General features: G+C 34.0%; 57 protein-coding genes. 41 read left to right on the top strand and 16 right to left on the bottom strand.

Annotated elements, in window-relative coordinates; all coding sequences use genetic code 11:
- On the bottom strand, positions 1 to 165 hold a 165-nt coding region (locus BM211_RS27550; protein ID WP_371261878.1), incomplete at its 3' end, for a CotG/ExsB N-terminal domain-containing protein.
- Between the two features lie 437 nt (positions 166 to 602).
- Between BM211_RS27550 and BM211_RS13420 the strand changes: the two genes are divergently transcribed.
- The 7 genes from BM211_RS13420 to BM211_RS13390 all read left to right on the top strand — a co-directional run bounded on the left by BM211_RS13420 (position 603) and on the right by BM211_RS13390 (position 7,875).
- A complete protein-coding gene (locus BM211_RS13420; RefSeq protein ID WP_035438147.1) occupies positions 603 to 1,676 on the top strand; it encodes a CotH kinase family protein in 1,074 nt (357 codons plus the stop codon).
- Positions 1,677 to 1,757: 81 nt separating this feature from the next.
- Positions 1,758 to 2,375 carry an NUDIX hydrolase gene (locus BM211_RS13415; RefSeq protein WP_090997939.1) on the top strand — a complete coding sequence of 206 codons (618 nt, stop codon included), beginning with the start codon at positions 1,758 to 1,760 and terminating at the stop codon, positions 2,373 to 2,375.
- Between the two features lie 232 nt (positions 2,376 to 2,607).
- Positions 2,608 to 3,210 carry an undecaprenyl phosphate transporter UptA gene (locus BM211_RS13410; protein WP_035438143.1) on the top strand — a complete coding sequence of 201 codons (603 nt, stop codon included), beginning with the start codon at positions 2,608 to 2,610 and terminating at the stop codon, positions 3,208 to 3,210.
- Between the two features lie 163 nt (positions 3,211 to 3,373).
- Entirely contained in the window at positions 3,374 to 4,753 is a 1,380-nt protein-coding gene (locus tag BM211_RS13405; protein WP_035438141.1) for a putative polysaccharide biosynthesis protein, read from the top strand.
- A 187-nt stretch (positions 4,754 to 4,940) separates the two neighbouring features.
- The gene (locus BM211_RS13400) at positions 4,941 to 5,882 is read left to right on the top strand and encodes a magnesium transporter CorA family protein (RefSeq protein WP_035438139.1); all 942 of its coding nucleotides are present in this window, start codon (positions 4,941 to 4,943) and stop codon (positions 5,880 to 5,882) included.
- Between the two features lie 211 nt (positions 5,883 to 6,093).
- Positions 6,094 to 6,990: a permease gene (locus BM211_RS13395; RefSeq protein WP_035438137.1), complete on the top strand. Its 897-nt coding sequence runs from the start codon at positions 6,094 to 6,096 to the stop codon at positions 6,988 to 6,990.
- A gap of 3 nt (positions 6,991 to 6,993) precedes the next feature.
- Positions 6,994 to 7,875, top strand: a complete 882-nt coding sequence (locus BM211_RS13390) for a TIGR03943 family putative permease subunit (RefSeq protein ID WP_035438135.1) — start codon at positions 6,994 to 6,996, stop codon at positions 7,873 to 7,875.
- 256 nt (positions 7,876 to 8,131) lie between these two features.
- Here the strand turns inward: BM211_RS13390 and BM211_RS13385 are convergent, their stop codons facing one another.
- Entirely contained in the window at positions 8,132 to 8,221 is a 90-nt protein-coding gene (locus BM211_RS13385) for a YjcZ family sporulation protein (RefSeq protein ID WP_081905000.1), read from the bottom strand.
- Positions 8,222 to 8,592: 371 nt separating this feature from the next.
- On the opposite strand from BM211_RS13385, the gene BM211_RS13380 reads away from it, so the two are divergent.
- The 3 genes from BM211_RS13380 (at position 8,593) to BM211_RS13370 (ending at position 10,368) form a co-directional block, all read left to right on the top strand.
- Positions 8,593 to 9,051 (top strand): spore coat protein, encoded by a 459-nt coding sequence (locus BM211_RS13380; protein ID WP_035438133.1) that lies wholly within the window; start codon positions 8,593 to 8,595, stop codon positions 9,049 to 9,051.
- Positions 9,052 to 9,447: 396 nt separating this feature from the next.
- Complete coding sequence (locus BM211_RS13375; protein ID WP_035438131.1) at positions 9,448 to 9,642, top strand: hypothetical protein; 195 nt, start codon at positions 9,448 to 9,450, stop codon at positions 9,640 to 9,642.
- 105 nt (positions 9,643 to 9,747) lie between these two features.
- Positions 9,748 to 10,368 carry an NAD(P)-dependent oxidoreductase gene (locus BM211_RS13370; protein ID WP_035438129.1) on the top strand — a complete coding sequence of 207 codons (621 nt, stop codon included), beginning with the start codon at positions 9,748 to 9,750 and terminating at the stop codon, positions 10,366 to 10,368.
- Positions 10,369 to 10,393: 25 nt separating this feature from the next.
- Here the strand turns inward: BM211_RS13370 and BM211_RS13365 are convergent, their stop codons facing one another.
- The 3 genes from BM211_RS13365 to BM211_RS13355 all read right to left on the bottom strand — a co-directional run bounded on the left by BM211_RS13365 (position 10,394) and on the right by BM211_RS13355 (position 13,318).
- Complete coding sequence (locus BM211_RS13365; protein ID WP_090997935.1) at positions 10,394 to 10,876, bottom strand: DUF456 domain-containing protein; 483 nt, start codon at positions 10,874 to 10,876, stop codon at positions 10,394 to 10,396.
- The gene (locus BM211_RS13360) at positions 10,873 to 12,186 is read right to left on the bottom strand and encodes a hemolysin family protein (protein ID WP_035438124.1); all 1,314 of its coding nucleotides are present in this window, start codon (positions 12,184 to 12,186) and stop codon (positions 10,873 to 10,875) included. Before BM211_RS13360 ends, BM211_RS13365 begins: the two co-directional genes overlap by 4 nt.
- Before the next feature lie 253 nt (positions 12,187 to 12,439).
- Positions 12,440 to 13,318 (bottom strand): hypothetical protein, encoded by an 879-nt coding sequence (locus BM211_RS13355; RefSeq protein ID WP_035438121.1) that lies wholly within the window; start codon positions 13,316 to 13,318, stop codon positions 12,440 to 12,442.
- A 265-nt stretch (positions 13,319 to 13,583) separates the two neighbouring features.
- Here BM211_RS13355 and cbpA point away from each other — a divergent pair, with 265 nt between their 5' ends.
- From cbpA to BM211_RS13315, 9 genes are all read left to right on the top strand, one after another.
- The gene (cbpA, locus tag BM211_RS13350; protein WP_035438119.1) at positions 13,584 to 14,231 is read left to right on the top strand and encodes a cyclic di-AMP binding protein CbpA; all 648 of its coding nucleotides are present in this window, start codon (positions 13,584 to 13,586) and stop codon (positions 14,229 to 14,231) included.
- 500 nt (positions 14,232 to 14,731) lie between these two features.
- Positions 14,732 to 15,061: a chaperone CsaA gene (gene csaA / locus BM211_RS13345; protein ID WP_035438117.1), complete on the top strand. Its 330-nt coding sequence runs from the start codon at positions 14,732 to 14,734 to the stop codon at positions 15,059 to 15,061.
- 18 nt (positions 15,062 to 15,079) lie between these two features.
- On the top strand, positions 15,080 to 15,589 hold the full coding sequence (locus BM211_RS13340; protein WP_090997932.1) for a DUF1572 family protein: 510 nt from the start codon (positions 15,080 to 15,082) through the stop codon (positions 15,587 to 15,589).
- 167 nt (positions 15,590 to 15,756) lie between these two features.
- On the top strand, positions 15,757 to 16,911 hold the full coding sequence (spoIIP, locus tag BM211_RS13335; protein ID WP_090997928.1) for a stage II sporulation protein P: 1,155 nt from the start codon (positions 15,757 to 15,759) through the stop codon (positions 16,909 to 16,911).
- Entirely contained in the window at positions 16,904 to 17,038 is a 135-nt protein-coding gene (locus BM211_RS27130) for a hypothetical protein (protein WP_256217104.1), read from the top strand. The genes spoIIP and BM211_RS27130 overlap by 8 nt, the downstream gene beginning before the upstream one ends.
- Positions 17,039 to 17,240: 202 nt before the next feature.
- A complete protein-coding gene (locus tag BM211_RS13330) occupies positions 17,241 to 17,975 on the top strand; it encodes a M15 family metallopeptidase (protein ID WP_035438110.1) in 735 nt (244 codons plus the stop codon).
- 403 nt (positions 17,976 to 18,378) lie between these two features.
- Entirely contained in the window at positions 18,379 to 18,585 is a 207-nt protein-coding gene (locus BM211_RS13325) for a hypothetical protein (RefSeq protein WP_035438106.1), read from the top strand.
- A gap of 268 nt (positions 18,586 to 18,853) precedes the next feature.
- A complete protein-coding gene (locus tag BM211_RS13320; RefSeq protein WP_035438104.1) occupies positions 18,854 to 19,285 on the top strand; it encodes an NfeD family protein in 432 nt (143 codons plus the stop codon).
- Entirely contained in the window at positions 19,285 to 20,244 is a 960-nt protein-coding gene (locus BM211_RS13315) for an SPFH domain-containing protein (RefSeq protein ID WP_035438102.1), read from the top strand. The genes BM211_RS13320 and BM211_RS13315 overlap by 1 nt, the downstream gene beginning before the upstream one ends.
- Positions 20,245 to 20,339: 95 nt before the next feature.
- Here the strand turns inward: BM211_RS13315 and BM211_RS13310 are convergent, their stop codons facing one another.
- Entirely contained in the window at positions 20,340 to 20,801 is a 462-nt protein-coding gene (locus BM211_RS13310; protein ID WP_035438100.1) for a DinB family protein, read from the bottom strand.
- A gap of 167 nt (positions 20,802 to 20,968) precedes the next feature.
- On the opposite strand from BM211_RS13310, the gene alr reads away from it, so the two are divergent.
- On the top strand, positions 20,969 to 22,144 hold the full coding sequence (gene alr, locus BM211_RS13305) for an alanine racemase (RefSeq protein WP_090997925.1): 1,176 nt from the start codon (positions 20,969 to 20,971) through the stop codon (positions 22,142 to 22,144).
- A gap of 117 nt (positions 22,145 to 22,261) precedes the next feature.
- Here the strand turns inward: alr and BM211_RS13300 are convergent, their stop codons facing one another.
- Entirely contained in the window at positions 22,262 to 22,678 is a 417-nt protein-coding gene (locus tag BM211_RS13300) for a GNAT family N-acetyltransferase (RefSeq protein ID WP_090997921.1), read from the bottom strand.
- Between the two features lie 207 nt (positions 22,679 to 22,885).
- Positions 22,886 to 24,280 (bottom strand): MocR-like pyridoxine biosynthesis transcription factor PdxR, encoded by a 1,395-nt coding sequence (locus BM211_RS13295; protein ID WP_090997918.1) that lies wholly within the window; start codon positions 24,278 to 24,280, stop codon positions 22,886 to 22,888.
- A 129-nt stretch (positions 24,281 to 24,409) separates the two neighbouring features.
- On the opposite strand from BM211_RS13295, the gene BM211_RS13290 reads away from it, so the two are divergent.
- Positions 24,410 to 24,838: a GNAT family N-acetyltransferase gene (locus tag BM211_RS13290; RefSeq protein ID WP_035438093.1), complete on the top strand. Its 429-nt coding sequence runs from the start codon at positions 24,410 to 24,412 to the stop codon at positions 24,836 to 24,838.
- Positions 24,839 to 25,367: 529 nt separating this feature from the next.
- On the opposite strand, the gene BM211_RS13280 is transcribed toward BM211_RS13290, so the two are convergent.
- Positions 25,368 to 26,414, bottom strand: coding sequence for an ABC transporter permease subunit (locus BM211_RS13280; RefSeq protein ID WP_035438090.1), 1,047 nt, complete (start codon positions 26,412 to 26,414; stop codon positions 25,368 to 25,370).
- Positions 26,411 to 27,313 (bottom strand): ABC transporter permease subunit, encoded by a 903-nt coding sequence (locus tag BM211_RS13275; protein ID WP_035438089.1) that lies wholly within the window; start codon positions 27,311 to 27,313, stop codon positions 26,411 to 26,413. Before BM211_RS13275 ends, BM211_RS13280 begins: the two co-directional genes overlap by 4 nt.
- A 158-nt stretch (positions 27,314 to 27,471) precedes the next feature.
- Here BM211_RS13275 and BM211_RS13270 point away from each other — a divergent pair, with 158 nt between their 5' ends.
- The 5 genes from BM211_RS13270 to BM211_RS13250 all read left to right on the top strand — a co-directional run bounded on the left by BM211_RS13270 (position 27,472) and on the right by BM211_RS13250 (position 30,590).
- Positions 27,472 to 28,038 carry a GNAT family N-acetyltransferase gene (locus tag BM211_RS13270; RefSeq protein ID WP_090997915.1) on the top strand — a complete coding sequence of 189 codons (567 nt, stop codon included), beginning with the start codon at positions 27,472 to 27,474 and terminating at the stop codon, positions 28,036 to 28,038.
- A 75-nt stretch (positions 28,039 to 28,113) separates the two neighbouring features.
- Positions 28,114 to 28,599, top strand: coding sequence for a GNAT family N-acetyltransferase (locus BM211_RS13265; RefSeq protein ID WP_090997912.1), 486 nt, complete (start codon positions 28,114 to 28,116; stop codon positions 28,597 to 28,599).
- A gap of 20 nt (positions 28,600 to 28,619) precedes the next feature.
- The gene (locus BM211_RS13260) at positions 28,620 to 29,063 is read left to right on the top strand and encodes a GNAT family N-acetyltransferase (protein ID WP_035438081.1); all 444 of its coding nucleotides are present in this window, start codon (positions 28,620 to 28,622) and stop codon (positions 29,061 to 29,063) included.
- Positions 29,064 to 29,115: 52 nt separating this feature from the next.
- On the top strand, positions 29,116 to 29,994 hold the full coding sequence (locus tag BM211_RS13255) for a phosphotransferase family protein (RefSeq protein ID WP_090997909.1): 879 nt from the start codon (positions 29,116 to 29,118) through the stop codon (positions 29,992 to 29,994).
- A gap of 305 nt (positions 29,995 to 30,299) precedes the next feature.
- Entirely contained in the window at positions 30,300 to 30,590 is a 291-nt protein-coding gene (locus tag BM211_RS13250; protein WP_035438078.1) for an antibiotic biosynthesis monooxygenase family protein, read from the top strand.
- Positions 30,591 to 30,667: 77 nt separating this feature from the next.
- Here BM211_RS13250 and BM211_RS13245 read toward each other — a convergent pair whose 3' ends face one another.
- Positions 30,668 to 31,453 (bottom strand): GNAT family N-acetyltransferase, encoded by a 786-nt coding sequence (locus tag BM211_RS13245; protein WP_035438076.1) that lies wholly within the window; start codon positions 31,451 to 31,453, stop codon positions 30,668 to 30,670.
- Between the two features lie 130 nt (positions 31,454 to 31,583).
- Between BM211_RS13245 and ytfJ the strand changes: the two genes are divergently transcribed.
- From ytfJ to BM211_RS13225, 4 genes are all read left to right on the top strand, one after another.
- On the top strand, positions 31,584 to 32,009 hold the full coding sequence (gene ytfJ / locus BM211_RS13240) for a GerW family sporulation protein (protein WP_035438075.1): 426 nt from the start codon (positions 31,584 to 31,586) through the stop codon (positions 32,007 to 32,009).
- 161 nt (positions 32,010 to 32,170) lie between these two features.
- Positions 32,171 to 32,947, top strand: coding sequence for a hypothetical protein (locus tag BM211_RS13235; protein ID WP_035438073.1), 777 nt, complete (start codon positions 32,171 to 32,173; stop codon positions 32,945 to 32,947).
- A 53-nt stretch (positions 32,948 to 33,000) separates the two neighbouring features.
- On the top strand, positions 33,001 to 33,321 hold the full coding sequence (locus tag BM211_RS13230) for a hypothetical protein (RefSeq protein ID WP_035438221.1): 321 nt from the start codon (positions 33,001 to 33,003) through the stop codon (positions 33,319 to 33,321).
- Between the two features lie 70 nt (positions 33,322 to 33,391).
- A complete protein-coding gene (locus BM211_RS13225; protein WP_035438071.1) occupies positions 33,392 to 33,601 on the top strand; it encodes a hypothetical protein in 210 nt (69 codons plus the stop codon).
- 177 nt (positions 33,602 to 33,778) lie between these two features.
- On the opposite strand, the gene BM211_RS13220 is transcribed toward BM211_RS13225, so the two are convergent.
- The gene (locus BM211_RS13220; protein WP_035438069.1) at positions 33,779 to 34,117 is read right to left on the bottom strand and encodes a hypothetical protein; all 339 of its coding nucleotides are present in this window, start codon (positions 34,115 to 34,117) and stop codon (positions 33,779 to 33,781) included.
- A gap of 210 nt (positions 34,118 to 34,327) precedes the next feature.
- On the opposite strand from BM211_RS13220, the gene BM211_RS13215 reads away from it, so the two are divergent.
- From BM211_RS13215 to BM211_RS13200, 4 genes are all read left to right on the top strand, one after another.
- Positions 34,328 to 35,008 carry a class I SAM-dependent methyltransferase gene (locus BM211_RS13215; protein ID WP_090997901.1) on the top strand — a complete coding sequence of 227 codons (681 nt, stop codon included), beginning with the start codon at positions 34,328 to 34,330 and terminating at the stop codon, positions 35,006 to 35,008.
- A gap of 131 nt (positions 35,009 to 35,139) precedes the next feature.
- Positions 35,140 to 36,828 (top strand): formate--tetrahydrofolate ligase, encoded by a 1,689-nt coding sequence (locus BM211_RS13210; protein ID WP_035438065.1) that lies wholly within the window; start codon positions 35,140 to 35,142, stop codon positions 36,826 to 36,828.
- An 88-nt stretch (positions 36,829 to 36,916) separates the two neighbouring features.
- The gene (locus BM211_RS13205; RefSeq protein ID WP_035438063.1) at positions 36,917 to 37,444 is read left to right on the top strand and encodes a hypothetical protein; all 528 of its coding nucleotides are present in this window, start codon (positions 36,917 to 36,919) and stop codon (positions 37,442 to 37,444) included.
- 19 nt (positions 37,445 to 37,463) lie between these two features.
- Entirely contained in the window at positions 37,464 to 38,633 is a 1,170-nt protein-coding gene (locus BM211_RS13200; protein WP_035438062.1) for a DEAD/DEAH box helicase, read from the top strand.
- 48 nt (positions 38,634 to 38,681) lie between these two features.
- On the opposite strand, the gene BM211_RS13195 is transcribed toward BM211_RS13200, so the two are convergent.
- Positions 38,682 to 39,302 (bottom strand): zinc dependent phospholipase C family protein, encoded by a 621-nt coding sequence (locus BM211_RS13195; RefSeq protein WP_035438060.1) that lies wholly within the window; start codon positions 39,300 to 39,302, stop codon positions 38,682 to 38,684.
- A gap of 27 nt (positions 39,303 to 39,329) precedes the next feature.
- Complete coding sequence (locus BM211_RS13190; protein ID WP_035438057.1) at positions 39,330 to 40,313, bottom strand: quinone oxidoreductase family protein; 984 nt, start codon at positions 40,311 to 40,313, stop codon at positions 39,330 to 39,332.
- Between the two features lie 184 nt (positions 40,314 to 40,497).
- Between BM211_RS13190 and BM211_RS13185 the strand changes: the two genes are divergently transcribed.
- Together BM211_RS13185 and BM211_RS13180 are read left to right on the top strand one after the other, a co-directional pair.
- The gene (locus tag BM211_RS13185; protein WP_035438054.1) at positions 40,498 to 41,073 is read left to right on the top strand and encodes a sigma-70 family RNA polymerase sigma factor; all 576 of its coding nucleotides are present in this window, start codon (positions 40,498 to 40,500) and stop codon (positions 41,071 to 41,073) included.
- Positions 41,073 to 41,756, top strand: a complete 684-nt coding sequence (locus BM211_RS13180) for a DUF3600 domain-containing protein (protein ID WP_090997895.1) — start codon at positions 41,073 to 41,075, stop codon at positions 41,754 to 41,756. The genes BM211_RS13185 and BM211_RS13180 overlap by 1 nt, the downstream gene beginning before the upstream one ends.
- Before the next feature lie 95 nt (positions 41,757 to 41,851).
- On the opposite strand, the gene BM211_RS13175 is transcribed toward BM211_RS13180, so the two are convergent.
- Together BM211_RS13175 and BM211_RS13170 are read right to left on the bottom strand one after the other, a co-directional pair.
- Entirely contained in the window at positions 41,852 to 42,823 is a 972-nt protein-coding gene (locus tag BM211_RS13175) for an MBL fold metallo-hydrolase (RefSeq protein ID WP_035438048.1), read from the bottom strand.
- An 88-nt stretch (positions 42,824 to 42,911) separates the two neighbouring features.
- On the bottom strand, positions 42,912 to 43,133 hold the full coding sequence (locus BM211_RS13170; RefSeq protein WP_177206937.1) for a DUF3925 family protein: 222 nt from the start codon (positions 43,131 to 43,133) through the stop codon (positions 42,912 to 42,914).
- A gap of 213 nt (positions 43,134 to 43,346) precedes the next feature.
- Between BM211_RS13170 and BM211_RS13165 the strand changes: the two genes are divergently transcribed.
- From BM211_RS13165 to BM211_RS13145, 5 genes are all read left to right on the top strand, one after another.
- A complete protein-coding gene (locus BM211_RS13165) occupies positions 43,347 to 43,823 on the top strand; it encodes a glutathione peroxidase (RefSeq protein WP_090997890.1) in 477 nt (158 codons plus the stop codon).
- Between the two features lie 193 nt (positions 43,824 to 44,016).
- Positions 44,017 to 44,544, top strand: coding sequence for a COG3014 family protein (locus BM211_RS13160; RefSeq protein WP_090997887.1), 528 nt, complete (start codon positions 44,017 to 44,019; stop codon positions 44,542 to 44,544).
- Between the two features lie 262 nt (positions 44,545 to 44,806).
- Positions 44,807 to 46,723 carry an LTA synthase family protein gene (locus tag BM211_RS13155; RefSeq protein ID WP_090997883.1) on the top strand — a complete coding sequence of 639 codons (1,917 nt, stop codon included), beginning with the start codon at positions 44,807 to 44,809 and terminating at the stop codon, positions 46,721 to 46,723.
- A 226-nt stretch (positions 46,724 to 46,949) separates the two neighbouring features.
- On the top strand, positions 46,950 to 47,366 hold the full coding sequence (locus BM211_RS26475) for a hypothetical protein (RefSeq protein ID WP_218160808.1): 417 nt from the start codon (positions 46,950 to 46,952) through the stop codon (positions 47,364 to 47,366).
- A gap of 35 nt (positions 47,367 to 47,401) precedes the next feature.
- Positions 47,402 to 47,566, top strand: a complete 165-nt coding sequence (locus tag BM211_RS13145) for a DnaB-like helicase C-terminal domain-containing protein (RefSeq protein ID WP_141771637.1) — start codon at positions 47,402 to 47,404, stop codon at positions 47,564 to 47,566.
- The last annotated feature ends 177 nt before the right edge of the window (positions 47,567 to 47,743 follow it).

Below are 47,743 nucleotides of genomic sequence, written 5' to 3'. Positions count from 1 at the left end.
AGAACGGCAAGAACGAGAACGTTTAGAACGGCAAGAACGAGAACGATCAGAACGGCAAGAACGAGAACGTTTACGGTTGGATTTAGGCTCTTGGTTTAGAAAGGTTTCCATTCCTGTCGCTTTTATCTCTTCCACTGCTTTTTGAATGTCGTCTTTTGAATACATTTATGAAAAGCCTCCTTAATAAAAAATGAGATTTTATTTATTTTTGAATTTTGAATAATGAACTTTCTATAAATAGGGTATGTCGACTAGATAAATTGTGTTTGTTCTTTTTGAAAAATGGTGTTATACCCTAAAGAAAACAGACTGTGATAGGTAGCCAACTATTTATGAATTAGTATATTGATCTTTTTGACCTGCAGGAGTGATACGAGGTTTTAGAAGATTTACAGATTTTTGAATATCACAGTTTATAAAGAATACCTCCTTATTTTAGTAATTTGAAAAAGAAATTCTTTTCGTACTATTACATAATGAAGAATTTATTTTTTGCATCGGAGAAGCATATATGGCTGATAAAAATGAAATTATGGCGGATGTGACAATCGGAAAAAAAAAGCATACATTGATTGTAGATGAAAGAGAGGGGAAGGGAGAAAATGATACCTTCTTATGATTTTTTTATTCATCCAATGTATATTGTCGAGTTACGAAAAGATGTTTGGTCTGATGATCCTGTTCCAGCTAAGTTAACATATAATAAAAGAAAGTATGATGTTGATATCGTATATCGCGGCTCTCATATTCGAAAATTGAAGAAAAAATCATATCATGTGAAGTTCTATAAACCAAAATTTTTTCAAGGTGTGAAAGAGCTGCATTTTAATTCGGAGTTTAACGATTCTTCTTTAATACGGAATAAGTTATCACTAGATTTTTTTTCAGACATTGGTACGTTATCGCCAAAGGCGCAACATGTTCTTGTGAAGGTTAATAATCGATTTGAAGGAGTTTATTTACAGTTAGAATCGGTAGATGAAGATTTTTTGCGAAAACGAAAATTACCAAATGGTTCGATTTACTATGCAGTCGATGATGATGCGAATTTTTCATTAGTGAGTGAGTTAGATAAAGATATAAAAGCGAAATTGTCCTTAGGGTATGAGGTGAAGTATGGAAATGAACATAGTGAAGAACACATTAGCGAATTTATCTATCAACTGAATACGATTTCCAGAGCAGCTTATGAAAAAGAAATTGTAAAATATGTGGATGTTGATAAATATTTAAGATGGTTAGCGGGTGTTGTATGCACACAAAACTTCGATGGATTTGTGCACAATTATGCGCTCTATCATAATGAAGACACAAAGTTGTTTGAAATGATTCCATGGGATTATGATGCAACGTGGGGACGAGATGTACAAGGCCGAAAGATGGATCATGATTATGTTCGTATTCAAGGGTTTAATACGTTAAGTGCTAGATTACTTGATGTTGATGTATTTAGAAAGCAATATAGAAAAATTTTGGAAGATATACTCTCTCATCAATTTACAGTAGAATATATAAAACCGAAAGTAGAAGGAATGTACGAAGAACTTCGTCCACATATTTTGCAAGATCCGTATGTGAAATCGAAAATAGATGTGTTTGATAGTGAGGCAAGTTTGATTTTTCAATATATAGAAAAGCGTCATGAATTTATACGAGAACATTTAGATGAATTATGAAGGCGAAAAAAAAAGAGATTGAACGATCAATCTCTTTTTTGTTATATAATAAGAATAATCTAAATTGAAGAAGGTGAAATGATGGAAATAAAATGGATCGAATGGGTCAAACAAATACAGGCAATCGCGCAGGCGGGATTAGCATATTCAAAAGATGTATATGATATAGAACGTTTTCAAGAGCTTCGAAAATTATCGATTGAAATGATGTCACATTATACAAAAACGGATTGGGAAGTAGTCGAGAGTTTATTTGCAAGTGAAACGGGTTATCAAACTCCAAAAGTAGATATACGAGCAGTCGTGTTTCAAGAAGGAAAGTTACTTTTTGTAAAAGAAAAAAGTGATAGGAAATGGGCACTTCCAGGTGGGTGGGCTGATATTGGATATACACCTACGGAAGTTGCGCAAAAAGAAGTTTTTGAAGAAGCAGGTTACAAAGTAGACAATTTTCGTTTGTTATCTATTTTTGATAAACAGAAACATCAACCATCACCTTCTGCAATTGATGTATATAAAATATTTATTAGTTGTGAAATAGTAGGTGGTGAAAGACAAATCGGTATTGAAACAGAAGATGTTCGTTTTTTTGGAGAAGAAGAATTGCCAGAACTCTCAATAGGAAGAAACACAGAATGGCAAATCCGACAAATGTTTTCTTATATGAAAGATCCGAATAAAGAAAGATTGGTTGATTAAAATATTTCTTTGTGAAGAATTAGTAAATTTTTGATAACTTGCTTGTCTTTTGGAATGATTTCTAGTAATCTATATTCCATCGTGCACTTTTTCCTTTTGAAATAGAAAAGGTAAGTATGTTTTTTTATTATTGCATAATTTTATACTATACAGTAGTAGCATATTGGCAAGGGTAGATTTTTATGAAATAATAAGAAAGTGTGTGTGCGTAGAAAAAAGGAGATAATGAAGAATGTTAGCAAATTTGGTTGAACAGTTACTACAATTTTTTATAAGTTTAGGCTATTCCGGGATTGCGTTAGGGCTGATGATCGAAATTATTCCGAGTGAAATTGTATTATCTTATGCGGGTTATTTAGTTGCTAAGGGAGAAATTAATTTCGTTGGGGCAGTAATTGCCGGGACGATTGGTGGAACGTTAGCACAAATTTTCTTGTATTGGCTTGGATATTACGGCGGACGTCCATTTGTTGAAAAATATGGTAAATATATATTGATTAATAAGAAACATTTAGATGTAGCAGAAGAGTGGTTTAATCGATATGGTGCAGGCGTAATTTTCTCTGCGCGCTTTATCCCATTTGTACGTCATGCAATATCGATTCCAGCAGGACTAGCTAAAATGTCATTGCAACGATTTACAGTATATACAGTACTCGCGATTATTCCGTGGTCTATCCTGTTTATTTATTTAGGTGAAAAACTTGGTGGGAATTGGCGTCATATTAAAGAATATGCTGCTGATTACACGCATTATTTCATCGCAGGGGCGATTCTTTTTATTGCTGTATACATAGGTATGAAATTATTGAAAAAAAGAAAAACAGTTCGTTAAAGTCAATGAGTATTCATTGGCTTTTTTCTTTGTTTGTCTCGCTATTTGCGGGAAGTAAGATGCAAACTTAAGGTTCTGAGTGATTAAAGTTTTATCTTATATCAGTTCTAAAAGAAGCAAGTTGTCCATATTGTGTAGTAAAACAGTATAGCGGAGGAGTTTCATGAAAGGATCACCGTTTTTACGCGGAACATTCTTTTTAACAATGGCAACTATGATTTCGAAAATGTTAGGTTTTATATATGTTATTCCTTTTACAGCGATGGTTGGAACGGGAGGATATGTATTATATACATATGCTTACCGTCCTTATACAATTATGCTTAGTATCGCAACGATGGGACTTCCTTTAGCTGTCTCTAAAATGGTATCTAAATATAATGAATTAGACGATTATTATACGGTGAAACGAGTATTAAAAAGCGGGCTTATTTTTATGGGAGGTATGGGAGTAATATCGTTTTTATTGTTATATTGTTTAGCTCCCTATCTAGCAAAGGGTGTTATAGATAGCGGAGATCAAACAGGTAATAGTGTAACAGCTGTTACATATAATATTCAAATTGTAAGCTTTGCTTTACTAATTGTTCCTTCTATGAGCTTATTACGTGGATTTTTTCAAGGGTTTCAATCGATGGGGCCATCTGCTTTAAGTGTAGTAGTGGAACAGTTTTTTCGAATGTTAACAATCTTAATTGGAAGTTTTGCAGTGCTTCATATAAACAAAGGATCAACAGCGGTGGCGGTTGGAGTTGCTACGTTTGGTGCTTTTGTAGGAGCTGTAGCAGGACTTGGAATATTAATTACATATTACTTAAAGAGAAGACGGCATTTAAAGAAAAAAGAAAATATGAGTGTTCCGCAAACAACAAAATCATTTTTCGCACTGTATAAAGAATTATTTGCATATTCTATTCCATTTGTTGTTATTGGTCTTGCAATTCCCTTGTATCAAACAATTGATACATTTACAATTAATAAGTTATTAATGCAAATGGGATATTTACAGCGAGAAGCGGAAAAAATAAATGCTGTGATTGGGCTCGTACAAATGGTAGTGTTAATTCCAGTTTCGGTTGCTACAGCTTTTAGTATGTCACTCGTTCCTGAGATGACGAAGGCGTATATAGCTAAAAATGACCAGTTATTATATAAACATTTTACAAGAACAAACTTGCTCGTAGTATTTCTAACGATTCCAGCATCGTTAGGAATGATGGTTTTAGCTGAACCAGTATATACATTACTATTTGGGACAGGAAATGATCCTGCGCTAGGAAGTGTGATTTTACGCTATTACGCACCGGCTTGTATATTATTTTCGTTATTTTCTGTAACAGCAGCTATGCTACAAGGGATTAATCAACAGGGAAAAACAGTAATTGGTTTACTTATAGGAATCGGGATCAAAATTGTATTAAACATTGTGTTACTTCCACAGTTTGACTATATCAGTTTTATTATTGCGACGTATGCTGGTTATACTGTTTCTGTTTCGTTTAACTTGTGGATACTTTCTAAATATGTTATAAAGACAACATAATGTCTATAAAAGACAGAGAATGCTCTGTCTTTTTCTATTTGAATAATTTGTGAAGAAAAGCGTTTTCAAAACAATTTTCTATTGAAATCTCTTCATTTGTTTCATATGCTGAAAATGGCGGTTTAAAATAGACTGTTATTTCAAAGTGAGGTTGGTTCCTACATGTAAAAAGAATCGGGGTGATAGTATGTTAAATATTTATTTAACAGACCGAAACGGAAAACTACAAGAGATCGAGGAGATACAAAAGGGCTGCTGGATTAATGTACTCCATCCAACGGAAGAAGAAATTCAATTTTTAGTTCAAACATTAAATGTTGAACTGGACTTCATTAAAGACCCCTTGGATGATGAAGAACGTTCGCGTATTGAAAAAGAAGATGATAATGCTTTAATTATCGTCGATATTCCAACAGTTAGACATGACGAAGAAGGAAATTCAATGTATGATACGATTCCGATTGGTATGATTGTCATGCCGGAATGTTTTGTTACAATTTGTTTGGAAGAAAATCCGATTTTTGAACGTTTTATTAATCAACGTATTAAAGAATTTTATACTTTTAAAAAGACACGTTTTGCACTGCAGCTCTTATACACGATTTCTACTTATTATTTACGTTATTTAAAACAGATTAATCGGAAAACAACCGATTTAGAGCATGAGCTCAATAAATCGATGAAAAATAAAGAGATTTTTACGTTATTAGGGCTTGAAAAAAGCTTAGTGTACTTTACGACATCTTTAAAGGCAAATAAGATTGTGATTCAAAAATTAATGCGCAATAATACATTTTTAAAAATGTATGAAGATGATCAAGATTTACTTGAAGATGTATTAATTGAAAATAAGCAGGCAATTGAAATGGCCGAAATATATAGCCATATTTTAAGTGGTATGATGAATACATTCAGTTCTGTCATTTCCAATAATTTAAACAGTGTTATGAAGTTTTTAACTTCTATGACAATCATATTATCAGTACCAACAATGGTTTCTAGTTTTTTTGGAATGAATGTTCCAGTTCCTTTAAGCGAAAATCCTCATGGGTTTTTAATGGCCATGATTATATCGGCGGTATTATCTTGCTTAATGGCCTTTGTTTTTTGGAAGAAACGTTATTTTTAATATGAAATTCAGCTGTTTTGGAACACTTCCAAAACAGCTTTTTTACTATAAAGTATTGATAAATTAGCTTTTTTGTTCACAGCTATTCATGAATTGATGGAATGAAATATGTATAATATTCCATTTAGGTTAATTTTTATAACTACTTGTTCAATCTACAGATTACAGTTACAATTACATATTGTTAATGAAAAGATGGGGGATATGCATCATGGAAATGTTTCATTTACCAAAAGCGTTCCTGCAAATGAATACGATTTTTATTTCAATATTAATTGAAGCACTGCCATTTGTATTAATAGGTGTATTTATTTCAGGATTCATTCAAATGTTTGTGACAGAAGATATGGTAGCAAGGTGGATGCCAAAGAATCGTTTTCTGTCTGTCTTATTAGCAGTTTTTCTAGGGATGATGTTCCCTGGGTGTGAGTGTGGAATTGTTCCGATCGTTCGGCGCCTTATTGGGAAAGGAGTACCACCATACGCAGGGATTGCCTTTATGTTGACTGGACCCATTATTAATCCTGTCGTTTTATTTGCGACATATGTAGCGTTTGGGAGTAGTATGCATATGGTTTGGTATCGCGCTATTGTTGCTATTATTGTGGCTATTATTGTCGGACTTGTCTTATCGTTTATGTTTAAAGACCATCAACTACGGAATACTAATTTTCCGGTGGTAAATCATAATCGACCATTCCGTGAAAAATTTTGGGACGTATGTACACATGCTGTCGAAGAGTTTTTCTCAATGGGAAAATTTTTAATTATTGGTGCGCTTATTGCAGCAAGTGTACAAACTTTTGTGAAGACCTCTACACTCCTTACAATTGGACAAGGGCCGTATTCTTCACCACTTGTTATGATGGGACTGGCGTTTATTTTGTCGTTATGTTCAGAAGCTGATGCGTTTATTGCATCTTCATTCCAAAGCACATTTTCAACAGCGTCTCTCGTTGCGTTTCTTGTGTACGGACCGATGGTAGATATTAAAAATATGTTTATGATGCTTGCAACTTTTAAAACACGTTTTGTTATTATTGTTGTTGTTTTAATTACAGTTGTTGTTTATGCAAGCTCACTACTCATTTATGCGATGGGGTGGTAATTAATGTTTCGCGCTTATATTTTACTTGGATTTACAATTTTATTAGCACAACTTCATATTTCAGGAGATATTACAAAATATATCAATATGAAATATGCGTATTTATCAAAAACAGCAGCGATTATTTTAGGATTTTTAACTGTAATCCAAATGATTATTGTATTTCAAAAAGAGCATGGTAAACATAATCAAGATCATAACCATGATCATGAATGTGGATGTAATGAAAGTCACTGTGGTCATGATCATTCAAAAGACGAAAATACATGGTGGAAACGTACAATTGCATACACACTATTTTGTTTTCCGATCATTTCGGGACTCTTTTTTCCGATTGCAACGTTAGATTCTGACATTGTAAAAGCAAAAGGGTTTCATTTCCCTGTTGCGCAACCAGAAAGTAAAGATCCGTTTATGAATCGACAGTTTTTAAGACCAGATACAAGTATTTATTATGCAAAAGAAGGATATCGAGAAGTGATGGAAAAAGAGAAAAAGCAATTTGTAGCAAAAGATAAAATTGCTTTAGAAGATACAAACTTTTTGAAAGGAATGGAAGTTATTTATAACTATCCTGGTGAATTTACAGGTAAAACAATTTCTTTTAAAGGTTTTGTCTTTCGTGATGATTCTGCTAAAAAAGAACAATATTTTTTATTTCGCTTTGGAATTATTCACTGTGTTGCTGATTCGGGTGTATATGGCATGCTGGTCAAGAAACCTGAAGATGCCCAGTGGAAAAATGATGAATGGATTCAAGTCGAAGGAACAATTTCAACAGAGTTTTATCAACCGTTTCATGCAAATATCCCTGTATTAGAAGTTACAAAATGGAACACAGTAGAATCTCCAAAAGAACAATATGTATATCGAGGAGCCGATTGATAAAGTCGGCTTTTTTTAATGTAAAGCAGATAAGGGAGAATATATCCATTTTAATTTTTAGATATAGAAGTCATTTCTATGCAGTATACAACATGACCGCTTCTATGCGTGACCAGATCCTCTCGTCCTCCTTAAAAAGAAAGTTTTTTTGCTTTAATTGTTAACTTGTATATACAGAAAAAGAACATCTAAACATTAGATGTTCTTTTTCATAGTTTTTTTGTCTACATAAGTGTTGTATGGAGCATTTAGCTAATTAGCAAAAACATGCAGCACCAACAATAATTAAGAGGATAAATAATACAACAACTAACGCAAACCCGCCGCCGTGATGTCCAAAGCCCATTGTTTTTTCCTCCTTTAGTTATAAAGTACATAATACAATATGCACTTTTATAATGCTTTGACTGGGATATATGCCATATAAAGACGTTTTTTTTTGTATAAGGAAAGAGGAAGATGGAAATATATAAGAATAGTGATTTAACAATGTTGTCTCGTTATTAAAGTATGTCGTATAAATTACGGGGGTTCTAGAGCTAAAGTATATTAACATTTAGATGGTTTTTTCATGGAACAACTACTTTAATTGATGATGGATTTTTAGCAGACCAGACAATTTTTGAAAACATAAGTATAGGAGAGTTTTGTAAGATTCACAAAAGTTCTGTCGTTCTATTTCGAGCATACATATCAATAGAGAGGAGGAAATATTGAATGGAGCATATTGAGAAACTCATGGATTATAGTTATGAAGTCATATGTGTGATTGGTGAATATATGAATGAAGTACGAGATCATGAATTAAAGGAATTGCTACAAAAACATTTACCATACTTATTGCAGGCATACAATGAACAAATTAACTTTCAAGAATGTGAAAATGTACAGCATATCATTTACCAATATCCACTTTTATCCTCAATGGAAATGATTCATACGACCTACAACGGACAAAAAAGTGATATAGAAATTGCTATTTCGTATATTTCATATTTAAAACGGTTAGCACTTGAATATGCACAAGTAGCAATACAAGTAGCAAATCCAGAATTTCGCTCTTTTTTAGAAAGTTGTTTCTTGAAAATGAACCGAAATGCTTACAGTGTATGGCAATATGTAGTGAAAAAAGAATATAGCATACAAGAAATGATAGATGAAGAGAAATATGGGTGAAAAAGACAGTGATATCGCTGTCTTTTTTAATTAATCTGTTAAAATTTTCCATATTTTCAAAAGACAAAACCTGATTAGTATCACAATCCTATGAATTAAAATGTTATATAAGTCTGTTTTTATGTTTCGACATATAAATCGCTGCTTTGCAATATACACCATGACCTGCACAAAACCTCGCATGTGGCAAGAAAAGACCTTGACCGCTCCTCTGCATGGCCAGATACTCACGTCCTCCCATAAAAAAGGGGTTTTATGTCGTTTTTTAACCTATATATAGTCAAACCTTAGAAAATTAACAATGATTTACTATTTCTTTACTAATCTATAATATTTCCTTTAAAAAAGAGAAGTAATATGAGTATGTACATATTCTATCAAAAGGAGGAAAAGCAAATGAATAAATGGGTTAAATCGTTAACAGCCGTTGCACTTGCTAGCTCTTTATTTGTGGTAGGTTGTAGTAAGAATGAGGAAAAGAAAGATGAGACGACGCAACAAGAAGGTAAGACAACTGAAAAAGAAACGAGTGGAGAAGTAAAAGATAAAAACTCGAAAGATAGTTCTTCAAGCTCCACTGAAAAGAAATAAATGTTATATGATGATAGAAGCTTTCTCGATCAATGAGAAAGCTTTTTTGTTGTGTATTTTTGTTTCTTCAGAAATAATAGAGAGAGCGAAAGGGTGTGAGTTAGTATGAATATATGTTTATTTGGGGCAACAGGTCGAGTTGGAGTCGGAATTTTAAAATTTGCATTACAGGATAATCATAAGGTGACAGCGCTTGTGAGAAATAAAGAGAAGCTACAAATACAACATGAGAATTTTCGTGTAATAGAAGGAAATGTATGGAATGAAGAAGATGTGAAAGAGTGTGTAAAGGGAGCAGATGTTGTAATTAGTGCACTTGGTACCGATGGAAACGGCACGTTATCAAAAAGTTTGCCGCATATTATAGACGCTATGAACGAGGAAGGGATTATAAGAATTATAACAATTGGAACGGCTGGGATTTTGCAGGCACGTGTGAATCCGCAATTATATCGCTTTCAATCCAGTGAATCACGTCGAAAGACAACGGCTGCAGCGGAAGACCATGTAGCGGCCTATTTAGCTTTAGCGAATAGCAAATTACAATGGACGATTGTCTGCCCAACACACTTAATAGATGGAGAAGAAACAACTATTTATCGTACTGAAGAGGATATGTTACCGCTAGATGGTATGAAGATCACAGTTGGAGATACAGCCCATTTTGTTTATCAATTACTTTATCATGATATTCATTATAAAAAACGAGTTGGCATTGCCTATTAAAAAGCCATCCTTATGATAAGGATGGCTAAAAAAGAATATAACATACAAATATAATAATCATAATGGTTTGTAAAATCGCTTTAGCTATCGTGCTGCTTAAAAATCCGATGACAGTTGCAACCCCGACCATAAAGGCTTCATTCACAGCCTTTTTATGCATTAATTCTGTTGCGAAAACGGAAAGGAATGGGATAATAATCAGCCCAAATGGCGGAAAAAAGAATGATCCAACAATTATCGAAACTATACCGACACGTTCGCTCCATTTTGTACTTCCATACTTTTTTAAGAAATAGCTATTCGTAATAAAATCAGCTATGAAAATAATAATTGTAAATATAATTTGAACAATCCAAAATGACTTTGTTAATTGTAAGTCGTTCATACCGAATTGATAAATGAAAAATCCCGCCCATAAAGCGAGTATACCTGGAATGATTGGGTAGATGAACGCGATAAATGATATGATAAAACAAGCGATAATACATATTGTTAATAAGAAATTCACGGCGTAACTCCTTTTTGTATATCCATTTTACTAACCGCAATTTTTTTTACTTGATGTCCATCTATTGCTAATGCTTTAAATTGATAATTTTCATATTGAATCATATGACCAGGGTCAATATTTATGTCAATGGTTTGTGATAAAAACCATCCTCCAATTGTATCTAAATCACTATCATCAATATGAAGGCCAAACATATCATTTACATCAGAAATGAGTACTTTTCCATCAAGTACCGTTAATGTCGGATTACGTTTTTCAATCATTGGTGTTTCATCAGTGTCAAATTCGTCTTGTATTTCTCCAATAATTTCTTCGATAATATCTTCCATTGTAAGAAGGCCTGCAGTTCCACCGTACTCATCCATAATAATTGCTAGTTGAACGCGGTTTTTTTGTAGGTGAATGAGCGCCTTTTTTATTGGTACGGTTTCAAATACTGTTAAAACAGGATGTATGTATGATTGTAGCGGTTTGCAAATTCCTTTTGTTTGATCATGGAAGATTTCTTTAGTATTAATTATACCGACAACATCATCTTTATCTTTTCCGATAACTGGATAACGTGTGTATTTTTCAGTGGAGATAATCTCCATATTTTCTGCTAATGAATTTTCAGTTGATAAACAGATCATTTCAGTACGCGGAACCATAATCTCTTTTGCAACTCGATCATCGAATTCAAAAATATTGTTTACATATTTGTATTCCGATTGATTAATCTCTCCACTCTTATAGCTTTCACTTAAAATAAGACGTAACTCTTCTTCAGAGTGAGAAAGTTCATTTTCTTTTACTGGTTGTAATCCCAATAGTTTTGTGAAAAAGAGTGCTGTACTATTTAATAACCAGATAAAAGGATACATTATTTTATCGAATAGAATTAAAGGTCTTGCGAACTTCAATGTAATTTCTTCCGCTTTTTGAATAGCAAATGACTTTGGAACGAGCTCACCAAGTACAACATGAAAGAACGTAATCATGCTAAAGGCTATAACAAAGGATAACGTATGCGCCACCCTACCTGTTATATTTATTTTTTCAAAAAGCGGCTTTAATAAATGTTCCACGGTAGGTTCACCAAGCCAACCGAGACCTAATGAGGTAATCGTAATACCAAGCTGACAAGCAGATAAGTATACATCTAAATTTGAAATAACTTTTCTTGCTAGAATTGCTTGTTTGTTGCCTTCATTAGCAAGTTGGTCAATCCGACTTTTGCGTACTTTAACAACAGCAAACTCTGACGCAACGAAAAATCCAGAAATAAGAATGAGTAAAGCGATGAGGAAAAGTTTTAATATGTCCAAGGATATTCTTTATTCTAAAATTAGAATAAAGATGTCACCTCCTGAATAAAAGTATTACTTTAATAATATATGGAAAAGGAAAGAATAGTCAAAGAATGTAAAGAAAAAGTAATATTTTAGTAAAAAACAGTTATAAGGGGGAGCAAAGAGCTGATAAAAGGTTTGATTTATTGGTCCTTATTGCGATTTTAAAAAATGGAATCGCTAATAAGGACCTCAATCGGATAACTAATGAATCGTTTGAAGAAAAGTTTCACTTTATTGTTGTGCGAGATAGGCTATGAATGTGCTCGGTATAACGATTTCTTTTCCATAATATTTGCAAAAGGGAAAGCAGCATGTATGGGATATAAAGTAATAAAAGGCCTATTGTAACAAGTATAGGGGAAGTAACGCAGTATTGTACAATAAATTGAAATAATCCATTTACATGAAAAATACATTCCATATATGTAAAGGAAATTAATATGGATCCAATGATAGATTTATGACTGGCAAGTAGAGAAACAAACAGTGTATTACTAAGAAAAGCTGAATCATGTATATGTGTTGTTTTTTGGGCTGTATGTAAGAAAGGAATCCATTTTTTAATGGCTTGGATAATAATGACCATGGACGTACTCCAAATAATTAAAAGAGAAGAAAAGTATGGAAAGGGTATGTATGATGTTAGGAATAGATAGAGAATAATGACACTACATTGAAGTGAAACAGTTCCAAATGAAAAGGGAACCCAACGTAATACTAAAAAATGTTTTCTATTTTTAGAAGATAATTTAGTGAAAAATTGACCAATTCCAAGACTGATGAAAAATCCAACAGTAAGTGAAAAGAAGAGTCGTATCATAGATAAAAAATATAATTTCCATATGTATGGGAACAATCCAGTTGAATGAAATGATTTTGTTATATTTTCTGGATAGTAAGAAAAGAAAAAGAATGGTTCATGAATCCAATCCGTTATTGGAATCGTGATGGAGCGAAAATGCATCAACTGATTAATCATTGTATGTAATGCTTCAGAGTAGGATTGTTCACTGTTTAGAAAAACGGAAGGAATTGGACTAATAAGAATAATAACTATAATCCCAAAAAGACAACGATATACATAAGAAATAATAGAAGTTGTCATACACACCACCTTACCTTATAATATTCTGAAAATTATTTCTATTATTGTAACGTTTTTTTTTCGAATATACAATCTCTTTTAGGTAGGAAAGAAAATTTTTATAGAATATTTTCCTTTGATATTTGTTGAAAAAACGAAAGGTATAAGAAGAATTTGTGACGAATAATAAACAGAATTCAGAAGAATTAAATAAATTCGTTTATTTTTTTCTAAAAATATTATATATTTATGTCACAGAAATTATTTTAACATAAGGGGGATTTTTATGAGAGTAAAGGGAAACTATGTTTTAAAAAAAGAGGTATTATTTTGTAAGGAAACATTCACGTTACAAGAAGCATTAGATCATTTGAATAAAACGGGATACCGATGTGTCCCGGTTCTAGATGAAAAAGAAGAAATGTTTTTGGGGAATATTTACAAAGTAGATGTTTTAGAATACAAAGGTTCTTTAGACAATAATGTCAAAGAATTATTGCGCAATAAAGATGGCTACGTAAAAGAAGACTCTTCATTCTTTAAAGTTTTCTTTACAATTAAGGAGTTACCATATATTTCTGTTGTGAATGATAATGGAATCTTTCTTGGAATTTTAACGCATAAAAAAGTGTTTGAGTTACTAGAAGATGCGTGGGGTCTTCATTCTAGTGTATATTCGGTTATGATCGGAACACAAGATTATAATGGTGCTATTCAAAAATTATCAACTGTATTGAAAAAGTATAACGGGATCCAAAGTTTAATGACATTTGATAACAAGGCACTATATGTACGTAGAATTATGTTTACATTAGGAGAAGAGTTTGCGGCAGAAGACTTACAAACACTTTTAACAGATTTAGAGGACCATGGATTCCGTGTTATACATGTAGAAGAAATGAAAGATTCACGTGAAGTGGAGATTGTAGAGTAAGAGGCAAATCCATCCCGAAAATAAGGGGTGGATTTTTATTTATACATAAGTTAATGAAATAGAAAAAATTCCTTTTCTTTTAGGGGAGAATATGAGCATCTAGTCATGCATATCAGCGGTCAGGACCTATTTCTGCCACATGAAAGGTTAAAACAAAGGGAGAAAGCAAGTAGCGGTAACTTTGTATTCTGCGTAGAAACGATTTATATGTCAAAAAATTAAAATGGATACATATAGTTCGAAAGTGTTACAGGAAGTATGAAAGAAAGATGTGTAAGCATTTTTTTGTAAAGGAAAATGAAAGAGATTGTCAAATATATAGATTGAATAAAGGCAAAAAAGTTCTTTCGGTATAGTTGGACACATAAAAACAGTTAGGGTCTTTTTCTACCGCACACAAAGGTTAAAATAAGTGCAGGTTAAGTTTTGTTCTACATAGCAGCGACTTAGTTGATAACTCAAAATGAATTTATATATGAATAGTAAGGAGAGAGATAGAAATGGCTACTTTTGAAGATTTTATGAAATTAGATATCCGTATTGGAACGATTCATCATGCAGAGATATTTCCAGAAGCCAGGGTGCCTGCAATTAAGCTGGAGATTGATTTTGGTGAACTTGGAATGAAACAATCAAGTGCACAAATTACGAAACGATATACAGTGGAAGAACTTATTGGAAAGCAAGTTGTTGCGGTTGTCAATTTTCCGCCTAAACGAGTGGCTGGATTTAAATCTGAAGTACTTGTCCTTGGCGGTGTTCCTGAAAAAGGAGATGTTATATTACTAGAACCGGGTATGGAAGTGCCGAATGGGACAGCGATTAGCTAAAATATAGGGGGACAAAAAATGGACATAGCAAAAGCTTATTTACAGTGTGCAGTAGAAAATTTTCAAGCTATTAAAAGGCAAGGGGATCGGGCGTTATCGCAGCTTACTTATGAAGAAATGTGCTGGATTCCTCATGAAGAAGCAAATAGTATTGCGATTCTTGTAAAACACTTATATGGGAATATGCGTTCAAGGTGGACAAGTTTTCTAACGACAGATGGCGAAAAGAAAGATCGGAATCGTGATAATGAATTTGAAGGTGGATACGCTTCAAAAGAAGAATTGTTATATTCTTGGGAAGAAGGCTGGTTATTTGTATTTCGGGCGTTGGAATCTATTACAGTTAATGATGTTCTAAAAACAGTTTATATACGCCGAGAGCCCCATACGGTGATGCAAGCGATTGAAAGACAAATTGCCCATTATGCTTCACATATCGGGCAAATGATTTATATTGGGAAACTATTGAAGGAAAAAGAATGGACGTGTTTAAGTATTCCTAGAGGGAAGTCTAATCAATTTATGTAAAAATAGTGTTGAATATATCGCAAGTAAAACAAAGATACACGACAACTCAATAGGAAACACTCCAATCATCAGCTTCAATTCTTTTCACCTCAGTAGCAATGTTGCCAAATTTCATTTGGTCTATTCTCTATAGCTTGTACATATGTTTAGAGAGAGAGGGTGATTTAATGAATCGAAGCTATTTTTATGTGAAACGGACAAGTCTTCCGAAATTTATTTTTCTACTTTTATTGGGCATTATGGCAGCTTTTTTATTTGTTAGTATGATCGTAACATCATTAAAAGAAACAAAGTCAACGTATTTATATAAATGGTTAAATGAACTGTCTATGAATGGCTATATGTATGTACTTGGCTCAGAAAATCGTTATTTTACACAAGAATATCGACATTTAAATACAGATTTTTCGATTTCTTCTTTTGTTTTATCTGCTGCGACAAATATTCGCCTTGATGATGTTCGTAGTTTAATTGGATTAGAGCTTCCTGGGTTTTCGAAATATGATACGGAAATTGTAATTGCTGGAGAAGGAACAAATTATACAAATTTACCTATTGAATCGAGTGTACCTTTAGAAGAGCTTGTAAAAGAACGGGCGGGGGAACAAGGGAAATCTAAAAATAACGAATCACATGAAGAAAAAAAGAAGCCAGCCCAAACGACAGGAAGTCGAAAAGTAGCGTTTATTTATCATACGCATAGTTGGGAGTCATATTTACCATTGTTAAATTTAACGAATAATCCAAACTCGAATAAAGCAACGAGTTCAGTAAAGAACATTTCTATATTCGGAGATAGATTTCGTGAAAAACTAGAAAATTATGGAATAGGTGCAACGAATGATCAAACAGATGTTGGTAACATGTTAGTGAGCCGAGGATTAAATGATCGCAGTTCTTATAAAATGTCTCGTGAAATTGTGCAAGAAGCAATGACAAGTAATAGAGAGCTGCAATACTTTTTTGATTTGCATAGAGATAGTGCGCGGAAAGAGGTCACAACGAAAACAATTGGTGATAAATCCTATGCGAAGTTAGCATTTGTTATTGGTAAGGGAAATAAAAATTATGCGAAAAACCTGCAATTGGCAACAGCGCTGCATGAATCATTAAAGGGAAAATATCCTGGATTAAGCCGAGGGGTTATTCAAAAAGATTTTAGTACTGGAAATGGTGTATACAATCAAGATTTATCCGGTCAAGCTATTCTTATTGAAGTAGGCGGTGTTGATAATACAGAAGAGGAAGTCGATCGTAGTATCGATGCACTTGCAGAAGCATTTAGTGAGTATTACTGGCAGGCTGAAAAGGTGAATGGCTAAGCGTAAGCAAACGTTGCTTACGCTGTTTGTTTTGTATCGAAATTTGTATCATTATCTTATGAAAATGGAAAAGGAATTTGGAAAAATAGTAGCGAATGTTCATGTATCAAGAAGTTTCTACGCATAATTATATTATGTAAAACTGTATGTCTGAATAAATGATAAGGAAAGAATTAGAATCGTTTTGATAATAGGGAGAGAAATGTTTAAATCGATGAGAGAACGGGAAAAATATATGGTATATGATTAGTTTTAAAATTAACTATTACGGTTAAAGCGAAAGTTGATAAGTTTTGTTTGGAAAAATTATTAGAATAAAAGGATGTTATATGAAGAAAAAATGGATGTTGTTTGGTATAGTGATTGCCATTTGCGTAATTACAGTGCTTCATTATATAGAAAATAATGAAAAGCAAGCGATAGAAGCACAAGGAAACGTTATTTTTCCAAAGGTACAAGAAACAATTGCAAAAATAGAAGGTGGGCTTGCAGTTGTTAACAATCCAGATTCAACGCTTGTTCTTGTAAATAAGAAAAGGCGCTTACCTGATTTGTATGAGCCGCAAGATTTAGTGATACCCCAAGTCCGTTTTCTATATGAAGGCAATAATGAAAAAAAGAAAATGCGTAAAGAAGCAGCTCTATCATTGGAGCGTATGTTTCAACAAGCGAGGCGTGAAAATATTATTTTATTTGCTGTTTCAGCATTTCGTTCATTTGAAAGACAAAAAGCATTAAATACGATGTATAAAAAACAAGATGGAGAAGCAAAAACAGCGATGTCTAGTGCAATTCCAGGAACAAGTGAACATCAAACTGGATTAGCTGTTGATATTACATCACAATCGGCAAAGTTTCAATTAGATTCTTCCTTTGGAAAAACGAAAGAAGGAAAGTGGCTAGCTGAAAATGCCCATAAGTTTGGGTTTATTATCCGTTATGAAAAAGAAAAAGAAGATATAACAGGGTATATGTATGAACCATGGCATGTTCGCTATGTTGGAAATCCATATGCTGCCTATTTGTATGAAAATCAGCTTACTTTAGAAGAAGCTATAAAGTGAATCATCCATTAGTGGGTCACTAATAGATGGTTCTTATCAATTGGGGTCTTACCGCCCATTAATGTGAGAGAGTAAAGGGAAATGACGATGCTATAAAAGAAAAAGTTTATGAGTAAACAAGAAAGCGATGTTTTGAAAAAAGTCGCGAATCTTTACCCCTTTGGCTATTTTTGTCTAAAGGGGTGTTTTTTTGACTAAAGGAAATAGAACATCTGAATAAAAGGTGGATTAAGGAATCATTGAGTGACATAGAATTGTTCCGCCATATGTCCAATAATGAATATAGCCCATAGATAAACTGGTTCGTATATTAGGCTAAAAAAGGTTTTCATTAATTAATTTTTTTGTCACAATTGAACCCCTCTATCCGTCTTGATTAATGAAAAGAATAGGAGGGATTTAAATGAATAAATTTGATGTCGCCATTATTGGTGGACCAGGAATTGTTGTTATGATTAACGGTTACCTGGCCTACGTATTTTCATTTGAGTTTAAAGAAGGGAAAATCAATTCCATTTACATGGTGGCGAATCCTGATAAGCTTAGCCGTTTAAATGAAAATATTCAAAGGGATATCCAAAACATCAATAAAAAAATGATATTGGATTAACCTTGTATCTATCCCCTTCTTTTATTCTTATATAATGTGTAACATTATAATGAGAAATTTTCTTTTTTAGAGAAGATTTTGATTTTTTGTCACTTTTTGAGAGGAATTATTATATTTTTCGAGAGGATTTATCATGTATAATAAAGAATATATTAATATATAATTTTAATATATTTTTTACCTATTAATGAATGTTGCGTATGCAACGTGATAAAGTTCTCTTTCCCTCATATACATATTAAAAATAGAATGGAAGCGAGGGTTGCACATGACAGGGTGGGTGATTTGGTTTGTTATTGCCGGTCTTTTATTTATTGCAGAAATGCTGACTGTAACGTTCTACTTATTATGGCTTGGAATAGGTGCCGTGGTCGGAGGTCTAATCGGACTATTTATACCCAACTCTTTGCTACTTCAAGTTGTAATAGCATCTGTTGTCAGTCTTAGTTTGACATTTTTCACAAAACGAATTTCTAAAAATTTTCGAGAAGCGAAAGGTTATACTGATGCAGTGGATCAGCTTGTTGGAAAAAAAGGTATTATTTTGCAAGCGATTACAAATGAAGCGAATGGCATTGTAAAAATAGAGGGAGATATGTGGACTGCTGTATCAGACGAACCAATTTTGGATGGGGAAAGCGTTATTGTTGTAAAGAGAAGCAGCACAGTAGTGCACGTGAAAAGGGAGTGTGAATTATAATGGTTGGTTTAACTTTATCAATTATTCTAGCATTAATTGTTATTGTATTTATCGCATTATCAATTAAAATTATTCCGCAGCAAAGAGTAGGTGTTGTAGAGCGTTTAGGTAAATTTCATCGTGTTATGCATCCAGGTTTAAACATAATTATCCCAGTTATCGATCGTGTACGCCTTTATCATGATTTGCGTATACAACAAACAAATGTCCCACCGCAAAAAGTAATTACGAAAGATAACGTACAAGTTGAGATTGATACAATTATTTTCTATCAAGTTATAGACCCAGAGCTAGCGACATATGGTATTTCCAATTATGAATTTGGGGTTCGTAATATTACATCTGCAACAATGCGACAAATTATCGGGAAAATGGAGCTCGATGAAACATTATCTGGACGTGAAAAAATTTCAACAGAAATCCGTTTGGCACTTGATGAAGCAACAGAAAAATGGGGTGTTCGTATTGAACGCGTTGAAGTTGTAGATATTAACCCTCCAAAAGATATACAAGCAGCAATGGAAAAACAAATGAAAGCAGAACGGAATAAACGTGCTATTATTCTTGAAGCTGAGGCAGCAAAACAAGATAAAGTTCTTCGAGCCGAAGGGGAGAAACAAAGTAAAATTTTAATGGCTGAAGGGGATAAAGAAGCGCGTATTCGCGAGGCAGAAGGTTTACGAGAAGCGAAAGAATTAGAAGCACAAGGGGAAGCGAGAGCGATTGAAGAAATTGCAAAAGCAGAACAAATCCGGATTCAAATGTTGCGTCAGTCAGGACTTGATGAGCGAGTACTTGCATACCAGTCATTTGAATCTCTAACGGAGATTGCAAAGGGACCTGCAAATAAAGTATTCCTTCCGTCAAATGCTGTTGAAACATTAGGAAGCTTAGGAGCAATTGGAGAGTTGTTTAAAGAGAAAAAGCTGCCTTCTATAGATACGACAAAAGAACAATAGAAACGAAGAAGAGAAATGGTTGCCATTTCTCTTCTGTTTTTGGAGTCGATGACGTGAGTAATACTTTAAAAGAAGTGAAAAGATCCTCAAATTTCTTATTCGAACAAAGAAATTTGAGGATCTTTTACATATTCAGCTAATAAGGTATGTAATTGACTGCGATGATGATAAAAATGAGCAACAATTTCAAGTAACCACTCAAATCGAGAGTAGGAAGTGCCCCAGTAAGAATGGGTGACTTCTTCAAGTTCTGTTAATGAATAGGCCTGAAATGTTTTAGAAAGAAGCTGGAAACCTTCTTTCATTGTCTGTTGCACCTCTTCAAGCGTATGCGGTGTATGTTGTAAGTAAAATGCATCTAACTCTTCCTTTGATGCTTCGGTTAAAATAAATAAATCAGCATGACAAATAAGGGATAGATGCGTACAAATTTCAAAGAGCGAGCGTTTATTATCGAGCGGTCGTTGTTGTAATTCAGCATAAGTAACCTGTTCTAACATCTGTATTGTAGAATCAATCGCAATTTCTAATTGGTGCAGTGCAGCTTGAATAAACATTGTATTTCTCCTCGCATATGTTTATAATAAGGATTTAAAGAAATTATATCATACTTAAGATTCTGAAGATTCTAGTAGTTTGACTGGGAAAATGAAAAGTATTATAGTGTTAAAGGTCCTATTGAACGATAAATAGAATGGAATTATTGAGTTAGGAGTTAAAATAAATGATTTCAAGATACGGAAGAAATACAATTGTTGAAGTTAATTTAGAGGCAGTAAAACATAATGTGAGAGAATTTAAAAAACGTGTAAACGATGAAAATATTGCAATGATGGCAGCTGTAAAAGCAAATGGTTATGGACATGGAGCGGTAGAAGTTGCGAAGGCTGCAATTGAAGTTGGAGTAAGTCATCTGGCGGTTGCTTTTGTGGATGAAGGAATTGAACTTCGTGAAGCAGGTGTAACAGCACCGATTTTAATATTAGGGTATACACCGGAGGATGCTGTAGAAGAAGCAATTGAATACGATCTTATGATGACTGTATACAGAATTGAAGATTTAAAATATATTGATCGTATAGCAGAGCGTCTACAAAAGAGGGTACGTATCCAAATTAAAATTGATACAGGTATGAGCCGGATTGGTTTACAAGAAGAAGAAGTGGTACCGTTTCTTCAAGAATTGAAAAAGATGCAACATGTAGAAGTAGAAGGGATGTTTACTCATTATTCTACAGCTGATGAAGTAGATAAAACATATACGTTGATGCAAAAAAATTCATTTGAGAAATCTGTCAATATTGCAAAAGATATGGGAATTCATTTGCCGCTTATTCATAGCTCGAATAGTGCGGGAACAATGGAACTAAATAATGAATTTCAAAATATGGTTCGCGTTGGGATTGGGATATACGGAATGTATCCATCGAAAGAAGTGAATCATAAGACAGTATCACTTCAGCCGGTTTTAACATTAAAGTCAAAAGTAGCTCATGTGAAACGAGCGAAACAAGGAAAAGGGGTAAGCTACGGCAATACGTATGTTGCGACAGGGGAAGAGTGGGTTGCTACGATTCCAATCGGATATGCAGATGGATTTAGTCGTCAATTGTCAAGTAAAGGGCATGCGCTAATCAATGGCGTGAGAGTACCGATTATTGGCCGTGTTTGTATGGATCAGCTTATGTTAGATGTAACGAAAGCAATGCCTGTAAATGTTGGCGATGAGGTTGTCTTTTATGGTAAGCAAGGTAATGAAGAGATTGCAGTAGAAGAAGTTGCTGATATGTTAGGGACAATTAACTATGAGGTAACGTGTATGTTAAATCGAAGAATTCCCCGTGTTTATAAAGAAAATGATAAAATTGTTGGTATTGTAAATCCATTAAGAAACAAATAATGCTTAAATAATTCATACCTTACTTTCCTCCTGTATAGGGGAAAAAAGAAAAGGATAGTTAATGCAGAATAGTCTCTGTGTTATCTATCCTTTTTGTATAGCTTAAAAATTTCTATTTTATATTCTCTTTTGTAAGTAATAATGAGTATGTCCTTTTGGAAAATCTTCTAAAACACCATATACTTCATAGCCATGCTTTTTATAAAATTCAGGTGCTTGGAAACTAAAAGTATCAAGTTTGATGAGCGTACATTCAGTTTCTTTCGCTATTCGTTCAGCTTCCAATAGAAGTTTACTGCCATAACCTTGGTGACGCAGGCTATCACCGACCCATAAAATATCAACGTGTAGGCATTGCCAAAAAATAATACCGATTAAACCAGCTCCGATTTCTCCATCATCATTTTTCACTGTTAAACAGACATCTTTTAGAGGTGATGGTTTACTTTCTGAAACTTGTGAGTTATTGAAGGAAATGAGTTGTTTTCTAATATAATCGCTGTCTTTTTTACTCCATTTGTTTTGAATTTGCATAGAATATTCTCCTTTTTTAGTGTATGAATTAGAAGAAAGATTGGTAATCCAACTAGATTGATGCTCCTCTGAAAAGGTAGTAAACGACATAAGTATCGATATGATTTTCTGTTTTCATATATATAATTACTTGTCGGAAAATTCACTTAAAATAATTATATAACAACTACCAAAAATATGGAAGGATACGTTATTTTGAGTTTTTTGTTAAAACCAAGCTTTCTTCAATAATTGAACGGCACATGGAATGTCAGTTATCGATATTCCTCCAAATCCCATCAAAACATAAGACTCAACCTGGAGGTTATTTACCATATCGTACGGAGATAAAGGATACACTTTCACGCTTTGTTCAGCTGCTTTATTTATAAGCTCTTGTTCATTCATCCTGTTATGAACGTGTAATACAATATGAAGCCCAGACTGAGAACCGATGATATCAACAGAAGAGCCCATTTCTTGTTGAATGGTTTGGATGAATAAGTGATGTTTCTTTTTATATACAGTACGAAGGCGATTTAAGTGTCGTTCCCAATATCCTTCTTTCATAAATGTAGCAAACGTAAGTTGCTGAATTTTGGAGACAGTTTGCTTGAAAATGGTTCCATCATGTTCATAGTTTGCTAGTAGCGTTTGCGGAAGAACCATATAACTCATTCGGAATGAAGGTAAAAATGATTTTGAAAATGTGCCCATATAAATAACGCGCCCGTTAGTGTCTAATCCTTGTAAGGAAGGAATCGGTTTTCCGATATAACGAAATTCCCCGTCATAATCATCTTCTATAATGTACCCGTTATTGTCGTTAGCCCACTTTAGTAGTTCCATTCGGCGGGAAAGTGGCATAATCATTCCAAATGGAAACTGATGAGATGGTGTTACATATGCGACAGTAGCGCCACTTTCATATAAAGAAGAAATATGAATTCCTTTTTCATCTAGAGAAATGGGCTGTATATGTAAGCCGCAGCTTTGCATGATAGCTCTTACGCGGTGGAAGCCGGGATTTTCCATTGCATAGCTGTTCTCATAACCAAGTAATTGCAAAAGTAACCAAAGAAGTGGCTGTGTACCCGCTCCAATAATAATTTGTTCTGGAGTAGACTGAACACCGCGTGCTTGATAGAGATAACGAGAAATTTCCGAACGTAGTTGCCATTCACCTTGAGGGTCTTCTTTTGTAAATAATTCCTTTTCATACTCTAAGAGACAATGATTTGTCATCTTTTTCCAATTTGACAATGGAAAAGATGAGGTATCAATGCTTCCATGACTGAAGTCGAAACGGAAATTCTCCTGAATAGATTGCTTTCTATTTCCTATATTTTTATTATTTGCTGTTCGAATCATATCGTAATCTATACTTGCTACAAATAAACCACGTCTATGTTTACTCTCTACATATCCTTCAGCTATTAGCTGTTGATATGCATATTCCACTGTATTACGGCTTACATTAAGCTGCAAAGATAAATTCCGATGAGATGGTAGGCGGCTACCGACTTTGATCCTTCCTTGTAAGATTTCTTTTTTCATATAGTTATAAATTTGTATGTAAATAGGTATTTTACTTTTTGAGTCTAATGGGATGGTAAGCTCCATCGTTATCAACCTCTCAAACTGCCCCTGTAAAAAAGAATAAAACTGTCACTTATAAAAGGGGCATATGATTCTTATAATAATAATAATAAAACATTTTGAATTGTTGATAAATAGTTGGAGGGAAAGAATATGAATACACATATACAAGAGGTAAAAACAGAGCGTGAATTTTGTGAGGTTTTACCGGTGTTGCAGCAGCTGCGCACTAAACTCTCTAGAGAAGAGGCGCTGTCTCTTTTGGGGAAAATGAAAAAAGAAAATTATCGTCTATTTGCTTTGTATAATAGTGAGAGAGAAGTAGTGAGTTTAGCGGGAGTGGCAATTTGTACAAATTTTTATAATAAGAAACATGTTTTTATATATGATCTTGTTACAGCAGGAGCACATCGCTCGAAAGGATACGGAGAGACATTGCTATCATATATTGAAGGATGGGGAAAAGAGAATGATTGTACTTGTGCCGTATTAACTTCAGCGTTTCCAAGAATAGATGCGCACCGTTTTTATGAACGGGAGGGGTATGAAAAGGTGAGTTATGCATTTCATAAGGGAATATAGAAAGATATAAAAGAGGATATTCAAAAAGTGGAACTTTTTGAATATCCTCTTTTATGTTTTTGAGAAAGGGAGAAAAATATAAATATGGTTATATCTTTATAAATCTATTTTAATTTTAGGCATATAAATCACTGTTATGCAAAATACGTTTGTTAAACCTTGCATGTGGCAGAAAAATGACCTGACCGCTTCTACGTACAGCCAATTGCTCTCGTCTTCTCTTAAAAAGAAAGTGGTTTTTACGTCGTTTTTTAACTTGTACAGATATAAAAGGAATAAAAAAAGATAGGAATATATAAATATATATAGAGTTAGCTTGTTTACATGATCTGTCCATTTTAAAAGAGATAGAGGCGACAAAGTATGATAAAGTAATAGCAATTGTTACATGTGTTCCTTTCGTTAAAGTAAAAGTGGGATTTCCATTGAAATCCCACTTTGTTACGACTTCAGCTGGTAAGAAAAAGTATAGAATGATGTTTCAAAGCAAAATTAAGCTCAATTTATTTTTCGTAGAAATTCCTCCATTCTACATATTTAAAGGAGACCGATGAGGGGGTTCTGGTTTGTTAGCGAAGGTGAAGGAGTAATTATCCTTTTTGTATTCAGATGTTTCATTTATTCTTTCAACTTTTTTAATAGTATAATTTTGTTTTGTTAAAGCATCTTGCACTCCTGTTGTCATTAGTTTTAAGACAAGAATAGTTAAAAATAAAGCAATAAGTGTGCTAAAAACAATCCACATAGATACATTTAGTTCAAAATAGTTGAGGCCGATTAGTCCTGCCCAGTCATTAGAAAGTGAAATAAATTTATCTTCTCCAAAATCTGCACTTTTCCTTTGTACCCCTCCAATAAATTGACGTACTAACGCAAGGTGCATAATTAATAGAAGTGTTTGCACAATGTGCTGCATAAATAATAAGAAAAGGCGATCTTTTAATAATACGCGTAAATGCGTACGAACAATATATAGGCGACTAGCCCCCAATAGTTGTGAACTTAAAATATACTCTTGCTTCATAAATTCATCAATTTCAGAAGATACATATGTTGTTATAGTTGGCAAAACAACAAGGACGAGAACGATGGCTTGATAAGTTAGAAGAGAAAAATTCACTTCTAGCTTATTATCTAAGTTAGAAAAAAACATTTTGTTCATAGGTCGCATTAATAAATATGCAACGAAAACGGTTGGTAAATAATAAAATACTTCTGTACATGTTTTTACAAAAGATTTTAATCGCGTAACATATAAGCTTAATAACACACCAAGTATTGCACCAAGAAAAACACGTAATAAACTTATTCCAATCGCAAATAAAATTGTGAATTTTGCCCCATCTAATATTTGAAAGAAGATAGATTCCCCGAAGCGATCCGAACCAAGCGGAGGCATTTGTGTTGGCGAAAATGGTGAAGCGGCAATTAACTCTCCATTCTCATCGTATAACAATCTCATTGGCTTTAAAGTGTCTTCTTTGAAGTAAAAACCGTAAATAAAACTAGCGATGACAAGTATAACAATATATGTTAATCCGATAACAAAGCGTTTTGATTTCCAAATAGCCTTCATATAATCTCTCCATTCATTTGTGTTTGCCATCTTTTCATAAAATAAGAACAAATTTGAAACAACAGGTAAAAAGGCATGACCATCATTAACAGGACAATAAATGTAATGGATGTTGAAAAATGATTTGTGAGAATAAGGAATTGAATAATACCTGACATGTGAAACACGCATTCTAGTACAAATAAATTGGAAAGTAAAAAGACAAAAATCATTTTTGAATGATGGAATAGGTGAATGAAAATATTCTTAAATAAATGTTTACGGATGATATAACTTGATGAAAGGCCCTTCCCGTAGGCAACTTCAACATACGGTTTTATACGCTCTTCCTCTATGTACAATATCATCATTCGAAACATTTGAATTGTAGGGAGTATCGACAAACAAAGAATAGGGAGAATGTAGGCTTTTTTTTCATTGAATGTCATAATATGTACAGGTAATTCACCTGTTTGACGAAAATACCAAATAAAAAACATTTGTATACAGAGCATAATCATTACATCAGGGATGGCTTCCAATACGAAAACAGTTCGCTGTATCATATTTTTAAACCGCTTTGATGATAAAAAATAGAAATAAGCAATACTTATTGCAACAAATAAAGAAAGAAATAGGGCAGCAAATAAAATGGTAAATGAATACATGTATGGTTCTAATACACTAGGAAACAAGGGAACGGTTTTAAAGTTACCTGTAGGTGTAGGAATTTGAAAAGTAAGCGAGTGTAAAGAAAAAATTTGTTTTCCCATTTTAGCGATGGCTTGTATGAATTGGCTTGGTTGAAATGAAATATTTCTGCTTTCGTTTATAAATAGAGATGGGATGTTTAATAGAATAAGTAATGTAATAAAAACAGTTAGTAGTTGCATAGAAGATTTCCATAGTTTCCTTAACATAAAATCCCTCCAAAAACCCATTTTTACAATATTATACAAAATAATCGACTATTTGTTTTGATTTTTCAGAAAAAATATTATAATAAATAAAACTAGTAAAAAATATAGTGGTTATTTAGTTTATTTAAAAGACAAGAAAGTACTTTTAGGAGGATTCTATGACACAAATGTATTTAAAAGGCGAAAAAATAGTTGTTCGAGCTATAGAAGACAAGGATCTGTACCCACTATGGCAGGAAGTTTATAAAGAAGAGAATCCGGAGTGGAAAAAATGGGATGCACCGTATTTTCCGTTCGTAAGACAAGAGTTTGCTGTTTTTCAAGAAGGACTACGTTCTAAATTAATGAAAGATCCATATTCAAAGTTTCTTATTGAAAAAGATGGTAAAATTATCGGAATTGTAACGTATTACTGGGAACATGAGCCGTCACGTTGGTTAGAAATTGGGATTACGATTTACAATCCTGCATATTGGAATGGAGGGTATGGTACAGAAGCTTTACGTATGTATATTGACTTTCTATTCCAGCATATGACGATTGGAAGGATCGGTTTGACAACATGGTCAGGAAATAGCCGTATGATGAAAGTAGCTGAGAAACTCGGTATGCAGTTAGAAGGAAGAATGAGAAAATGCCGTTATTATAATGGCGAGTATTATGATTCAATTCGGATGGGAATGATTCGTGAGGAATGGGAAGAGATGAAAATAGCGAAGAGATAAGTCATTTGTACCCAGTTATTAGATCTCTTGATGAATGATTTGGAAGATGTATAAAAAGAAGTAGGAGGAATCTCTATGGATTTTGTGATTCGTGAGATGAAAGAGGAGGATATTCCGTCTGTACAATATGTGGCCAAGACTTCTTGGAACGATACATATAAAGACATTATTCCGGTAGCAGTACAAGAGAAATTTATAGAGCATGCTTATTCTCATGACATGATGAAGCATCGTTTACAACAGTCACATTTATTTGTAGGTGAAGTAGATGGAAAAGTTGTCGGATTTGCTAATTTTTCGCTAATAAAGTATCAAAATGAAGCTGAGTTAGGAGCGATTTACTTATTGCCAGCATACCAAGGGAATGGTATGGGAACAGCGTTATTACGAAAGGGAATTACAATATTAGAAGGTGTTAAGAAGATATATATTAATGTAGAATCAGAAAATAAAACGGGAAAAGCATTTTATACTGCAAAGGGATTTGCAGTGGTAGATGCGTTTGAAGATGACTTTGACGGGTATATGCTGAAAACATTAAGAATGGTATTACATATTTAATAGAGGGGGGAGAAGCTTCTATGATTCAAAGAGCAACTGAAAGTGATGCGGAAAAAATTTTAACTCATGCGGCTGAGTCGTTATATGAAGGGACGATGAAAAAGAGTAAGTTTACGCAAGAAAAAGTATTAGAAATTACGATGCCACTTTTAGAAAAAGGAGCATATTATCTTGTTATTAAACAAGATAATATTTTAAAAGGATGGGTATTGATTGGGAGCAATAAGGACTATTTTTCTGGAGAAGAAATAGGTTTTATTTATGAATTGTATGTGTTGCATCCTTATCGTGGACAGGGGCTTTCACGACAGCTTATGAGAGCAGCGGTTGATGAACTTGATAAGCTGGGCTACTCAGAAATTCGTTTGAACGTATTTGCAGGGAATTTTGCGAAAGAGTTGTATAAAGAAATGGGGTTTGTTGAGAGGCAAACTGTTATGAGTTTGAGACGTGAGAGTAAATAAATTGGGAAGAAAAGTAGAATTCCGCAACAATTAGAGTCAAGAAGGTGAAGAAATGGTAAGAGAAAATGAGTACGTTCAATACTTGGAAAAGATTTACCCGAATCTTGACGTGCAGACTGCCTATGTAAATGATATTGGTCAAAATAACGATGTACTAATTGTAAATGAAAATATAGTATTTCGTTTTCCAAAATATAAAGAAGGAATTGCAAAACTCATTGCTGAGACAAAGCTGTTAGAGAAAATACAAAACTATGTTTCACTTTCCATCCCTTGTCCAAGCTATCAACATTTTCAGCCAATGGAGCCTAGGGAAGTATTTTCTGGTTATCACAAAATTAATGGGGAGCCATTTTGGAATACAACATTTTTTCAGTTGTCTGAAGAAGAACAAAGTACAAGTGCAGCACAATTAGCAAATTTTTTGAAAGAATTGCATAGTATACCAGTGTCGGAAATTAGTTCGATTTTAAAAGGAAATACTGCTGATATATATAGTGAAATAGAAAGTTTATATTTTCAATTGAAAGAGAACTTGTTTTCTTATATGAAAGAAAGTGCAAGGCAAGATGTCTCTCAATCTTTTGAAGCTTATTTAAGTGATAACAGTCATTTTACATTTCAGCCATGTCTTATTCATGGAGATTTTGGAATGACAAATATTTTATATGATGGTGAGAAGAAGAGAATCTCAGGGATTATTGACTTTGGCGGGGCGGGTATTGGTGATCCAGCATACGATTTTGCAGGATTATTATCTAGCTATGGGAGCCATTTTTTAGAGGGATTTTCATCGCTGTATCCAAATTTTAATCAAGTGATGGATAGAATGAATTTTTATAGAAGTACGTTTGCTTTGCAAGAAGCATTATTTGGGTTAAGGAATAATGATAGAAAAGCATTTGAACAGGGGATAAAAGATTACATCTAAGAAAGGTATACGTAATATATAAGTTGAAAAATACGACATAAAACCTCCCATTTCTTTAGGGAGGACGAGAGCATCTGACCGTGTATAGAAGCGGTCAGGACTTTTTCCTGCCACATGCGAGGTTTAAAACAAAGGGAACAAGCAAGTATAGGTTATGTTATATTCTGCGTAGCAACGACTTGTTTGTCGAAAAATTAAAATGTATTTATATAGAAAGTATTATGAAACAGTGATAACAGGCATATTACGAGAAGGATAGAATTTGCAAATTTCGACGTGTAATAAAAAGTTAGGAGATGATGGTGGTGATATTAGAGACAGCGATGCTCCAAGTGAAGCTTGGAATGGAAAATGAATTTGAACATGCCTTTCAAGAGGCTTCTAATATTATTTCTTCTATGAAAGGTTACCGTGGTCATATACTTCATAAATGTATAGAAATCCAGGGGAAATATCTTCTATTAGTGAATTGGGAGACGTTAGAAGATCATACGGAAGGATTTCGAAAATCGAGTGAGTATGAAGAATGGAAGAAGAGATTACACCACTTTTATGAGCCGTTTCCAATTGTAGAGCATTTTCAGTGTGTAGACTAAGATAGGATTTAACATCAATATAATGAAGCTGCCATCAGTGGGGAATGAAAATATCCTATGCTGATGGCAATTTTATTTTAGCGATACATCGTCCAAGTTCCAATGTCCTCAAAGCCTAAACGTTTATAAATTCGCCCGGCAGCAGGATTACTGTAAAATAAACAAAGCGTTCTGTCTTCCGCAATGAACTCTTGAATCATTTTACTTACGATTTGGGAAGCATATCCTTTACCGCGATGATTTGGATGTGTACATACACCTACAACCATAGCGGATAATGAATTTTCAGCGGATGTGGATGCAGATGCGATGATTTCTCCATTTTTCTCTATGTAATATGTCCGGCCTGTGTTTGTTTCAATTGCTTGGCGAAGGAGTTTCCCGCTATTGTCTGCTAACGAAAATTCAGTAATTTGTTTTCGTAAATGCATAATACGATCTACGTCCTCAATGGTTGCAATTTTTATATCCCCTTTGTTTGTAGTTTTGGCTAATTGTTTGGTAGTTGTACATTCACAAAAGTATGTATGCTGTTTTTTACCAAGTTTTAAGCTCGTGAGATTTTCAAACTGTTCGACAATCTCTGATTTTCCAGAGAGTTTAATATGGTCATAGTTAATAAATTGATGAATGAATGCCTCTGGCTGGAATGAATCTCTAGCATAAGCAATAAAAGAATCATGGAAACGCAAAAGAACGGCATGTAATTCATTTTCTATCGTAAATTGCCCCCATAGTTCTTGAAAGTCTTGATCATATCCAAATGCCTCAATATCACCGATTAAAAACAAATTAAATGTAGCTTCTTTCTTTAAGAAAGAAAGTACTTGCTCATGATCTTGTTCTGCTAATTTACGAATCATGTGTGCCACCCCTCTTTTTTGTATTTTCTAAATATTAGTACGTATTATTTTAAAAATCAACAAAATTTTATGTTTAGTTCATAACGTTTAGGAAAAACTAGGAAGGATATGAAAAAGGAGGTTATGGACGGTGGATCATCCAATTCAAGGGCTGATGAAAGCAGCTATGGAAAATTTGAAAGAAATGGTTGATGTAAATACAATTGTCGGTGAGCCTGTTCAAACAGCTGATGGCGGCATTGTCTTAACTGTTTCAAAGGTAGCGTTTGGCTTTGGAGCAGGTGGATCAGATTTTTCCACAAATGATGTACAAAAGGTACAAGGTCAGCCTGCATTTGGCGGTGGTAGTGCCGGGGGAGTTTCTATCACTCCTGTTGCTTTTCTTGTAGTAAATAAGGACGGTGTAAATATCCTTCATTTACAAAATGCAACGCATCTGGCAGAGAAAGTAATTGAACTTGCACCGCAAACCATTGATAGAATTCAGTCGATGTTTCAAAATAATAAAAAGCAAGATCATTTACATCATCCACAAAATCCAGATGAAATCGTATGAAAAATGCCTGTTTATAAACAGGCATTTTTTCTTGTAATGGAGATGTAATAAAACACATGAAAATGTAAATAGTTTTTGTAGTTTTTTCTATATTTCTAAAAATTTTCGTGATAAAATATCCTATAGTATTGAAACATATAAAACGAAGGTGGCTAGGTGCTTTGTCTGGAGGATCTGACCAAATCAAGAATATGATTTATATTAATGGTAATCGTCGCAATCATTGTTTTATCACATCTGGAATTACGTTTGAGGAATTTGCAAGCAATATTCCTTCACCGCTTCATCAAATGCTGCTTTTAAAGCATAATTTTGAATGGACGGATTTTCATTATCATACTTTATTCGAATATGTAGAAGAAGAGAATATACATAAATTAATTTCAGCAGATGTCGAGGGATTTGAGGAATTTTGTTGGGTTGATTTTGATGATGTAACCGACTTGGATGAATTGGGGCCAAAAGAAATAGCAGAATTGCTTTATTTGGCGCACAAAAAGGAGCCGCTTGGGAAGGCGTTTTTCCCGCTTTTGAAAAATAGATTTGTTTATCTTTCTCACGATGACGGATGGTATAATAAAGTATACTATCGAAGAATACAGGACTTTGTTGGCATGCTTAGTAAGGCAATTCCTTATAAACTTGGCTCATTTGGAAGAAAACGATTCGCATTTTTTCAAAAGTCGAAAATTTATCCAGCAATTTCAAAAGAGGTTATTCTTGAACTTCTGCCATTTATGGAAGAGGGCTTATACTTAGACTTAGCAGGAAAAGTAGAATCAAGACGCGGTTTAGAGATTCCTGTTTATGTCATTGGTTCGTATGAAAGTACAAATGAAGTTTTAGATGGTTTAGAAGACTTGAAAAGTGAAGCTTCTAAAACAGGATGGCTTATCTTTGATAAGAAAGAGCTAGAGTGGCAATGGATAATGGATTAAGAGAACTTGACGATATGAGTCAAGTTTTCTTTCTTTTTTGGAAAGGAGACAAGATGGATAAGAAATTTATAATAATAGGTATTAGTAGTATTATACTTGTTGCAATTATGCTATTAACATGTCCGAAAGAAGCGGACTTTCAAAAGCATTTAGAAGACAAGTATTCAATTGTGTGTAATGAAGTGGATTTTCATTGTACGCAGAAAAAAGATCAAAAAGAAGAGAAAATGGAGTTTGTTAGTAAGGATGTTCGAAACGGTGTGTTTTTTATTAAGATTGAGCAGACTTTTCAAACAGAAACAGAAAAAAAGAAGACGTATAGCGCCATTGGAGTATTGGGTATGTTTCTCTTTTCCTCCGAAAAGACTTTCTAATGTTGAAGGTCTTTTTTTTGTACTTTCTTTCATATAGTTAGGATAAGACAAGCGTAGGGAGGGAGTAATATTGAATAAGATATGCATGGTTTGCGGGGGAGAAGACTTTTTTTCGTCTACATTATATGCTCGTACAAAACAAGACTGGGCATATGCACCAAATATGTATCGCTTTGAAAAAGTATTTATTGAACAGAGAGATGAGGAGAACTATCCAGTGTTTCAAGAAATCACTGCCTATCATTGTAGTAGCTGCGGATATGTGATGTTATTTCGTTAATAAGCATCCCTTACAAAAGAGAAAGTATACGAATTAATTTTGAAATGGACAAACTTTTAGGTCTAGGATAAATTGGCGAAAAAATAAGCTGTATATGAGAAAAAGGAGTGACAGATTCACTCCTTTTTCTTAGTAGGTAAATATTGCGTGTCATAGTTTGTATCAAAAAATTGTTTATCAAAGTGCTGATAAAAAGAACGGATATAATAAACTAAAAAGTAAAGAAAATCCTCCGAAGCCAATGGCTGTATATCCGAGTGTTTTTGCTTCGTAATGAACAGCAAGAAGTCCAATTAAAATGGAAAGAGATCCAAGTGTAATGGGATAGAAAGCAATTGAGAACAAAGAGAGAAATAATGCAACGTATCCAACAATTATACCGATGTCTGTTCGTTCTTCTTCTTTGTGAACTTCTGTGCGACGACGTCTAATCGGAAGTCGCTGAGGGCTAATTTCAACCGCATATTCTTCTTGTTTTTCTCCGCTTTTTAGATGATGTGTTCGTTTTTTTGGCAAGGAATGTCCCTCTCTTTCGAATTAGGGTATGCTTAGTATTTTTTCTAAAGCAAGAAAACATGCTTATTATTTTTATACAACTAAAGAAAAAAATGGAAAAACAATGATCTGTTGCTATATTATCCATCTCTTCTTAAGAATAAACAGGAAAAATGTAAAATGGTGTAGAATGACTTTTACATAGATGTAAATTGGAAAGGTGGGGGAAGAATGACGAAATTTAATTGGCATGAAGTAGCGCAGCAAAAATGGGATGATAATGCAGATTTTTGGAATCAAAATAGTCAAGAAATGTGGGATCATGGTAGCCGCAGTACAATTATTCCGTTTTTTCAAAAATACATACGAAGCGGAGAAACTGTTCTTGATGTAGGATGCGGGGATGGATATGGTACATATAAACTAAGTAAAGCTGGTTATAAAGCTTGTGGCGTTGACTTATCGGAGCAAATGATTGAAAAAGGGAAAAAGCGAGGTGAACATTCTAATTTATCGTTTATAGTAGGCGACCTTACTTCATTGCCGTTTCAAGATGAGGAGTTTGCATCCGTTATAGCGGTAAATTCATTAGAATGGACCGAAGCTCCTCTTCAAGCGTTGCAAGAAATAAAACGAGTGTTAGGAAAAGAAGGTTATGCCTGTATTGCTATTTTAGGACCAACTGCAAAACCGCGTGAGAATAGCTATCCGCGTTTATATGGAAAAAATGTCATTTGTAACACAATGATGCCATGGGAATTTCAAAAACTTGCACAGGAGCAAGGGTTATATTTAATAGATGGAATGGGAGTATATAAACGAGGAGTAAATGAAAAGATGATTGGACAACTTCCACTTGAATTGCAGCAATCTTTAACATTTATGTGGGTATTTATGTTTCAAAAGAAGTAACTTTTCTTGCTGATAAAAAGTGGTAAATCTGAATTTATGGAAGTTTCACTTTAAAGTTGGATTATAAGTGCAGAAAATACAAAAAACTGATACAATATTTTTTAGAAACAATTAAAGGGGGATTAGGGAATATGACAGCAACAACTACAGTAAAATCAGACATTGAAATTGCACAAGAAGCAAGCATGAAGAAAATTCAAGAGATTGCAACAGAATTAAACATTTTAGAAGAAGAATTAGAGCCGTACGGTCATTATAAAGGAAAGTTATCTCTTGATATTTTTAAACGCTTACAAGGCGAAGAAGATGGAAAAGTCGTACTAGTTACAGCAATAAACCCTACTCCAGCTGGGGAAGGAAAATCAACGGTAACAGTTGGGTTAGGACAAGCGTTTAATAAAATCGGTAAAAAAGCAGTGATTGCGCTGCGTGAACCTTCTCTTGGACCAACTATGGGATTAAAAGGCGGTGCAGCAGGCGGAGGTTACTCGCAAGTTGTACCAATGGAAGATATTAATCTTCACTTTACAGGTGACATTCATGCAATTACAACTGCAAATAATGCACTTGCAGCATTTATTGATAATCACATTCAACAAGGAAATGATCTGCGCATCGATACGCGTAAAATCGTCTGGAAACGTTGTGTAGATTTAAATGACCGTGCACTTCGTAATGTTGTAATTGGACTTGGCGGACCAGTACAAGGTGTACCGCGTGAAGATGGCTTTGATATTACAGTTGCATCTGAAATTATGGCTGTATTTTGTTTAGCGACAGATGTACAAGACTTAAAAAAACGTATAGCACGCATTGTTGTAGCTTATAACATGGATAATAAACCTGTAACAGTAAAAGATTTAGGTGTAGAAGGTGCATTAACACTGTTATTGAAAGATGCGTTAAAACCGAATTTAGTCCAAACGTTAGAAAATACACCAGCAATCATTCATGGTGGCCCATTTGCGAACATTGCACACGGTTGTAACAGTGTAATCGCAACGACGATGGCAGCGAAATTAGGTGATTATGTAATTACGGAATCTGGTTTTGGTGCAGATTTAGGTGCTGAGAAATTCTTAGACATTAAAGCACGTGCGGCAGGAATCAAACCAGAAGCAGTTGTTATTGTTGCAACAATTCGTGCCCTTAAAATGCATGGTGGTGTAGCGAAAGATGGATTAAAAGAAGAGAATGTTGATGCGTTAGCAAAAGGTATGGAAAACTTACAAAAACATGTTGAAACAATTCAAGCATTCGGTGTCCCATTTGTTATTGCAATTAACAAATTCATTACAGATACTGATAAAGAAGTTGCATACTTACAAGAGTGGTGCAATGAGCGCAGTTACGAAGTATCTTTAACTGAAGTATGGGAAAAAGGTGGTCAAGGTGGTGTCGACCTTGCAGAGAAAGTATTGAAAGTAATTGAAAAAGGTGAAAATACATACGCACCTTTATATGATTTAGAACTTTCTCTAGAAGAGAAAATTCGAACAATTGCTCAAAAAGTATACGGTGCAAAAGATATCGAATTTGCGCCAAAAGCTCGTAAACAATTAATGCAATTTGCTGAAGAAGGTTGGGGTAACTTACCAATTTGTATGGCGAAAACACAGTATTCTCTTTCTGATGATCCAACAAAACTAGGACGTCCATCAGACTTTATCGTGACAATTCGAGAATTTAAACCATCTATTGGTGCTGGTTTTATCGTTGCATTAACAGGAACAATGTTAACAATGCCAGGCCTTCCAAAGAAACCAGCTGCTCTGCAAATGGACGTAAATGAAGATGGAAAAGCAGTAGGTTTATTCTAAAAGGTTGTATTTCTTCTCTTTTATCGGTAAACTATACGTACATCACGGCGCCTTTCGATGGAAAGGCGCTTGTTTTTTGGAGGAATATATGTTTGATCCAACTGCTTTTGAAAATTTAAAAGTTGTCGTTGAAGGAGCTGTATATGATTTTGATTTACATGGAGACATCATTGTAACGAATCGAAAAGATATAATGGATTTGGCATTACTTAGCCGTACATATACCATTTCGTTTCAGCTTACAGAATATACAGAACCATTAGTGGAAGCGACATTTTTATTATCAGTTGATGCAAAGAATTTATCAGGTGAGATATTGGAGGTACCAAATTTTGTTCCTGGTTGTGAAATGAAACTGTTCTTTGAATTTCCTATTGGGCAACCAGAAAAAGATTGCCAAGAAATCGAAGCGTTGCTACAATCCATATGGGGAAAAGAACGAATGATTACGCAACAAATTTCATACGATTATAATAAGCAAGCGATTTCATATCATAATAAAGCAGACATCTTATTTCAAAAAGCGATTACAGAAGACCACGTTGATGACTTAATAGCTGTTATTTCTCATATGATAGAAACGATGCGAATAATACAACAATTTCTTCAAAAATAGAGATAAAGGAGAAAAAGAAATGATAAAAGAGATGCAACCATTTTTGCAACAAGCTTGGGAGAAGGCTGGTTTTAAAGAGTTTACTGAAATTCAAAAGCAAGCTATTCCAACAATTTTAGAAGGACAAGACGTTATTGCTGAATCTCCAACAGGAACAGGTAAAACATTAGCGTATTTATTACCACTTTTACATAAAATTAACCCTGAGGTGAAACAACCTCAAGTGGTTATTTTAGCGCCAACGCGTGAACTTGTAATGCAAATTCATGAAGAGGTACAAAAGTTTACTGCAGGTACGGAAATTTCAGGTGCGTCTTTAATTGGCGGTGCAGATATTAAGCGTCAAGTAGAGAAGCTAAAGAAACATCCGCGAGTAATCGTTGGGTCGCCTGGACGTATTTTAGAATTAATCCGTATGAAAAAATTGAAAATGCATGAAGTGAAAACAATTGTATTTGATGAGTTTGATCAAATTGTAAAACAAAAGATGATTGATGCTGTGTCCGATGTAATTAAATCGACAATGCGTGATCGTCAAGTTGTATTTTTCTCGGCAACAATGACAAAAGATGCAGAAGAAGTAGCGCGTGATTTTGCGGTTGAACCAGAATTAGTTCGCATTAAACGTGCGGAAACAAAAAGTTTAGTGGAACATACGTATATCGTTTGTGAACGCCGAGAAAAAAATGATTTTGTTCGTAAAATTATGCATACTGGTAATGTAAAAGCAGTTGCCTTCTTAAATGATCCGTTCCGTTTAGATGAAATTGCTGAGAAATTGAAATTCCGTAAGATGAAAGCTGCGGCTCTTCATGCGGAAGCAAGCAAACAAGAACGTGAAGCAACGATGCGTGCATTCCGTCAAGGAAAAGTAGAGATTTTATTAGCAACAGACATCGCAGCGCGTGGATTAGATATTAATGATTTAACACATGTTATTCATTTAGAATTGCCAGATACACTGGACCAATATATTCATCGTTCAGGACGCACAGGACGTATGGGGAAAGAGGGTACAGTTGTTTCGCTAGTAACACCGCAAGAAGAGAAAAAGCTACTTCAATTTGCAAAGAAGCTAGGTATTCAATTTAAGAAACAAGAAATGTTTAAAGGATCGTTTGTTGAATCGAAACCGAAAGAACAAAAGAAAAAGAAGCCAGCATTTAACGGGAAGAAAAAGCCAAGATAAATTGAAAAACCGTTGCTACGAATATAATGTAGCAACGGTTTTTTGTTATTAGGTAATATGCAGTTGTTCTAAATAGAACACGCTTTTGTGAAGAGAAGTTTCTATATAACCTATAATTTGATTCATTGTGAATACTTGAAGGGGCTCATATAAATCTTGCTGTGGATAGAGTATATCCTCAAAAACTAATGCTTTAAAAGAATGAATGTTTTCCTCTGGTACTTCCTCAATACCTATCAAATTCGCATTCATATTCAAAATATGAAATGTACTCTTATCTCTATCATAATCATGTAGTAATTTTCCGTTTAAAAGCCTAAAGTCGTGATGATACAAAGAAAGGATATTAGGATCATGGTCTATTCGATTTTTGAGCCAAGGGAGATAGAACCCTTGCAGCCATATATCATCAGCAATGAGGTGGGTATAATATCCTAATATGAAAGGGAAATCTTTATATGCTTTATATTTATTAAGAAATGCATCATAATCAATTTTTCTTGTATAGTTCTTTACTGATCCAGTATAAAAGTGTGATAGTTCTTTTTCCTCTTTTGAATGAACTGCATCAGCAGCAATCCCTCCGAGTAGGAAAGAGGTTTTGTCTTGAATCTCTAATTTTTCTGCAACTAAATCCGCTATAATAACATGCATAATTCTTGAGCCCATGAGCTGTACCTCCACTTGAGAACCGTATTATGTTGGTTGAACATTTAATAGAACTTTTCCTGTACTTTGTCTACTTTCGACCCATTCATGTGCTTTCCCTGCATCCTGAAGCGAAAAACGTTTTCCGATTTTAATTTGTAGGCTACCATTGCTTAACAGAGGAAATATTTGCTCTGCAGTATGCCCGAGTAAATGAGGCCGTTTTTTTCGAGTTGTGCCAAAGCTAAAGCCAAGAATAGACCGGCAGCTTGCATGTAAATCTTTTGTCTGAAATGTTCCAATAGCACCGCTTGCATTTCCAAAATGGACAAGGCGCCCATAGAAAGCAAGACATTGCAAGCTTTGTTCTGATACGGTTCCGGAAATAGAATCTAATATAACGTCTGCGCCTTCTCCATTCGTAATTTCATTCATTTTATGTACAAAATCTTCTTCCTTATAACAAATAACATAATCTGCCCCGGCTTCTAAAGCGATTTTCTTTTTTTCTTCATTTCCAACAGTTCCAATGACTTTTCCAGCACCTAAAATGTTAGCTAGTTGAATAGCAGTTGTGCCAATTCCTCCTGCAGCGGCATGGATAAGTACAGTTTCACCTTGTTGTAACCTTGCAACATTTGCTAGCAGTGTATAGCTTGTAAAGGAAACAATTGGACAAGCCGCAGCAGTTTCAAAATCAATTTCATCTGGTAAAACAAAAGTAAGCTCTTCATTTGCTACAACATATTCGGCATACGATCCGTTAATTGGAAAAGCAATAACGCGCTGTCCCACTTTAATATTCGTTACGTTAGCCCCCACCTGTTCTACGATTCCAGCAGCATCGATACCAGGTATAAAAGGGAGATTTCCAGTTCCCTTTTTTCCATATCGAGATTTAATATCAGCAAAGTTCACACTTGTTGCAACGACGCGAATTAAAACTTGATTCACGTTAATAGACGGCATAGCGACGTCTGTATACTTCATCATTTCAGGGCCTCCAAAGGCAGTTACAACAATTGCTTTCATGATTAGTCCTCCTAAAGTAGATTCTATCGTTTATTTTAAACGGCCATCATAATTTGGAAAATTATATAATGGTTATTAGGAGTTATAAGAAAATGTTATGAAAAATTTATTTCTAAAAAATCGAACGAAATTTTCTGTTCTTGCCAATATATAGTGTACGACTTAAGGAAGGAGGGGATGAAACATGGAGAAATCCGCTGAATATGGTTATCTTATCGAACGGACGTTATTAGGAAATCAGGAAGCATACAGTGAACTATACGATAAAACAATTGAAGATGTGTATAAGACAGCTCACTTTTTAATAGAGGATAAGTCGGATGTAGATGATGTTGTTCAGGAAATATATATGCAATTGTATCAATCGCTTAGTCAATATGATCGGCAGCGTCCTTTTCGGCCATGGTTAATCGGTCTTGCTGTAAGACAAATTCATTCCTATAGGAGAAAGAGATGGATGCGTCTACGGATTGTGAAAAAAGCAGAAGAACAGCGAAAGCCAATTGAATTTGATTTTTCTAATGATCTTGTCAATAAGTTGTCCAATCAAGAGCTTATTATATTGATACATAAGTTACCTTATAAATTAAAACAAGTCATCATCCTGCGGTATTTACATGATTACTCTCAAGAAGAAGTAGCAAATATTTTAGATGTACCAGTTGGAACGGTTAAGTCTAGAATTCATGCAGCTTTAAAGAAATTACGGCAAAAAGAGCGGGAAGGAAATATTCTATTAAAAAAAGTGAGGGATGCATAATGAGTCTTGATTACGAAGTAAGAGAATCTTTGCAAGAAGAAGCAAAAGGAATTGTACCATCACCGGAATTGAAAGAGAAAGTAATGAATCAAATGAAAGTAAAACGCGGGGGGAAATCAATGAAAAAACGTCTTATAACGGGTGTGTTAGCAGCGACGTTACTTATTCCAACAAGTGCTTTTTCGTATCAATCTCTTTTGGCCGATGGTGTGTATGGCTCATTTGATAATGTAAAGAAACATCTTAAAAATGCAACATTTCAAGGATATATGCATGTAAATGCGAAGTTATCGCAAGCAAAAGGTGAAATGGGAGGAAAGGAGTATACAGAGTTTACAACATTATTAAAAGCAATAACGGATGCAAAAATGAAGTATGGAGATGCAAATGGTAATATTGATTATGATCAGCTTTCTCAAGAGAAACAAGAGGAAATGATGAGGGCTTACATGGTTATTCAACCGTATTTCGATAAGTTAAACGGAGAGAAATCAAGTAAAGAAGTGTTAACTCCTGAAGAATTTAAGCAATATATACATGCCCAAATGACATATGAAAAAATACAAGTGAAAATGAAATCAAGTGAACCTATAACGATAGATAAGGTGCCTGAAGAATATAAAGCAGAATTTCAAGAAGCGGATCATTTTATGAATTATGTCAGTGAAAAAGTACACAAATAACATATCGAATAAACTTCAAAAAAGAGTCCATGACAAGAAAAATGGACTCTTTTTTTGTTACAATGATCAATATGTTGTCTAAGATAGTAAAATTCTTATTTTGAAGTTGTTTCTGTTTGTTCTCGTTTTATCAAATAATCAATAATTCCCATAGCCCCGATTTCTAAATCGAGTTTTAGCAAGTCATAAATAGAATGTGACGATGGAACACCTTGATTTGTCAGATGCGATGAAACTTTTTCAAGTAATAAAAGGGATAGTTCTTGGCTCGCTTTTTCAAAGTTTTGTTCATGTTCAAACACTTGCTCTCCTGATTCAACAAATATTGGGAGCCAATGTTCTAGCTGCGTGCAAACTTCAGAAATATGAGAAGAGGCACCATAATGACCGAAATAAATAAAATCGACATTCATATTTCGAATACGGTCTTTTGAAGCTAACATAGCTTCAGGTTGAAACTGTGTAGGAGATGTTGTTGGCAAATAAAGTTCAACAGCTAGTTCTGCTAATTGACGGTAGTAAATACCAATCGTATCGCCTGTAAATATACCGTTTGTTAAAGAGTCATGAATGCTAATGTGGTGTTTTGCATGACCAGGCGTATCGTAGAATGTCAGTGTCCGGTTTTCGGAAATTTGTAATGTTTCACCATCTTGTACGATGTGAACACGTTCTTCGAGAATAGGTAAAATAGGGTGAAAAAGTTTATCAAACGAATCACCGTAAACAGCTTTTGCACCTTGAATGAGTTTTGTTGGATCAATCATGTGACGAGCGCCTCTGGAATGAACGAACAGCGTTGCATTTGGGCATTTTTCCATCATTAAGCCAGCAGCACCCGCGTGGTCTAAATGAACATGTGTAACAATAATATTTTTTATATCGGTCAGTTGGATATTCAATTGTTGTAATCCATCTAACAGATAAGGAACAGATGGTGAGGCGCACGTTTCAACTATCGTGATTTCATCACCTAGTAAGACATATGTACCTGTACGTTGTTCATGTTGTAGGTCGTGATCGTCGATAAGGTATAGTTGTGAAGATAGTTTTTCTACTTTTTTCAAAATTATCACTCCTTGTGTCCTATTATTATTTTATTATAAAAGAAAAGGCAGAAAACGAAAAATCGTTTTCTGCCTTTATGTAATACGTTTAGTTATTTTGTTGTTTGCTAAGTGTCATAATAAAGAAGCCGAAAAGACCACCAATTGTTGGAACAGTAATTATCCCTGCAAGTGTAAAGTATTTGCTTAAGAAAATACCGTTAACATCCATAAACCAACCTAAAACTAGTAACATCATCATGTATAGTACGAAATAAAATTCGCGATTAGAAAGCTTTTCACGTTGTGCAGTTTTCATTATCAACACCATCCCTTTTTTTTATAATGGAATTGAAAATGTCACAATTTAGAAGTTAAACCGTCACATTTTGTTCACACTTTTATTGTAAAACTTTCCGAGGAAAATGTCTAGTGAATTGTGACGATTTTTTGAACAGAAATAAAACGCTCTCATTAGACAATATAAACCCTACATTTTATGATAGAACTATAGAATTGTATGACATGAAGGAGTCGATATAATATGACAATTTATGATTTTTCTGCAAAAACAATTTTAGGAGAAGAAAAGTCGTTACGCGAATATGAAGGAAAAGTATTATTAATTGTGAATGTTGCCAGTAAATGTGGTTTTACACCGCAATATAAAGGATTGCAAGCTTTGTATGAAAAATATGAAAAACAAGGTTTTGAAATACTCGGATTTCCATGTAACCAATTTGGAGGGCAAGAGCCTGGTACAGAAGAGGAGATTACGAATTTTTGCGAATTAAATTATGGTGTAACGTTTCCTATGTTTATGAAAGTTGATGTAAAAGGTGATAATATACATCCATTATTTTGCTATTTAACCGAGCAAGCACCAGGATTATTAGGAATGAAAGCGGTGAAGTGGAATTTCACAAAATTTTTAGTAGGTCGCGATGGCAAAGTAGTGAATCGCTTTGCACCGCAGACGAAACCAGAGCAGTTAGAAAAGGAAATTGAAAAGGGATTATAGAACGAGGGAGCTTCATATAGAAGGGCTTCTTTTTATGTGGACAAAGAAAGAATTAGAGCTTTTTAAGTGAAAAGTTCGGTATAGTAGAGACTCATATGTTGAAAAACAAAAAAATTAATAAGTTTTCATTTGATAGTAAAAGCATTCGGAAATAATATAATATAGTAGTATAAGGTTGTAGGGGGAAAATAGCTTGAAAAAAATTATTTTAACTATAGGATGTTTATGTATTATGTTAGCCGGCTGCAGTACTAGCAATTATGATGCGCATGTTGAAGCTGGTATGAAAGCATTGAAGGATGAGAAGTATAGTGATGCAATAATGTGGTTTGAAAAAGCTGACCAAGAAAAATCTACTGATGAAACAAAAACATTTATGAAAGTTGCAAAACGGATGGAACATGGCGCGACTGCATTAAAAGATGGAGAGTATAAACAAGTGATGGAAGACTCGAATCAAGTGATAAATATGAAAAAAGATCCGACACTTGAAAAAGCAGTAAAGTCCAATGCTGAAGATATGTTGCAAAAGGCAAAAGATATTGAGAAAAAGGAAATAACGAGAGAAGAAAAGAGAAAGAAAGTGGAAGAACAAGGGATTGATAAAGCGATTAAAGCGGTAGATAGCGTCGGGGAAATAAGAGAAAAGCAAAAAGAAATTGGGGAATCTTTAGATAAAGCTGAAAAAGTAAAAGAAAAAATTGAGGCAAAGAAAAATTAACATATAGGGTAATAAGGAAGGTGATTCTTCGATTTGGAGGATGACCATAAATTTCTAATAGGATGGAATTTGAAGGAGCTTTGTAAAAAAGAAGCTTATATAGAAAAGCTTCTTTTTTCTGTTTTCATTTTACAAAAAAAAAAACGAAAAAGTTCACACGGAATACAAATGTATCCGATACAATGTGGCGGTGAGAAAAAAGACATAAATATAATGAGAAATTACTATTACTACCACTGTTCAGTCAGAAAGGGAGAGGAAAATGAAAGAAGCGTTAAAAAAACAATTTCAAAATATGCGTTTTCCATTATTAGTCGCTGTTTTGATTTGGCTAAAAACATATATTGTTACGCGAACTAGTTTTGATTTAAAGCTAGAATCTGCAATGCAGGAATGGATTCTTTTTATTAGTCCATTAGCGTCTTCTTTATTGTTAGTTGGACTTGCATTATTTGCAAAGGGGCAAAAACGGAATTATATAGCTACCGTTATTAACCTTATTATGACCATTATCTTAATCGGTAATGTAATGTTTTATGGTTTTTATAATGATTTTGTTACACTGCCCGTATTAATGCAAACATCGAATATGGATGGATTAGGATCTAGTGTTAAAGCATTGTTAAACTTTAAATTTATATTAATGTTTATCGATATTATTGTTTTGTTTTACATTGCTAAAAAGAAGCCGAACTTTGCAAAAACTGAACGTGTTTCTGGCTCTATGAAGTCATTATATTTTTTAATTTGCATTGCAATTTTTATGGTAAACCTTAGTTTTGCAGAAAAAGAACGCCCTGAATTATTAACTCGTTCATTTGACCGCGTGATGCTTGTGAAAAACCTTGGATTATATGTTCATCAAGTATACGATTTTGGGTTGCAAGCAAAGACAAGTTCACAAAAAGTATTTGCAGATGGAAGTAAAATTCAAGAAGCAGAAAATTATATGAAGACAGTAGATGTAAAGCCTGATCCAAATATGTTTGGGATGGCAAAAGGGAAAAATGTTATCGTTGTCTCTTTAGAATCAACGCAGTCTTTTTTAATTGATTCGAAAGTAAATGGACAAGAAGTTACGCCGTTTTTAAACCAATTTAAAAAAGAAAGTTATTATTTTGAAAACTTTTATCATCAGACAGGACAAGGGAAAACATCGGATGCAGAATTTATGATTGATAATTCTTTATATCCGTTAGATCGTGGTTCTGTATTCTTTACAAATGCTGGAAATGAATTTGTAGCAACTCCAGAAATTTTACACCAGCAAGGCTATTATACAGCTGTATTTCATGCGAATAATGCTACATTCTGGAATCGTAATATGATGTATCCATCTTTAGGATATGATCGATACTACAATGAATTAGATTATAAAGTTACGCCTGAGACGAAAATTGGCTGGGGATTAAAGGATAAAGAATATTTTGATCAATCTGTGGATAAATTACAAAAGATTAAACAGCCGTTCTATACTCGCTTTCTTACGTTAACGAATCATTTCCCGTTTACGTATGATGACAGCATTAAAATGATTGAACCATTTAATTCAGGTGACGAAACATTAGATAACTATTTTGTTACAGCACGTTACGAAGACGAAGCATTAAAACATTTTATTGAACGCTTAAAAGAAACGGGAATATATGATAATTCAGTTATCGTATTTTACGGTGACCATTACGGTATTTCAGATAACCATAACCGTGCAATGGCACAATTTTTAGGGAAAAATGAGATTAATCCGTATGATCATATGTTGTTACAACGTACACCATTATTTATTCATGTTCCAGGTCAAACTGAGGGGAAAACGATGACTGCTCCTGCTGGTGAAGTAGATGTAAAACCGACAATTCTTCACTTATTAGGGGTTGATACTTCTAATGATATTGAGTTTGGTCATGATTTATTTTCACCAGAACGTAAACCATTTGTTGTAGAACGTGATGGAAGCTTTATTACAGACAAATATATTTATTACAATAACACATTCTACAACCGTGAAAACGGTCAAGTCGTTCAAGTACCAGAACAAGAGGCAAAATCACTTATTGATAGAGCGCAGTCAGAATTGAAGATGTCCGATAATATTATACAAGGTGATTTGTTACGCTTCTTTGATGGAAATAAAACAAAATCAGGGACGATTAAAACAGCTATTAAAGAAAATGAATAAGGGAAACCCCGTTGCCTGGGAAGGTAACGGGGTTTTTATTCACTTTAAAATAGAAAATATAGACTAGTAAACAATCTGTTTTTGGGATTTAAACATAGAATATGATAATCCTATTTGGAAGAGGGGAGAATCATGTTCATGAGAGAGGATTGTTGTTTCGAACGCTTCCGAGATTGTAGTAGATTTTGAGACGATTTAATGTTCGGTAGATGTAGACATAGAAATTTTGATGATTTCATGTTTTGTAGACGTAGACATAGGGATTTCAATGACTTCGATTTTAGAAGCAGACATCATCGTGATTGTAACTGTGAAGATTGTAATCGTAAACACAGACGCAAACAAAGAGAATTTGATGATTGTGATTTTAGAAGTGGCCATCATCATAATTGCGATTGTAATGACTGTAATCGTAAACGCAAACATAAACAAAGAGATTTTGACGATTTCGATTTTAGAATCAGCCATCATCGAGATTGTGACTGTGAAGATTGTAAACGCAAACACAAACACAAACAAAGAGATTTTGATGAAAATAATTTTAAAAGCAGACATCATCGTGCTTATGACGATTGGCGAGAATGGTAAATCTCTTTGGAAGAGTGCTTTAAAGAAAAGTACTCTTTTTTCTTATGGATTTTAATTTGTATCTTTTGTACAGGATGTGTTGAAAAATTTATGCAACATCATGAAGATGATTTTATTTTTGTTGGTGCCAAACCATCGATGGGAAAAACAACATTTGCCCTTAATATTGCTTATAATGTCGGGAAAACAAAGAACCAGTTGCACTTCGGCTTTACATACCAAGGGGTGGACAATTCGATTTTAAGCCAAATTTGAATTTTTTAAGAAAAAAATAAACAGCAATACAATCAAAATTTAACATATTTCCAAAAGAATTCCCCTTCCTCAAGGAAAAAGATGGTACGCTATTTTCAGTGTCGAAAGACAAGTGGTACCATCTGATATCGATACCAATCGTGCGATAGGAATTGACGTGGGATTACATAAGTATGC

It is taken from the genome of Bacillus sp. 491mf, assembly GCF_900112415.1.
Taxonomy (GTDB): Bacteria; Bacillota; Bacilli; order Bacillales; family Bacillaceae_G; genus Bacillus_A.
Note: the sequence above shows the minus strand (reverse complement) of the source record. Positions and strands in the feature narration are given on the sequence as shown.

Coding starts and splice junctions, on each gene's coding strand:
- BM211_RS13420 (WP_035438147.1), top strand. CDS start 603: ATGATACCTTCTTATGATTTTTTTATTCATCCAATGTATATTGTCGAG.
- BM211_RS13415 (WP_090997939.1), top strand. CDS start 1,758: ATGGAAATAAAATGGATCGAATGGGTCAAACAAATACAGGCAATCGCG.
- BM211_RS13410 (WP_035438143.1), top strand. CDS start 2,608: ATGTTAGCAAATTTGGTTGAACAGTTACTACAATTTTTTATAAGTTTA.
- BM211_RS13405 (WP_035438141.1), top strand. CDS start 3,374: ATGAAAGGATCACCGTTTTTACGCGGAACATTCTTTTTAACAATGGCA.
- BM211_RS13400 (WP_035438139.1), top strand. CDS start 4,941: ATGTTAAATATTTATTTAACAGACCGAAACGGAAAACTACAAGAGATC.
- BM211_RS13395 (WP_035438137.1), top strand. CDS start 6,094: ATGGAAATGTTTCATTTACCAAAAGCGTTCCTGCAAATGAATACGATT.
- BM211_RS13390 (WP_035438135.1), top strand. CDS start 6,994: ATGTTTCGCGCTTATATTTTACTTGGATTTACAATTTTATTAGCACAA.
- BM211_RS13385 (WP_081905000.1), bottom strand. CDS start 8,221: ATGGGCTTTGGACATCACGGCGGCGGGTTTGCGTTAGTTGTTGTATTA.
- BM211_RS13380 (WP_035438133.1), top strand. CDS start 8,593: ATGGAGCATATTGAGAAACTCATGGATTATAGTTATGAAGTCATATGT.
- BM211_RS13375 (WP_035438131.1), top strand. CDS start 9,448: ATGAATAAATGGGTTAAATCGTTAACAGCCGTTGCACTTGCTAGCTCT.
- BM211_RS13370 (WP_035438129.1), top strand. CDS start 9,748: ATGAATATATGTTTATTTGGGGCAACAGGTCGAGTTGGAGTCGGAATT.
- BM211_RS13355 (WP_035438121.1), bottom strand. CDS start 13,318: ATGACAACTTCTATTATTTCTTATGTATATCGTTGTCTTTTTGGGATT.
- cbpA (WP_035438119.1), top strand. CDS start 13,584: ATGAGAGTAAAGGGAAACTATGTTTTAAAAAAAGAGGTATTATTTTGT.
- csaA (WP_035438117.1), top strand. CDS start 14,732: ATGGCTACTTTTGAAGATTTTATGAAATTAGATATCCGTATTGGAACG.
- BM211_RS13340 (WP_090997932.1), top strand. CDS start 15,080: ATGGACATAGCAAAAGCTTATTTACAGTGTGCAGTAGAAAATTTTCAA.
- spoIIP (WP_090997928.1), top strand. CDS start 15,757: ATGAATCGAAGCTATTTTTATGTGAAACGGACAAGTCTTCCGAAATTT.
- BM211_RS27130 (WP_256217104.1), top strand. CDS start 16,904: ATGGCTAAGCGTAAGCAAACGTTGCTTACGCTGTTTGTTTTGTATCGA.
- BM211_RS13330 (WP_035438110.1), top strand. CDS start 17,241: ATGAAGAAAAAATGGATGTTGTTTGGTATAGTGATTGCCATTTGCGTA.
- BM211_RS13325 (WP_035438106.1), top strand. CDS start 18,379: ATGAATAAATTTGATGTCGCCATTATTGGTGGACCAGGAATTGTTGTT.
- BM211_RS13320 (WP_035438104.1), top strand. CDS start 18,854: ATGACAGGGTGGGTGATTTGGTTTGTTATTGCCGGTCTTTTATTTATT.
- BM211_RS13315 (WP_035438102.1), top strand. CDS start 19,285: ATGGTTGGTTTAACTTTATCAATTATTCTAGCATTAATTGTTATTGTA.
- BM211_RS13310 (WP_035438100.1), bottom strand. CDS start 20,801: ATGTTTATTCAAGCTGCACTGCACCAATTAGAAATTGCGATTGATTCT.
- alr (WP_090997925.1), top strand. CDS start 20,969: ATGATTTCAAGATACGGAAGAAATACAATTGTTGAAGTTAATTTAGAG.
- BM211_RS13300 (WP_090997921.1), bottom strand. CDS start 22,678: ATGCAAATTCAAAACAAATGGAGTAAAAAAGACAGCGATTATATTAGA.
- BM211_RS13295 (WP_090997918.1), bottom strand. CDS start 24,280: ATGGAGCTTACCATCCCATTAGACTCAAAAAGTAAAATACCTATTTAC.
- BM211_RS13290 (WP_035438093.1), top strand. CDS start 24,410: ATGAATACACATATACAAGAGGTAAAAACAGAGCGTGAATTTTGTGAG.
- BM211_RS13280 (WP_035438090.1), bottom strand. CDS start 26,414: ATGAAGGCTATTTGGAAATCAAAACGCTTTGTTATCGGATTAACATAT.
- BM211_RS13275 (WP_035438089.1), bottom strand. CDS start 27,313: ATGTTAAGGAAACTATGGAAATCTTCTATGCAACTACTAACTGTTTTT.
- BM211_RS13270 (WP_090997915.1), top strand. CDS start 27,472: ATGACACAAATGTATTTAAAAGGCGAAAAAATAGTTGTTCGAGCTATA.
- BM211_RS13265 (WP_090997912.1), top strand. CDS start 28,114: ATGGATTTTGTGATTCGTGAGATGAAAGAGGAGGATATTCCGTCTGTA.
- BM211_RS13260 (WP_035438081.1), top strand. CDS start 28,620: ATGATTCAAAGAGCAACTGAAAGTGATGCGGAAAAAATTTTAACTCAT.
- BM211_RS13255 (WP_090997909.1), top strand. CDS start 29,116: ATGGTAAGAGAAAATGAGTACGTTCAATACTTGGAAAAGATTTACCCG.
- BM211_RS13245 (WP_035438076.1), bottom strand. CDS start 31,453: ATGATTCGTAAATTAGCAGAACAAGATCATGAGCAAGTACTTTCTTTC.
- BM211_RS13230 (WP_035438221.1), top strand. CDS start 33,001: ATGGATAAGAAATTTATAATAATAGGTATTAGTAGTATTATACTTGTT.
- BM211_RS13215 (WP_090997901.1), top strand. CDS start 34,328: ATGACGAAATTTAATTGGCATGAAGTAGCGCAGCAAAAATGGGATGAT.
- BM211_RS13210 (WP_035438065.1), top strand. CDS start 35,140: ATGACAGCAACAACTACAGTAAAATCAGACATTGAAATTGCACAAGAA.
- BM211_RS13205 (WP_035438063.1), top strand. CDS start 36,917: ATGTTTGATCCAACTGCTTTTGAAAATTTAAAAGTTGTCGTTGAAGGA.
- BM211_RS13200 (WP_035438062.1), top strand. CDS start 37,464: ATGATAAAAGAGATGCAACCATTTTTGCAACAAGCTTGGGAGAAGGCT.
- BM211_RS13195 (WP_035438060.1), bottom strand. CDS start 39,302: ATGGGCTCAAGAATTATGCATGTTATTATAGCGGATTTAGTTGCAGAA.
- BM211_RS13190 (WP_035438057.1), bottom strand. CDS start 40,313: ATGAAAGCAATTGTTGTAACTGCCTTTGGAGGCCCTGAAATGATGAAG.
- BM211_RS13185 (WP_035438054.1), top strand. CDS start 40,498: ATGGAGAAATCCGCTGAATATGGTTATCTTATCGAACGGACGTTATTA.
- BM211_RS13180 (WP_090997895.1), top strand. CDS start 41,073: ATGAGTCTTGATTACGAAGTAAGAGAATCTTTGCAAGAAGAAGCAAAA.
- BM211_RS13170 (WP_177206937.1), bottom strand. CDS start 43,133: ATGGTGTTGATAATGAAAACTGCACAACGTGAAAAGCTTTCTAATCGC.
- BM211_RS13165 (WP_090997890.1), top strand. CDS start 43,347: ATGACAATTTATGATTTTTCTGCAAAAACAATTTTAGGAGAAGAAAAG.
- BM211_RS13155 (WP_090997883.1), top strand. CDS start 44,807: ATGAAAGAAGCGTTAAAAAAACAATTTCAAAATATGCGTTTTCCATTA.
- BM211_RS13145 (WP_141771637.1), top strand. CDS start 47,402: ATGCAACATCATGAAGATGATTTTATTTTTGTTGGTGCCAAACCATCG.